Annotated in this window: 55 protein-coding genes and 1 other RNA gene (2 of these 56 running past the window's edge); 22 read left to right on the plus strand and 34 right to left on the minus strand. The window is 71.7% G+C overall.

Features of this window, described 5'->3' with window-relative positions; all coding sequences use genetic code 11:
• Positions 1–137: the 3' end of a bifunctional RNase H/acid phosphatase gene (locus E3N83_RS02930; protein ID WP_238343040.1), read on the plus strand. The gene continues 1084 nt to the left of window position 1, outside the view; only the last 137 of its 1221 coding nucleotides appear in the window; its start codon lies off the left edge, out of view; it ends in the stop codon at positions 135–137.
• A 12-nt stretch (positions 138–149) separates the two neighbouring features.
• Here E3N83_RS02930 and E3N83_RS02935 read toward each other — a convergent pair whose 3' ends face one another.
• Positions 150–926, minus strand: coding sequence for a YaaA family protein (locus E3N83_RS02935; RefSeq protein ID WP_151081896.1), 777 nt, complete (start codon positions 924–926; stop codon positions 150–152).
• Positions 927–948: 22 nt separating this feature from the next.
• Between E3N83_RS02935 and E3N83_RS02940 the strand changes: the two genes are divergently transcribed.
• A complete protein-coding gene (locus E3N83_RS02940; protein WP_151081897.1) occupies positions 949–2421 on the plus strand; it encodes an RNB domain-containing ribonuclease in 1473 nt (490 codons plus the stop codon).
• 256 nt (positions 2422–2677) lie between these two features.
• On the opposite strand, the gene E3N83_RS02945 is transcribed toward E3N83_RS02940, so the two are convergent.
• The gene (locus tag E3N83_RS02945; RefSeq protein ID WP_202879306.1) at positions 2678–3478 is read right to left on the minus strand and encodes an aldo/keto reductase; all 801 of its coding nucleotides are present in this window, start codon (positions 3476–3478) and stop codon (positions 2678–2680) included.
• A 456-nt stretch (positions 3479–3934) separates the two neighbouring features.
• Between E3N83_RS02945 and E3N83_RS02950 the strand changes: the two genes are divergently transcribed.
• Positions 3935–4156 carry a hypothetical protein gene (locus E3N83_RS02950; protein WP_151081898.1) on the plus strand — a complete coding sequence of 74 codons (222 nt, stop codon included), beginning with the start codon at positions 3935–3937 and terminating at the stop codon, positions 4154–4156.
• Between the two features lie 425 nt (positions 4157–4581).
• On the opposite strand, the gene E3N83_RS19900 is transcribed toward E3N83_RS02950, so the two are convergent.
• The 5 genes from E3N83_RS19900 to map all read right to left on the minus strand — a co-directional run bounded on the left by E3N83_RS19900 (position 4582) and on the right by map (position 11187).
• Positions 4582–4992, minus strand: coding sequence for a hypothetical protein (locus tag E3N83_RS19900; protein ID WP_151081899.1), 411 nt, complete (start codon positions 4990–4992; stop codon positions 4582–4584).
• Between the two features lie 136 nt (positions 4993–5128).
• Positions 5129–5791 (minus strand): hypothetical protein, encoded by a 663-nt coding sequence (locus E3N83_RS02960; RefSeq protein ID WP_151081900.1) that lies wholly within the window; start codon positions 5789–5791, stop codon positions 5129–5131.
• 1528 nt (positions 5792–7319) lie between these two features.
• Positions 7320–7735: RNase P RNA component class A (gene rnpB / locus E3N83_RS02965), an RNA gene on the minus strand.
• 98 nt (positions 7736–7833) lie between these two features.
• Positions 7834–10113 carry a M4 family metallopeptidase gene (locus tag E3N83_RS02970; protein WP_151081901.1) on the minus strand — a complete coding sequence of 760 codons (2280 nt, stop codon included), beginning with the start codon at positions 10111–10113 and terminating at the stop codon, positions 7834–7836.
• A gap of 219 nt (positions 10114–10332) precedes the next feature.
• Positions 10333–11187: a type I methionyl aminopeptidase gene (map, locus tag E3N83_RS02975; RefSeq protein ID WP_151081902.1), complete on the minus strand. Its 855-nt coding sequence runs from the start codon at positions 11185–11187 to the stop codon at positions 10333–10335.
• Positions 11188–11254: 67 nt separating this feature from the next.
• Here map and E3N83_RS02980 point away from each other — a divergent pair, with 67 nt between their 5' ends.
• Together E3N83_RS02980 and E3N83_RS02985 are read left to right on the plus strand one after the other, a co-directional pair.
• Positions 11255–11467 carry a hypothetical protein gene (locus tag E3N83_RS02980; protein ID WP_151081903.1) on the plus strand — a complete coding sequence of 71 codons (213 nt, stop codon included), beginning with the start codon at positions 11255–11257 and terminating at the stop codon, positions 11465–11467.
• Complete coding sequence (locus E3N83_RS02985) at positions 11464–11754, plus strand: hypothetical protein (RefSeq protein WP_151081904.1); 291 nt, start codon at positions 11464–11466, stop codon at positions 11752–11754. The genes E3N83_RS02980 and E3N83_RS02985 overlap by 4 nt, the downstream gene beginning before the upstream one ends.
• Here the strand turns inward: E3N83_RS02985 and E3N83_RS02990 are convergent.
• The 8 genes from E3N83_RS02990 to E3N83_RS03025 form a co-directional block, all read right to left on the minus strand.
• On the minus strand, positions 11735–12286 hold the full coding sequence (locus tag E3N83_RS02990; RefSeq protein ID WP_151081905.1) for a hypothetical protein: 552 nt from the start codon (positions 12284–12286) through the stop codon (positions 11735–11737). The two genes, E3N83_RS02985 and E3N83_RS02990, sit on opposite strands and share 20 nt — an antisense overlap.
• Before the next feature lie 184 nt (positions 12287–12470).
• Positions 12471–13088, minus strand: a complete 618-nt coding sequence (locus E3N83_RS02995) for a response regulator transcription factor (RefSeq protein WP_151081906.1) — start codon at positions 13086–13088, stop codon at positions 12471–12473.
• Positions 13085–14200 (minus strand): sensor histidine kinase, encoded by a 1116-nt coding sequence (locus E3N83_RS03000; RefSeq protein WP_151081907.1) that lies wholly within the window; start codon positions 14198–14200, stop codon positions 13085–13087. The genes E3N83_RS02995 and E3N83_RS03000 overlap by 4 nt, the downstream gene beginning before the upstream one ends.
• A gap of 19 nt (positions 14201–14219) precedes the next feature.
• Complete coding sequence (locus E3N83_RS03005; protein ID WP_151081908.1) at positions 14220–15008, minus strand: ABC transporter permease; 789 nt, start codon at positions 15006–15008, stop codon at positions 14220–14222.
• Positions 15005–15958, minus strand: coding sequence for an ABC transporter ATP-binding protein (locus tag E3N83_RS03010; RefSeq protein WP_151081909.1), 954 nt, complete (start codon positions 15956–15958; stop codon positions 15005–15007). The genes E3N83_RS03005 and E3N83_RS03010 overlap by 4 nt, the downstream gene beginning before the upstream one ends.
• Before the next feature lie 89 nt (positions 15959–16047).
• A complete protein-coding gene (panB, locus tag E3N83_RS03015) occupies positions 16048–16842 on the minus strand; it encodes a 3-methyl-2-oxobutanoate hydroxymethyltransferase (protein WP_151081910.1) in 795 nt (264 codons plus the stop codon).
• Positions 16843–16939: 97 nt separating this feature from the next.
• On the minus strand, positions 16940–17500 hold the full coding sequence (locus E3N83_RS03020) for a phosphotransferase-like protein (protein ID WP_151081911.1): 561 nt from the start codon (positions 17498–17500) through the stop codon (positions 16940–16942).
• A 40-nt stretch (positions 17501–17540) separates the two neighbouring features.
• A complete protein-coding gene (locus tag E3N83_RS03025; RefSeq protein ID WP_151081912.1) occupies positions 17541–18413 on the minus strand; it encodes an LLM class F420-dependent oxidoreductase in 873 nt (290 codons plus the stop codon).
• Between the two features lie 71 nt (positions 18414–18484).
• On the opposite strand from E3N83_RS03025, the gene E3N83_RS03030 reads away from it, so the two are divergent.
• The 5 genes from E3N83_RS03030 (at position 18485) to E3N83_RS03050 (ending at position 27061) form a co-directional block, all read left to right on the plus strand.
• Complete coding sequence (locus E3N83_RS03030) at positions 18485–20536, plus strand: NAD(+) synthase (RefSeq protein WP_151081913.1); 2052 nt, start codon at positions 18485–18487, stop codon at positions 20534–20536.
• Positions 20537–20616: 80 nt separating this feature from the next.
• Positions 20617–21726: a hypothetical protein gene (locus E3N83_RS03035; RefSeq protein WP_151081914.1), complete on the plus strand. Its 1110-nt coding sequence runs from the start codon at positions 20617–20619 to the stop codon at positions 21724–21726.
• Positions 21727–22008: 282 nt separating this feature from the next.
• Positions 22009–23346, plus strand: a complete 1338-nt coding sequence (locus E3N83_RS03040; RefSeq protein ID WP_151081915.1) for a glutamine synthetase family protein — start codon at positions 22009–22011, stop codon at positions 23344–23346.
• 20 nt (positions 23347–23366) lie between these two features.
• Positions 23367–24089 carry a type 1 glutamine amidotransferase gene (locus E3N83_RS03045; protein WP_151081916.1) on the plus strand — a complete coding sequence of 241 codons (723 nt, stop codon included), beginning with the start codon at positions 23367–23369 and terminating at the stop codon, positions 24087–24089.
• Positions 24086–27061 (plus strand): bifunctional [glutamine synthetase] adenylyltransferase/[glutamine synthetase]-adenylyl-L-tyrosine phosphorylase, encoded by a 2976-nt coding sequence (locus E3N83_RS03050; RefSeq protein WP_151081917.1) that lies wholly within the window; start codon positions 24086–24088, stop codon positions 27059–27061. Before E3N83_RS03045 ends, E3N83_RS03050 begins: the two co-directional genes overlap by 4 nt.
• A gap of 18 nt (positions 27062–27079) precedes the next feature.
• Here E3N83_RS03050 and E3N83_RS19405 read toward each other — a convergent pair whose 3' ends face one another.
• Genes E3N83_RS19405 through E3N83_RS03065 form a run of 3 tightly spaced genes read right to left on the minus strand, consistent with a single transcriptional unit; the run spans position 27080 to position 29455 of the window.
• Positions 27080–27466: an ATP-binding protein gene (locus E3N83_RS19405; RefSeq protein ID WP_191907922.1), complete on the minus strand. Its 387-nt coding sequence runs from the start codon at positions 27464–27466 to the stop codon at positions 27080–27082.
• A complete protein-coding gene (locus E3N83_RS03060) occupies positions 27463–29097 on the minus strand; it encodes a PP2C family protein-serine/threonine phosphatase (protein WP_151081919.1) in 1635 nt (544 codons plus the stop codon). The genes E3N83_RS19405 and E3N83_RS03060 overlap by 4 nt, the downstream gene beginning before the upstream one ends.
• A gap of 40 nt (positions 29098–29137) precedes the next feature.
• Entirely contained in the window at positions 29138–29455 is a 318-nt protein-coding gene (locus E3N83_RS03065) for an STAS domain-containing protein (RefSeq protein ID WP_191907923.1), read from the minus strand.
• 96 nt (positions 29456–29551) lie between these two features.
• On the opposite strand from E3N83_RS03065, the gene E3N83_RS03070 reads away from it, so the two are divergent.
• From E3N83_RS03070 to E3N83_RS03085, 4 genes are all read left to right on the plus strand, one after another.
• Positions 29552–30328, plus strand: coding sequence for an isocitrate lyase/PEP mutase family protein (locus E3N83_RS03070; RefSeq protein WP_151081921.1), 777 nt, complete (start codon positions 29552–29554; stop codon positions 30326–30328).
• A 45-nt stretch (positions 30329–30373) separates the two neighbouring features.
• Positions 30374–31468: a threonine aldolase family protein gene (locus E3N83_RS03075; RefSeq protein ID WP_151081922.1), complete on the plus strand. Its 1095-nt coding sequence runs from the start codon at positions 30374–30376 to the stop codon at positions 31466–31468.
• On the plus strand, positions 31461–32339 hold the full coding sequence (locus E3N83_RS03080) for a GNAT family N-acetyltransferase (protein ID WP_202879307.1): 879 nt from the start codon (positions 31461–31463) through the stop codon (positions 32337–32339). The genes E3N83_RS03075 and E3N83_RS03080 overlap by 8 nt, the downstream gene beginning before the upstream one ends.
• 75 nt (positions 32340–32414) lie before the next feature.
• A complete protein-coding gene (locus E3N83_RS03085; RefSeq protein WP_151081923.1) occupies positions 32415–32633 on the plus strand; it encodes a hypothetical protein in 219 nt (72 codons plus the stop codon).
• A 245-nt stretch (positions 32634–32878) separates the two neighbouring features.
• On the opposite strand, the gene E3N83_RS03090 is transcribed toward E3N83_RS03085, so the two are convergent.
• The 7 genes from E3N83_RS03090 to E3N83_RS03120 form a co-directional block, all read right to left on the minus strand.
• Entirely contained in the window at positions 32879–33766 is an 888-nt protein-coding gene (locus tag E3N83_RS03090) for an aldo/keto reductase (protein WP_151081924.1), read from the minus strand.
• A 211-nt stretch (positions 33767–33977) separates the two neighbouring features.
• Complete coding sequence (locus E3N83_RS03095) at positions 33978–34700, minus strand: DUF6390 family protein (RefSeq protein ID WP_151081925.1); 723 nt, start codon at positions 34698–34700, stop codon at positions 33978–33980.
• Position 34701: 1 nt separating this feature from the next.
• Positions 34702–35760: a hydrogenase expression/formation protein HypE gene (gene hypE, locus E3N83_RS03100; protein WP_238343041.1), complete on the minus strand. Its 1059-nt coding sequence runs from the start codon at positions 35758–35760 to the stop codon at positions 34702–34704.
• Between the two features lie 13 nt (positions 35761–35773).
• Positions 35774–36880: a hydrogenase formation protein HypD gene (gene hypD / locus E3N83_RS03105; RefSeq protein ID WP_151081926.1), complete on the minus strand. Its 1107-nt coding sequence runs from the start codon at positions 36878–36880 to the stop codon at positions 35774–35776.
• Complete coding sequence (locus E3N83_RS03110) at positions 36877–37173, minus strand: HypC/HybG/HupF family hydrogenase formation chaperone (RefSeq protein WP_151081927.1); 297 nt, start codon at positions 37171–37173, stop codon at positions 36877–36879. The genes hypD and E3N83_RS03110 overlap by 4 nt, the downstream gene beginning before the upstream one ends.
• A gap of 2 nt (positions 37174–37175) precedes the next feature.
• The gene (gene hypF / locus E3N83_RS03115; RefSeq protein WP_151081928.1) at positions 37176–39566 is read right to left on the minus strand and encodes a carbamoyltransferase HypF; all 2391 of its coding nucleotides are present in this window, start codon (positions 39564–39566) and stop codon (positions 37176–37178) included.
• Between the two features lie 401 nt (positions 39567–39967).
• Entirely contained in the window at positions 39968–40471 is a 504-nt protein-coding gene (locus E3N83_RS03120; protein ID WP_151081929.1) for a mycothiol transferase, read from the minus strand.
• 493 nt (positions 40472–40964) lie between these two features.
• Between E3N83_RS03120 and E3N83_RS19410 the strand changes: the two genes are divergently transcribed.
• The gene (locus tag E3N83_RS19410) at positions 40965–41240 is read left to right on the plus strand and encodes a hypothetical protein (protein ID WP_191907924.1); all 276 of its coding nucleotides are present in this window, start codon (positions 40965–40967) and stop codon (positions 41238–41240) included.
• 72 nt (positions 41241–41312) lie between these two features.
• On the opposite strand, the gene glnA is transcribed toward E3N83_RS19410, so the two are convergent.
• Positions 41313–42731 (minus strand): type I glutamate--ammonia ligase, encoded by a 1419-nt coding sequence (glnA, locus tag E3N83_RS03130; protein WP_151081930.1) that lies wholly within the window; start codon positions 42729–42731, stop codon positions 41313–41315.
• 186 nt (positions 42732–42917) lie between these two features.
• Between glnA and E3N83_RS03135 the strand changes: the two genes are divergently transcribed.
• A complete protein-coding gene (locus tag E3N83_RS03135) occupies positions 42918–43337 on the plus strand; it encodes an RDD family protein (protein WP_238343042.1) in 420 nt (139 codons plus the stop codon).
• Positions 43338–43347: 10 nt separating this feature from the next.
• On the plus strand, positions 43348–44193 hold the full coding sequence (locus E3N83_RS03140) for an SCO4651 family lipoprotein (protein WP_151081932.1): 846 nt from the start codon (positions 43348–43350) through the stop codon (positions 44191–44193).
• 30 nt (positions 44194–44223) lie between these two features.
• On the opposite strand, the gene E3N83_RS03145 is transcribed toward E3N83_RS03140, so the two are convergent.
• The 4 genes from E3N83_RS03145 to E3N83_RS03160 all read right to left on the minus strand — a co-directional run bounded on the left by E3N83_RS03145 (position 44224) and on the right by E3N83_RS03160 (position 47721).
• Entirely contained in the window at positions 44224–44946 is a 723-nt protein-coding gene (locus E3N83_RS03145) for a DUF4191 domain-containing protein (RefSeq protein ID WP_151081933.1), read from the minus strand.
• Positions 44947–44978: 32 nt separating this feature from the next.
• The gene (gene lipA, locus E3N83_RS03150) at positions 44979–45926 is read right to left on the minus strand and encodes a lipoyl synthase (RefSeq protein ID WP_151081934.1); all 948 of its coding nucleotides are present in this window, start codon (positions 45924–45926) and stop codon (positions 44979–44981) included.
• Between the two features lie 37 nt (positions 45927–45963).
• Complete coding sequence (lipB, locus tag E3N83_RS03155; protein WP_151081935.1) at positions 45964–46689, minus strand: lipoyl(octanoyl) transferase LipB; 726 nt, start codon at positions 46687–46689, stop codon at positions 45964–45966.
• Between the two features lie 183 nt (positions 46690–46872).
• Positions 46873–47721 (minus strand): methyltransferase domain-containing protein, encoded by an 849-nt coding sequence (locus tag E3N83_RS03160; protein WP_191907925.1) that lies wholly within the window; start codon positions 47719–47721, stop codon positions 46873–46875.
• An 85-nt stretch (positions 47722–47806) separates the two neighbouring features.
• Between E3N83_RS03160 and E3N83_RS03165 the strand changes: the two genes are divergently transcribed.
• Positions 47807–48307, plus strand: coding sequence for a hypothetical protein (locus E3N83_RS03165; protein WP_191907926.1), 501 nt, complete (start codon positions 47807–47809; stop codon positions 48305–48307).
• Here the strand turns inward: E3N83_RS03165 and E3N83_RS03170 are convergent.
• The 3 genes from E3N83_RS03170 to lpdA are packed head-to-tail and all read right to left on the minus strand — an operon-like array spanning position 48295 to position 52582.
• Positions 48295–49194 carry a TIGR01777 family oxidoreductase gene (locus E3N83_RS03170; RefSeq protein ID WP_151081938.1) on the minus strand — a complete coding sequence of 300 codons (900 nt, stop codon included), beginning with the start codon at positions 49192–49194 and terminating at the stop codon, positions 48295–48297. The two genes, E3N83_RS03165 and E3N83_RS03170, sit on opposite strands and share 13 nt — an antisense overlap.
• The gene (gene sucB / locus E3N83_RS03175; RefSeq protein WP_151081939.1) at positions 49194–51149 is read right to left on the minus strand and encodes a 2-oxoglutarate dehydrogenase, E2 component, dihydrolipoamide succinyltransferase; all 1956 of its coding nucleotides are present in this window, start codon (positions 51147–51149) and stop codon (positions 49194–49196) included. The genes E3N83_RS03170 and sucB overlap by 1 nt, the downstream gene beginning before the upstream one ends.
• A 59-nt stretch (positions 51150–51208) precedes the next feature.
• Entirely contained in the window at positions 51209–52582 is a 1374-nt protein-coding gene (lpdA, locus tag E3N83_RS03180) for a dihydrolipoyl dehydrogenase (RefSeq protein WP_151081940.1), read from the minus strand.
• A gap of 80 nt (positions 52583–52662) precedes the next feature.
• On the opposite strand from lpdA, the gene E3N83_RS03185 reads away from it, so the two are divergent.
• Positions 52663–53031, plus strand: a complete 369-nt coding sequence (locus E3N83_RS03185; protein ID WP_191907927.1) for a hypothetical protein — start codon at positions 52663–52665, stop codon at positions 53029–53031.
• On the opposite strand, the gene E3N83_RS03190 is transcribed toward E3N83_RS03185, so the two are convergent.
• The gene (locus E3N83_RS03190) at positions 52994–54541 is read right to left on the minus strand and encodes a leucyl aminopeptidase (RefSeq protein WP_151081941.1); all 1548 of its coding nucleotides are present in this window, start codon (positions 54539–54541) and stop codon (positions 52994–52996) included. The genes E3N83_RS03185 and E3N83_RS03190 overlap by 38 nt on opposite strands.
• A gap of 69 nt (positions 54542–54610) precedes the next feature.
• Here E3N83_RS03190 and gcvT point away from each other — a divergent pair, with 69 nt between their 5' ends.
• The 3 genes in view from gcvT to E3N83_RS03205 are tightly spaced (each overlapping or abutting the next) and all read left to right on the plus strand, a layout consistent with a single transcriptional unit that may run on beyond the window.
• Entirely contained in the window at positions 54611–55735 is a 1125-nt protein-coding gene (gene gcvT, locus E3N83_RS03195) for a glycine cleavage system aminomethyltransferase GcvT (protein ID WP_151081942.1), read from the plus strand.
• Complete coding sequence (locus E3N83_RS03200) at positions 55736–55993, plus strand: hypothetical protein (protein ID WP_151081943.1); 258 nt, start codon at positions 55736–55738, stop codon at positions 55991–55993.
• On the plus strand, positions 55990–56223 hold the beginning of the coding sequence (locus E3N83_RS03205) for an aminoglycoside adenylyltransferase domain-containing protein (RefSeq protein ID WP_191907928.1). It continues 621 nt past the right edge of the window; the window shows 234 of its 855 coding nt (coding positions 1–234); the start codon lies at positions 55990–55992; its stop codon lies off the right edge, out of view. The genes E3N83_RS03200 and E3N83_RS03205 overlap by 4 nt, the downstream gene beginning before the upstream one ends.

The raw sequence follows: 56223 nt of genomic DNA on the forward strand, positions 1-56223 counted from the left end.
GGATGGAGCTGTCCACGGCGTCGGTGAGCGTGGTCTCGTTCCTGCGCAACGACGACGAGGGTCTGCGGGGGTCCCTGCGCCTCTACAACGCCCAGCCGCCCGGTGCCGGACAGATGCTCGACCCGCAGCGCTGGTGACCCTGGCTCCGGTCAGAGGTCGCTGACCACGACGTCGAGGGGCGTGCCGGCCTTCGAGGCCGGCCCGAGCTCGACCTGCCAGCCCAGCTCGGTCAGCAGACGGGCGAAGGCCGGCACCGTGCGCGCGTCGCGGCCGTCCTCGAGCAGGCTCCGCACGAGCCGACCCTTGGTGGCCTTGTTGAAGTGGCTGACGATCTGCCGGCTGCCGTCGACCTCGTGCAGCACCCGCACCGTGACCACCCGCGGCGCCAGGTCCGGCGTGGGGCGCCAGAAGGCGGCGTACGTCGAGGAGCGCAGGTCCACGACCAGCCCACGGCCGGCCTCCTCCCGGACCACCGGGTCCAGCACGCCGCGCCAGTGCGCGGCCACGCCCCCGAGGCCGGGCAGGCTGACCCCACCGCCGAGCCGGTACGGCGCGATCCGCTCGCCGAGCCGGACCAGCCCGTAGACGGAGGAGACGACGGCCAGCCGGGCCAGGGCCCGGCGATGAGCCGCGGCGTCGAGCGTCGCCAGGCCGAGGGCGTCGTAGAGCACCCCGGTGTAGATGCGCTCGGCCGGAGCCGTGGGCAGCTCGCGCAGCCGGGCGTTGCGTCGTACCTCGTCGGCCTGGGTCGGCCCCACCCCCAGGGTGGCGACGGCCAGGTCCAGGTCGCCGCCGCACAGCCGCTGGAGCGCATCGACGACCTCGCCACGGGGTACGACGAGACCGGCCGGCCAGCTCTCGGGGCGCAGCGGCACACCGCGTCGCGGCGCGGCCTTCCCCTCGCTCGGGGGGAGGAGGATCAGCACGCGCAAACACTAGGGTGGCGTCATGTCGTCGAGTCGAGTGGTCCGGGTCCACACCGGAGACGGAGTGGGCGCGCAGTCACTGCGGGACGGGATCGCGAAGATCCAGACCGAGCTGAAGGTGACCGCCGACTTCCCGGCCGAGGTGGAGGAGGCGGCCCGCCGCGCAGCTGCGAATCCCCGGCTGCCGGACCTCGACCGCACCGACCTGCCCTTCGTGACGATCGACCCCGAGGGGTCGATGGACCTCGACCAGGCGCTGTACCTCGAGCGCGACGGTGACGGTTACGTCGTGTACTACGCGATCGCGGACCTCGCGGCCTTCATCGAGGCGGGCGACCCTGTCGACGTCGCCGCCAACGAGCGCGGCGAGACGCTGTACGGCGCCGACTCCACCGTGCCGCTGCACCCGCGCGTGCTCTCCGAGCGTGCAGCCTCGCTGCTGCCCGACCAGGTCCGCCCGGCGCTGCTGTGGACGATCAAGGTCGACGACACCGGCGAGGGCACCGAGGTCAAGGTCGAGCGGGCCCGGGTGAGGTCGACCGCGAAGCTGGACTACCACGCCGTGCAGAAGGCCGTCGACGACGGTACGGCGTCGGAGTCGCTGCAGGCGCTCAAGGAGGTCGGCGAGCTGCGGCTCGAGCGCGAGGCCGCCCGCGGGGGCATCTCGCTGCCGCTGCCCGAGCAGGAGGTCGACGTCGACGGCGACCAGTGGCGGCTGGCCTTCCGCTCGCTGACGCCCGCCGAGAACTGGAACGCCCAGATCTCGCTGCTCACCGGGTTCGCCGCCGCGGCGATGATGGTCTACGCGCGGGTCGGGCTGCTGCGCACCCTGCCGCCTCCCGACCCCCGTGACGTGCAGCGGCTGCACCGCGTGGCCCGCGGCCTCCACATCGAGTGGCCGGCCGAGCAGCTCTATCCCGACTTCATCCGCAGCCTCGACCCCAGCCGGCCCAACGACGCCGCGATGGTCACCGCCTGCACCAGGCTGCTGCGCGGGAGTGGTTACGTCGGCTTCGACGGTGAGGTGCCGGCCGACCCGGTCCACGCCGCGCTGGCCTCGGAGTACGCCCACGTCACCGCGCCGCTGCGTCGACTCGGTGACCGCTACGCCGGGGAGATCTGTCTGGCGCTGTGCGCCGGCACGGACGTGCCGGGATGGGTGCTGGAGAAGCTGCACGTCGTACCCGAGACGATGAAGGAGTCGGGACGGCGCGCGCACCAGTACGAGTCGGCCGTCCTCGACCTGGTCGAGGCCGGGGTGCTGCAGCACCGGATCGGCGAGGACTTCGACGGCGTCGTGGTCGACCTCGACCAGCGCGACGACCACCGGGGCACCGTGATCATCCAGGAGCCGGCGATCGAGGCATGGGTGACCGCGCCGCAGACGCTCCCGCTGGGCACCGAGGTGCGGGTCCGGCTCGCCCAGGCCGATGTCGGGTCGCGGGCGGTCGGTTTCACGCTCGACCAGCCCGCTGCGGGGCGACCGCCCGGCTGATCGGCCACCGCAAGACCCGCGCCGACTAGTCCGGACTAGGCCCAATCGTGCATTTCACATGTCCGATCGGCCATCGGGCGGTGATTGCATATCCATACGACCGTCTGCACCAACTAGTGTCCGTAGAACGTCGTGCCACCCCCCCCAATTCACGGTGCGACGAGCGCCCCGCCCGGACCAGTCCGGGCGGGGCGCTCTCCTGTGTGGCCGCCAGGGCGGATGTCCGACTAGCCCGATCGGACTACGTCGTGCCGGCTCAGCCCACGCCCAGGGCGTCGAGGGCGGCCAGGTCGGCCGCGGTCAGCTCGAAGCCGGCGACGTCGGCGTTGCTCCGGATCCGGTCGGCCTGCCGCGACTTCGGGATCACCACGATGCCGTGCTGGAGGTGCCACCGGATGATCACCTGGGCCGGGGTGCGGTCGAGCCGGTCGGCGATCTCCACGATCGCCGGGTGGTCGAGGGTGCCGCCGCGCAGCGCGCTGTAGCCCTCGAGGACGACGCCCCGCGAGCGGTGCGCCTCGACCACGGCCGCGTCGTACAGCAGCGGGCTCCACTCGATCTGGTTCACCGCCGGGGCGACCCCGGTGGCCGACGTGATCTCGTCGATCAGGCCGGCGTCGAAGTTGCTGACCCCGATGTCACGGGCCAGCCCCTGCGTGCGCGCCTCGACGAACGACTGCCAGAGGTCGGCCATCGAGCCGTCGCCGGGCCAGTGGATGAGCCAGAGGTCGACGTGGTCGGTGCCGAGCAGGTCCAAGCTCTCGCGCAGGGTCGCGAGGGCGTCGGCACCCCGGTCGGGCGGGCACTTCGTGGTCACGAAGACCTCGTCGCGAGCCACGCCGCTGCGGGCCAGCCCGGCACCCACCTCGCCCTCGTTGCCGTACACGGTGGCGGTGTCGAGGTGCCGGTAGCCGGCCTCGAGCGCGACCGAGGTCGCGTCGGTGGCGTCGGCACCCTTGATCTGCCAGGTACCGAAGCCGAGCAGGGGCATCGAGGCGCCGGAAGGGAGGGTAGCCGCGTCGGTGGGGACGGGCGGAGTCGAGGAGGAGTTGCTCATGGCTCCACGATACGGGCGGTCACCCGAGCGGCCGTGGGCTGGCTCCGGCCATCGCCTTGGGGTCAATCACTGGTTTGAAGTCCCCGGCGACGGGGTACCGAGATCTGGCGTGGGGTGTTCTGCCGACAGGTATTGGGCCCGGCAGGGCACCCCATCCGCCTCCCGACGGGTGTGCCGGACCGCCGGTCGCTCGTGATCTAGTGAGAGTGCCGGGCCCCCGCGCCCGGAAGTGACGCTCCCGGGTGCGGGCCCAACACTCGCGGAGCGTCGCGTCCAGCCGCGTGTTCTCGTGGGTGGTCCCCGTGGCCGGTCTGTGTCATGGGGAGCGGCCCCACCGGGACTAGGGTCGCGGACCAAGAGCCCGGGAAGGTGTCGGGGGACTGACCGGGTCCCAGCGCCCCGCTCGTCGCAAGCCGTGCGGGGCGCGACCACGCCGAAGCGTGCGACCATCATGAAGTGAACGACTACCGTGTCGCGGCCTTTTCCAGCAGGCTCGGCCGTGACGTCGGCGAGGTACCTGAAGGCAAGCAACACGCCTACCTCGAGAACGCCAAGGTCACGGTCTGTGGCTTTGGCCTGGTCGGGATGCGACGGTTCAGCACACTTCGGTTCAGCCAGAGCCCACACGCAGCCAGGTGTCTCATGTGCGCCAGGATCGTCCGCGCCGGCGCGCGCTAGGCCAGCAAGCACACGACGACGCCTCGGCATCGCTGATCTACTCAACTCGTTCGATGCGCACTCACGTGCCGTTGACATGCCCGGCCAGGTGAGCTGTCAGTCGAGGCCGACGTCAACTTTGATCTCGAAGAAGCGGTTCAGACATCCGGCATGGGCGCCGAGCCACTGCGTCCCGCCGTCGGGTGCGTGCACGGTCAACTCGACGTAGTCCGTGCTTCGAGGGGGCAGGGATCTCCGCAGACTGCACAGGGAACCTCTGCGCGCCGCCACTCATGGGCTGGGGCATGTGGGCCGCCGTAACCTGGCGGGTCCGGTGTGGTGGATCAGTCAGTGGAGGGTATCCGGAAGCGACCGCTCATGCCGCTGTCCGGTCGCACGCAGATGCCGATCAGCGGATGGGCGTGTCAGAGCTGGCCGGAGCCCTGCTACCGGTCGGGGCTGAACGACACCAGAGGTGCGTTGCGGCAACAGGTTGGGACCTCGATTCCCGGCAAGGGTTGGGGCCCCTCGTAATCAGCCCCGCCTCCCGCGAGGTAGTCACCTTGCTTGACATCACCTAGGCCCGGCACGTCTATGGCGAGTGGTTTGGTGGAGACCCACTCAGTTCCGTTGGGCCAGATGACGATCGCAACCTTGTCATCGCCAAGGTCCAACCCGACGCAGTCACCGACCATCACCAGCCTGCTGGCGGTGAAACCGACGCCAGCCTCGCTGATTTCCTTCGGGGCGACGAGTAGAAAGTGACCGTCCTTCTCAGTGACGCCCCCTCGATTCCCGCACGAGGTCAGGGCGGCCAGCAGCAACGCCGTCGCTCCGACAGCCCGCAAACGCGTCATGGCTCAGTGTTGCCCAAACATCCGCTCATGCCGCTGTCCGTATGCGCTCATGCCGATGAGCGGGCGTCGGCGTTGGCCGATTCGCCGCAGCGGCCGGGGGCGGCTTCTGGGTGGGTTGAACGGGGGTCAGAGGCTCTCACTGCTCATTCGACTGCGACACCCGGGAAGGCGGATACGTTGAACCGTCTACAAGGGCCCGCTTGCCCAAGGGTGCGGTGAGATGCAGATCGACGTTGACAGGCCGACTGCCAACGCAATCTTGCATCCCTTGGGGCGCCGTAGCCGTCCAGTAGACGGTCACAGTTGTGCGCGTCTCTCGTACCTTTGGCGTGTGCAGGAAGGGGCGCGGATCGCGTCCACTTGAGCACTCCTGCTCGGTCACCCCTACCTTCGGGTTGGTTGTGTTGCGATCGAGACCTCCATCCGGAGAGGTCACCGCGACCCACTCATCACCGCTAGGCAGTACGGGCGCCAGGTGACACTCACCGCCGCCCACCCAGTTCCAAGCTCCCTCGTGACCCTGGATCTCAAAGAAGGTCGCTCCCTTAGCGGGACCTTCCTCTGTCCAACGTCCCAAGCCCAGGGTGTAGGTGTCGCCGTCGACGCGAAGCACGCGCCAACGAGTTGCAGTTGCGCCGTTCTTCAAGAACGACATCGACAGTTCGCTGTTGTGCTTCGGGTTGGCCAGCAGGCTCGTGAAAGCATCTGTCACCTGCGCCTGGGTTAAGACGCCGGGGATCCCGTCCGGCATCACCGCAGCGGGCCACCCCTGGGTGCCGGCACAGCCGACCTGCACCACGCCGCTCTGAGCAACGTCCCTTTGATATGTCGACCCCGTCTGCTCCGCTGCGGGGGACTTGGAGGTTGTGCTCGAGCCGCAACCAACCATCACGGGGACTAGGCCGATCAGCATCAGCCCTTGGCGCCTGCCCCGTCGATCCACGTCTCGAGTATTGAGCCTTCACTGGCCCGTGTCGGCGTGATCAGCAGATCGTGAGCAACCTGAGATGTGCGAACACCAAGACCGAGTGATCTCTCGCTCGTACCAACGTCCTCTTATGCCGCTGTCCGCGCGCGCTCATGGCGATGAGCGGGCGGTGTCAGATCATCCATGGCCAGTCGAGAGCCGGACCTCGCCTCCGAGGCTCTCTGGATCGATAGGCAGTCGGTGCCGTGCTCACACTTCATCAACCAGCGCTCTCCGAGCGCACGAGGCCTTGTCTGCTACCCAGTCCCGAGAAGGGCTTGGACTGGCCATCTTCGGTGAACCACCAGACCACGACGTGATGACCGTCGTAGATTCAGGTTGTGCGGGTGTAGGTGGCCTCGTGTGCTGACGCTCCAGCCACTTCGTGGCATCCGATCGCTCTTGCGAGAGCCTGTGCGGAGTTGTAGGGACGACTGGTGTTGCCGCAGGCAACCAGGGCCGAGCACACCGCTAGAGCGGCAGCCCTCCGGATGATCCTCACGGTTGAGTGTGTGGCGTCCAGGCCCGGACATCCAGCGATGTGGCCCGATCGCAACATCCGGATATGCCGCTGTCCGTGCGCGCTCATGCCGATACGGGCGCTGGAGCTTGAGAGCGACCTGAGGGCTCGCGATGAGAGCGCTAAGAATGCTCCGCCCACGCGCCCATTACCTCAATTCAGTGAGGGGTAGCCGGGTCACGCCGGAGTAGAACGGCATCCGACGAGCGCTCGCCAGTTCCTCTCGGAGTACTACAGCGCTCGGTGGATTGAGCGGGTTTTCGATGTGAGCCGGGTTCGGCGGAATGAACGCTGCACGGGGAAGTGAGATGCCATGGGGAGTTTGAATCTGCCGAGCCGCAAACTCTGTCTCCAGCTCATCGGCGCGGCTGTCACCCTCGTGCTGGGGCTCACCTTCGTCGTAGCGATCGCGCCAGGGGGGCACCTCACCGAGTGTGGTGTTGACTCGAAGGGACCGTTCGCGAAGATCCGCCTCAACGGCCTCAGAGACCGATTGGGTATGTCGAAGGTTGGGCTTCACGTCGAGTTTACCTACGACGGACATCCGTACGACGGAATGAACAACCGGCGCAGCACGGCGACGTTCCTGCGCGGGAAATGGCCTCCTCGTGTGATCAACTTGAACTATGACGGGGGGCCGAGGGGCAAGCTCCCCGTCTTGGGGCGCGCGGCGAGCGGGCATTGGGTGAACAAACCGCTCGTGGAGCCCTACGACAAGAGCCTGCTCGGATGCAGGGTCATCCCTTTCCAGGCTGATTAACGCGCCGCCTGGCTTGGAACTGCAACTGGGCGGACTGCTGAGGGGTCCGAACGATAATGGTGCAGGTCAGAGGCCTAGAGCGGAGGGGCTGGTCTGTAGGCCGGGTTCTGTTCCCGGGCACCTTGCGGTGCACCGTTCGGCGACCATCCATCTAGGGCCGGCGTTGCCGTCGGCCTCGTGCGGTCCACCCGCGCACTCGGGCGGGCAGCCCTCGAGCGTGCGCTGTTCGACCTTGCTCCGGGCGGGGTTTGCCGAGCCGATCCGGTCACCCGGATCGCTGGTGGTCTCTTGCACCACCGTTTCACCCTTACCTGGACCACCACCACCGGTCTCGACAAGCTCGACCAACGATGGAGGGCTCAGGCGGTCTGTTCTCTGTGGCACTGTCCCGCGGGTTGCCCCGGGTGGGTGTTACCCACCGCCCTGCCCTTCGGAGCCCGGACCTTCCTCGACGTACGACGTGAACGCCGTCCGCCGCGGTCGCCCGACCAGCCCCTCCGCGCCGTCATCGTAGGCCCCGGGACGCCGAAACGCCGGGTCGGCGCTGTGGGAGGCGGCCGACCCGGCGTTCCTGGTGGGGTCATGCAGGTGCGATCAGCTCAGGTTGAGAGCCGTGTCGTCGATCACGAACGACGTCTGGAGGGAGGTGTCCTCCGTGCCGCTGAACGAGATGGTGACGGTCTGACCGGCCAGCGACGAGACGTTGAACGACTTCAGGGCGTAGCCCGAGTTGGCGTTCAGGTTGGAGTACGTCGCCAGCGTGGTGCTGCCCGCCTTCACGGTCAGCTTGTCGTACGCCGTGGTCGTCGTCGTCTCCGCCGTGTCGATGTGGAGGTAGAACGACAGCGTCGCGGCGCAACCGGCCGGGATGGTCACCGACTGGGTGAGCGTGTCGGTGTGCGTGGTTCCGTAGCCGTTCAGCCAGGCCTTGTAGCTGCCCGCGTGGGCGGCCTCACCGGTCGAGCCGTCGATCACGCCGGCCGACGCGGTCCACGGAGCCGCGGCGCCGGTCTCGAAGCCGGGGTTGCCGAGCTTCTGGCCGGGGCTGGAGCAGCCGCCACCACCGGTGCCGCTGATGGTGAAGGTGAACGACGCGGAGCCGGTGGCGCCCGTCGTGTCCCTGGCCGTCGCGGTGGTGGTGTAGGTGCCGGCCGTGGTCGGCGTACCGCTGATCAGACCCGAGGTGCTGATCGACAGGCCGGCGGGCAGGCCGGTGGCGGACCAGGTGAGGGTCTGGCCGGAGGCCGAGTCCGTGCCGGTCAGCTGCAGCGACTTGGCGGTGCCCACGGTGCCGGTCTGGCTGCCGGGGTTGTTCACCGTGACCGTGTTGGTCCCGCCCGAGGTGCAGGTGGGGTCACCGGTCTGGGCCGGCACCGACACGGCGTTCCACGCGGCCTTGGTGGAGTTGTAGAGCGCGCAGGTCGGGTCGAGGTTCTTGGCCGCGGTCAGCGTCCAGGTGCGGTACTTCAGGTACGACGAGGTGCTGGTCTTCATCAGCATCGCGTTGTACATGATCTTCTCAGCGTTCTGGATGCCGACGCCGGAGACCGACGAGCTGTTGCAGGTCGGGCTGGTCGGCTGGCCGTTGGTGGGGCTGCTGCCCTCGGCCAGGAGGTAGAACCAGTGGTTGCCCGGTCCGGCGGCCGCGTGGACCTCCTCGGTGGGGACCGCCGACGAGTAGCAGTTGTCGTCGCCCGCGAGCGAGGGGTTGTACATGTAGCGGATCGGGCCGGAGCCGACCAGGTTGACCCGCTCGCCGACGGTGAAGTCAGGTGTGTCGGTGGCGTTGTTGGCGTACCACTCGGTGGCCGCGCCGAAGGTGTCGGCGACGAACTCCTGGGTGTTGCCGTTGGAGATGCCACCCGGGGTGTGGTCGTCCACGCCGTGACCGAACTCGTGGGCGACGACGTCGATCTCGCCGATCCACTCACCGGTGCTCTGGGTGTGGCCGACCTGCACCTGGGTGCCGTCGTAGTAGGCGTTCACGTCGGCCAGGCCCACGCGGATCGGGACCCAGCCGCCGGAGCCGTCCATGCCGCTGCGGCCGTCCCAGGCCGAGAGCATCTGCCGCTCCTGCTCGGCGCTGTAGAACGAGTCGGCGCAGTCGGTCTCGCGACTGGTCTCGTTGCCGTTGCCCCAGGTGTCGGTGGTCTTGGAGAACGTCGTGTTGGTCGCGGCGTCCTGGCAGACCAGGGTCGGGGCGTTGCTGTCCTTCATGGAGTACGTCGAGCCCGACAGCGTGGTGGGGATGCTCACCGAGCCTTCCCACTTGGTGTTGGCGGAGCCCTCCATCACCCGCTCGCGGGCCTGGAGCACGTGTCCGTTGCGTGCGTCGACGACGACGCTCTTGATGTCGGGCATCGAGCCACGGTGGCCGGTGGCAGTGGCCTGCCAGGCAAGGCGTGAGTGCGAGCCGTGCTGCCAGACCACGAGCGAGACGGGGGTGCTCTTCGTGGCGTGGGCGACCTGCTGGCGGGCCTCGGTGGCGGCCCTGGCCCGGGAGATGCTCGGAGTGACGGACCGCAGAGAGACCTTGCGGGTCTGGGCGACCGAGGTGTTCAGGACGTGGCCCTCGGAGTCGGTGACGACCACGAAGTCCCCGCCCACCACCGGTAGCCCGCGGTAGGTGCGGTTGAACGCGGCGTACTGCAGACCGTGCGACGACTGCACGGGCAGCGCCCGGAAGCCGTCATGGCGGCTGATCTTGAGCGCCGGCGCGTGGCTGGCGATGAGGTTGCGTGCCGACGTTGCTGCCAGCGCCCGGGCGTTCTGCCCGTGCGCCGGGGCCGCCGCGACCGCACCGTGCGGCAACGACGCGAGCGTCGCTCCCACCAGCGCGGCAGCCGCGAGGCCGCCGAGATGTCTCCTGCTCATGCTCACTCCTGGATCCGGGCCGAGGCCCTGCGAAGCGGCACCTCGTGGGCGCCGCCGATGGTGGCCGCCCGGATGTCGGTCGACCGCGGCACGCCCGGGATACGGGAGGGGCCGCCTGCTGACCATCGCGGGTCCCCGTCGGCAGGGCAACGAGAGCGGGGGCTCATGTTTGTGCATTGCACGAAGATGAGCGACCGAAGGGTGGACCGGCCCCGAGGGTCAGGGGTGGGTGAGCACCTCGGCGCCGTCCGCGGTGACCAGCAGCGTGTGCTCGAACTGGGCGCTGGGCCGGCCATCGGCGGTGACGACCGTCCAGCCGTCGTCCCACATCACCCACTCGTGGGTGCCGAGGTTGAGCATCGGCTCGATGGTGAAGGTCATCCCGGCCCGGATCTCGTCGTCGAACCGGGGCTCGTCGTAGTGGGGGATGATCAGTCCGCTGTGGAACGACGTACCGATGCCGTGTCCGGTGAACTCGCGAACCACGCCGTAGTCGAAGCGCTTCGCGTAGGACTCGATCACCCGGCCGATCACGCTGACCCGGCGGCCCGGGCGGACCGCCTTGATCGCGCGGTCCAGCGCCTCGCGGGTCCGCTCGACCAGCAGGCGGGTCTCCTCGGCGACGTCTCCGGCCAGGAACGTCGCGTTGGTGTCGCCGTGCACGCCGTCGATGAAGGCGGTGATGTCGATGTTGACGATGTCGCCGTCCTCGATCACCCGGGCGTCGGGGATCCCGTGGCAGACCACCTCGTTGACGCTCGAGCACAGGCTCTTGGGGAAGCCTTTGTAGCCGAGGGTGGACGGGTAGGCGCCGTGGTCGCACAGGAACTCGTGGCCGACCCGGTCGAGCTCGTCGGTGGTGACGCCCGGGGCCACGTGTGAGCCCACCAGCTCACGGGCCTGCGCAGCCAGGCGGCACGCGACCCGGATGCGCTCGATGGTCTCGGCGTCCTTGACCTCGCTGCCGGTGAACGGTGCCGGCGCCGGCCGGTCGACGTACTCCGGTCGGGGAATGGCTAGGGGTACGTCGCGACGCGGCGAGATCGCGGCCGGGGCGATCGCGGTCGAGGTCATGGACTCGATTCTAGGTGGGGGTCGTGGGGCCCCGGGCGGGTAGCCCTGCGACGTAGGCTCCCGGGGCATGGAGAAGTTCTGGTACTGCGTCAAGCACCACGCGGTCGAGGGGCCCGACGGCTGCCCACCGATCGACCGCCTCGGTCCCTACGGCTCCGAGGCCGACGCGTCACGGGCGCTGGAGAAGGCGGCCGAGCGTAACGAGCAGTGGGACAACGACCCGGGCTGGAGCGACGAGCCCGGCTGGGACGGGCAGTCGAAGCGGCGCCAGCCCGAGTGAGCACCCGTCGACCGTCGCGGCCGCCGCCGGCCCCGGCGCCGCCGCGGATCTCGCCACTGCCCTTCGGCGGGATGATCGGTCTGGCCTGCGTGCTGTTCCTGGACCTCGGCACCGCGGGCGTGCTGCGCTGGTGGGCCGTGGTCGGGCTGGTGGCGGCGTGGATCGTCCTGTTCGTGGTCGCCTGCGCCTGGTGGACCCCGCACCCGCGCCGGCTGCCGTGGCTGGCGGGCATGGGGCTGCTGCTCTGGGCCGTGGTGGTGGTCGGGGTCAACCTGGCGACCCGCTGAGCAGCGGCGTCCAGAGCACCCAGGGCCGGCCGCCGCGTGTGGTCGGCAGCACCCGGTCGCGGAGGGCACCGAACCACGGGCCGGGCTCCCGGAGCGTGAATTGTAGGTGGTCCTTGCCGGCCGCGACCGCCACCGCCTCGGCCCCCAGCACGACGTGGCCGCACAGGGTGGCGACCCACGGCAGCGGTCCGTAGGCCGCGATCCGCGCTCCGAGCAGGGCCCTGGTCAGCGACGGCATCGCGGGCTGGGTCGACAGGTCTTCAGCCAGCGCGGCCCAGCCGGTCGTGACGTCCACCGGTCGGGACCGGTCGATCCGGGCGACGAACAGGCCGTGCGGGCAGGCCTCGGTCAGGTCCTCGAGCTCCAGGACCGGTCGGAGAGCGAGGGTCGCCACAGCCGTCCGGTCGTACAGCACCCCGCCGGCGCCCGGCACGCCAGCTCCGGCGAGGCCGGCGGCGAGCAGCCTCCGTGCCTGCATGCGGGCGATCCCACCCTCCGCGAGCAGCAGCCCCGCGGCCTGTCGTGCGGACATGAGCATGAGGTGAACCTAGGTCTCCTGATGCCTTCCGGCGGCCGCGAGCACGTGAGCTGTGGACAGGGGGTCGTCGCCCCCGAACCAGGGTGGGTGGGTCGTACCTCAATGGGCCCGGTCGGGCCCATTGAGGTACGACCCGGACGGGTACTCGCTGGAGCGGCCAGGTCGAGGTGGCGCCGGACTACAACCAGCCCCGGGACGTCGCGATCTGGACGGCCTCGGAACGGTTGGCGGCGCCGGTCTTGCCGATGGCGGAGGAGAGGTGGTTGCGGACGGTGCCGGGGGAGAGGTGGACCCGGCCGGCGACCACCGCGACCGCTGCGCCGTCGGCGGCGGCCCGCAGCACGTCGGTCTCCCGATCGGTCAGGGGGGAGTCGCCGATGGTGAGGCTGTCCATGGCCAGCGCCGGGTCGACGACCCGGAGTCCCCGGTGGACGCGGCGGACGGCGTCGGCGAGCTCGGCGGCGGGGGTGTCCTTGACCACGAAGCCGTCGGCCCCCGACTGGAGGGCGCGTCGCAGGAAGCCGGGCCGGCCGAAGGTGGTGACGATCAGGACCCGGGTGGCCGGGACGAGGCGGCGCACCTCGGCGGCGGCGCTGATGCCGTCGAGCCCCGGCATCTCCACGTCGAGCAGCGCGACGTCGGGACGGTGCTCGAGCACCGCGGAAAGGACGGCATCACCCGAGGCGACCTCGGCGACGACCTCGAGGTCCGACTCGAGGCTGAGCAGCGCGGACAGGGCCCCGCGGACCAGCGCCTGGTCGTCGGCGAGCAGCAGCCGGATCGGCGAGGTGGTCACGGCACCACGACCCGCAGCGAGAAGCCGGGCTGGAGCGACTCGGTCAGCACGGTGCCCCCGAGCGCCGCGGCCCGCTCGCGCAGGCCGGTCAGTCCGTTGCCCGCGGCGGCGACGGACGGGCCGCGGCCGTCGTCGCGCACCTCGACCTCGTGAGGCCCGAGGACGATCGTGCACCGCCGGGCGCCGCTGTGGCGGATCACGTTGGTGATGCCCTCGCGCACGGTCCAGGCGAACAGCTCGCGGCGGTCGGTCGGGACGTCGTCGGTGGAGTTGGGCAGGTCGGCGACGATCTCGGCCGCCGACAGCGCCGTCCGGGCCCGGGCGAGCTCGCCGGGCAGGGTGAGCTCGCGGTAGCCCTGGACGGCTCGGCGGACGTCGGCGAGGGCGTCGCGCGAGAGCCGCTCCAGGTCGGCCAGCTCCGCGCGGGCGCGGTCGGGGTCGACGTCGACCAGCCGGTTGGCCAGCTCGGCCTTGACCGTGATCACGGTCAACGAGTGGCCGAGGATGTCGTGCAGGTCGCGGGCGAACCGGTTGCGCTCGTCGGCCAGCTCCAGCCGGGCGTTCTCCTCGCGGACCGACAGCACCTCGACGTTGCGGTTGATCGCCTGGGAGATGCCCCAGATCGCCAGGGTCGCGACCAGGGTCCCGAACAGGATGCCCTCGTCGCGGTGCCAGCCGGGCACCCAGGCCGTGGCGGCGTACGTCGTGAGCGCCACCGTCACCGACACCGCCCACGCCGCCCGGGTCTGGAGGCAGATCACGCAGGCCACGGCGATGTAGACCGCGGTGGCCGTGCCCTTCTGCCCGACGGTCGCGCAGATCACCACCGCCAGGGTCACCAGCGCCAGGATCACGGCGATGCCCTGGGACAGCCGCAGCGGAGCCCGGAACGGCGCGAACTGGCGGCGCGCCCGCATGGCGGCGAACACACCCAGGTAGACCAGCGCGAACACCACGATCGCCGGCATCGCGACCCAGCCACGCAGCTCGTCGCGCCGGTGCCAGGCCTCGGCCAGCGGCGAGAGCAGGTAGAAGAGCCAGATGCCGGCGAAGAACAGCCCCCAGCGACGCGGACCGGTGGGCCGGTCCGCGTCGAGGGGTTGGTTGCTCATGGGCGTCACGGTAGCCACGTCAGACCCGGGCGGTGTCCTTGCTCATCCGCCAGGCGGCGCCGGCCACGAAGAGGGCGAACCACCCGACCAGGTTGAGGATCCAGACGGCGTGCGGTGCGCCGCCGTACAGGGGCCACCGCGCCAGCTGGGCGAGCCCGTAGATGGGGGTGACCGCCGAGATGTGGCCCATCACCGTGTCCGAGGCGATCGGGAACCACAGGCCACCGAGGGCGGCGAGGCCGGCCATCACCGGCCCGAGCACCTGCATGACGTTCTCGCTCGGCAGGAGGTAACCCATGAACAGCCCGAAGGCACCGAACACGATCGAGCCCAACCAGGCGATCACCGCCGCAGCCACCCACACGTGGGTCGGCATCTCGGCCTTGCCGTTCAGCAGGCCGGCGACGTTGACCGCCACCACCGAGAGCGCGCCCAGGCTGAGCGCGACCACGGCCTTAGTCGCGATGTGGGCCAGCGGTGAGAGGGGGGTCAGCCGCAGCTGCCGGGACCAGCCCAGGGCCCGCTCCGTGGCGACCATCGCGCCGCCACTGGTCGAGGCCAGGACCGCGCCGTAGGCCGCCATGCTGATCAGGATGTACGCCGAGACGTTGCCCGAGCCTTCGCGGTCGCCGCTGTAGGTGTCGTTCGCGCCGATGATCAGGTAGAGCGCCACCGGCATCACCAGGGTGAAGACGATGGTGCGCCGGTTGCGCAACATCCGCTTCACCTCGATCAGGAGCATGGTCGGGTTGAGCCCACCCAGCGGCGGGACCCGCCGGACGCTGGGGTCGATGGTCTGCGTGCTCATGCCGTGGCTCCTTCGTGGTCGTCGTGGTCACCGGTCAGGCTGAGGAACGCCTCCTCCAGCCCGCGGGCGGTGATCTCCAGGTCGTGCGCCGAGGTCTCGGTCAGGAGGTAGCGCGCGACGGCGTCGGTGTCGGTGGCGTGCACGTAGACCGCGTCGCCGCGAACGTCGACGCTCTCGACTCCGGCCAGCGCGGTCAGGACGGCCGGGTCCGCGTCGGGCAGGGTGGCCCGGACGGTTCGCCCGGCGGCGCGGGCCTTGATCTGGCTGCCCGTGCCGTCGGCGACGATCCGGCCGGAGCTGATCAGCACGATCCGGTCGGCGTACTGGTCGGCCTCCTCGAGGTAGTGGGTGGCGAACAGCACGGTCCGGCCCTGGGCGGCGTCGGCCCGGATGGCCGACCAGAAGGCGCGCCGCCCCTCGACGTCCATGCCGGTGGTGGGCTCGTCGAGGAGCAGCAGGGCCGGGTCGGGGAGCAGCGCCATCGCGAAGCGCAGGCGCTGCTGCTCCCCTCCGGAGCACTTGCCCACCCGACGGTCGGCGATCGACTCGATCCCGGCCGTGGCCAGCACCTGCTCGACGGAAGCGGTGTCGGCGAAGAGGCTGGCGGTGTACTGCACGGTCTCGCGGACCGTGAGGTCCTTGAGCAGCCCGCCGGTCTGCATCACCGCCGAGACCAGCCCGCGTGCGATCGCCTGGCGCGGCTGCAGGCCGAGCACCTCGACGATCCCGGACGTGGGGCGGGACAGGCCCAGCACCATGTCGATCGTGGTGGTCTTGCCGGCGCCGTTCGGACCGAGGAAGGCCACGATCTCGCCCGGCTGGAGCGAGAGGTCGATGCCGCGGACGGCGTGCACGGACCCGAAGTCCTTGGTGACCCCGGCCAGACGGACGGCGGGCGCCGGGTCCACGGACGTGCCGCGGGCCCCCGAGGTGGTGTCGATCGATGTCATGACCCCAGCCTGACGCAACCACTCCGGCACGACCTCACACAGTGGTCACGACTTCCCCATGACGTTTGTCAGGGAGCCGAGGGCTCAGGTCAGAAGGTGTGCTCGGGGTCGGGGAAGGTGCCGGCCTTGACGTCCTCGTCGTACGCACGGGCAGCGCGCAGGAGCTCGCCGTGCAGGTCGGCGTACTGCTTGACGAAGCTGGCCATCCGTCCCGTGCGCAGGCCGAAGGCGTCCTGCCAGACCAGCACCTGACCGTCGCACTCGACGCCGGCTCCGATCCCGATCGTCGGGATCACCAGCTCCCGGGTGACCTGCGCGGCCACGTCGCCGGGCACCATCTCGAGCACCACCGCGAAGGCCCCGGCCTCCTGGACGGCGCGAGCGTCGGCAAGCACCCGGTCGGCGGCGTCGCCGCGCCCCTGCACCCGCGGGCCGCCCAGCGCGTGCTCGCTCTGCGGGGTGAAGCCGATGTGGGCCATCACCGGGATGCCGCCCCGGCTGAGCCGCTCGATCTGAGCGGCCATCTCGACCCCGCCCTCGAGCTTGACGCAGTGGGCGAGGCCCTCCTTCATGAAACGCACGCCGGTGGCGTAGGCCTGCTCCGGCGAGCCCTGGTAGGAGCCGAACGGCAGGTCACCCACCACCAGGGCCCGGGTGACCGAGCGGCTCACCGCGCGGGTCAGGGGGAGCAGCTCGTCGACAGTGACCGGCACCGTCGTCTCGTTCGCGTAGACATTGTTGGAGGCGGAGTCACCCACGAGGAGCACGTCGATGCCGGCCTCGTCGAACGTGGCGGCGGCGTACTGCTCGTAGGCGGTCAGCATCGAGAACTTCTCGCCCCGCTCCTTGAGCTGGCGCAGGGTGTGCGTGCGGACGCGGCTCATCGTCTGGCTCCTCGCGTGTCGTCGCAGCTCCCTGATGGAGTCCACGCAACGCCTTCAGGCTAGTCAGGTACGGCGTGGTTGCCGCCTGTGTCGCTGGTCACGCACCGGCTGCCCGCCTTGCCCGCAGCCGGTCGAAGGCCCGGTCCTTCGGTGGGTCGCGGATCAGATCGAGGAGCGCGGCCGTCGGCTCGTCGGGTCCGTACGTCGTGTCGACGGTGAGGTCGCAGTCGCCGTGCTGGAAGACCTGGCGCCGTTGTGTGGCCGCCGTGCCCGGCTCGCGCTCCCCGCGTGCCTTCTCGCGGCGCTTGAGCTCCTTGGGCGAGCAGGTGACGTGGACCAGCAGCACGTCGAGCCCGACGCTGAGGCCGAGCAGGTCGTCGAGGCGCCACGGCTCGTTGAGGACGTGGTCGGCCAGCACGTCGCACCCGCACGACGCCGCACCCACCAGGGCGCGGTGGTACGCCGCGCGGGTGCGATGGAAGACGTCGTCCCACTGGCGCTGGGTCAGGTGGGCGTCCGGTCGGGTGCGGATCTGGTGGAAGAGGTCGACCGGCAGCACCAGCCACGGAGTGGGCATCCGGCGCGCGACCGCGTGGGTCAGCGTGGTCTTGCCCGCGCTGGACGGCCCGTTGAGGAGCACGATCCGACCGGACGCCATGTGCCGACGCTAGCGAGTCGGGCCGGGACCCCGCCGGGGGTCAGCCGATCTCGGCCAGCCGCGGGAGCACGCTCTCGCACATCTGCTCGGTCCAGCCGACCGGGTCGGCGGCGTCCGGGCCGACCCAGACCTGTCCGATCCCGAGGTCGGCGTACTCCTGCATCAACGCCAGCCACTCGTCGACGTCGTCGAGGGGACGGGTCAGGGTCCCGGTGATGGTCCGGGCGATGTCGTCGTAGTCGCGACCGACCGCGTCGCAGTGGCCGCGCAGCACGTCCAGCTTGTGCTTGACGTCATCGGTGCCGGTGGCGAACAGGTTGCACGCGTCGGCGTACTGCGCGACGAGCCGCAGCGTCTTGCGCTCGCCCGTACCGCCGACCACGATCCGCGGACCGCCGGGCCGCAGCGGCTGCGGGACCAGGGTGAGCTCCTCGAGCCGGTAGTGCGCCCCGTCGTAGACGCCGCCGCCGCTCCAGGCCTGCTGGACGATCTGCAGCGTCTCCTCGAGCCGCTCGAAGCGCTCGCTGGTGGACGGGTAGGGGACGCCCAGACCGAGGTGCTCGCGCTCGTACCACGCGGCGCCGAGGGCCAGCATCGCCCGCCCCTGGGACAGCACGTCGAGCGTGGTCACGATCTTGGCGAGCAGGCCCGGGTGGCGGTAGCTCACCCCGGTGACCAGCAGCCCGAGCTCGACCCGACTGGTCTGGCCGGCCAGGAAGCCGAGGCTGGTGTAGCCCTCCAGCATCGGCTCGGCCGGCCCGCCGAGGTGCTCCATCTGGAAGTAGTGGTCCATCATCGTCAGGGTGGTCACCCCGCCCTCGTCGGCGGCCCGCGCGACGCCCGCAAGAGTCGCACCGAGAGCCTCGGGGCCACCGGGCCAGGTCAGGTTCGCGCAGTGAACTCCGAGCAACATGCTGCCAACGTACGCCGGGTCCGAAGGCCGGGGACGTCGGTGCGGAGGCGCCGCATCCCTAGACTGGTGAGGTGGAGTTCTGGTCGGCGTACGCGCAGGGTTTCGCGCGCGTCGCCGCGTGCACCGTGCCGGTCGCCCTGGCCGACCCGGCGACCAACGCTCAGACCGTGCTCGCCGAGGCCCGCGCGTGCCACGACGAGGGCGTTGCGGTCGCGGTGTTCCCCGAGCTGTGCCTGTCGGGCTACTCCATCGAGGACCTGCTGCTCCAGGACACCTTGCTGTCGGCGGTCGACGAGGCCATCCGCACCATCGTCGAGGCCTCGACCGACCTGCTGCCCGTGCTGGTGGTGGGCGCGCCGCTGGTGCACGGCACCCGGCTCCTCAACTGCGCGGTCGTGATCAAGGGTGGCCGGATCCTCGGCGTTGCCCCGAAGTCCTACCTGCCCAACTACCGCGAGTTCTACGAGCGCCGGCACTTCGCCCCAGGCGACGACCTCAGGGGTACGACGGTGCGCGTCGCCGGCGCGGACGTGCCGCTCGGGCCCGACCTGATCTTCGCCGCCAAGGACCTGCCCGGCCTCCGGCTCCACGTCGAGATCTGCGAGGACATGTGGGTGCCGGTGCCGCCCAGTGCGGAGGCGTCGCTGGCCGGCGCGACCGTGCTGGCCAACCTGTCGGGCAGCCCGATCACGATCGCCCGCGCCGAGGACCGGCGGCTGCTGGTGCGCAGCGCCAGCTTCCGCAGCAACGCGGCCTACGTCTTCGCTGCAGCCGGACAGGGCGAGTCGACCACCGACCTGTCGTGGGACGGCCAGACCATGGTCTACGAGTGCGGCGACCTGCTCGGCGAGAGCGAGCGATTCCCCGACGGGCCCCGCCGGACCGTCGTGGACGTCGACCTCGACCGGATCCGGCAGGAGCGGCTGCGGCAGGGGACCCACGATGACAACCGGCGTGGTCTCGACTCCGCGCGACCACCGAGGCACCCGTTCCGGATGGTGGGCTTCGAGCTGAAGCCGCCGACCGGGGACGTCGGGCTCCGGCGCCGTGTCGACCGCTTCCCGTTCGTGCCCGACGACGTCGAGCGCCTGGCGCAGGACTGCTACGAGGCCTACTCCATCCAGGTCGCCGGCCTGGTCCAGCGGATCCAGGCGATCGGCGGGCCCCGGGCCGTGATCGGCATCAGCGGGGGCCTGGACTCCACGCACGCATTGATCGTCGCGGTGCGGGCGATGGACCGGCTGGGCCGCCCCCGCAGCGACGTGCTCGCCTACACGATGCCCGGCTTCGCCACCGGCGACACGTCGAAGTCGCTGGCGACACGGCTGGCCGGCGCGCTCGGGGTCACCTTCGAGGAGATCGACATCAAGCCCGCGGCCGAGCAGCTGCTGAAGGACCTCGACCACCCGGCCGCCGACGGCGGCACGACGTACGACGTCACCTACGAGAACGTCCAGGCCGGACTGCGCTACGACTACCTCTTCCGCCTCGCCAACCAGCGCGGCGGCATCGTGGTGGGCACCGGTGACCTGAGCGAGCTCGCGCTGGGCTGGTGCACCTACGGCGTCGGCGACCAGATGTCGCACTACAACGTCAACGCCGGGGTCCCCAAGACCCTGATCCAGCACCTGATCCGCTGGGTGATCGACAGCGGCCAGTTCGACGACGAGGCGAACGCGGTGCTGGGCGAGGTGCTCGGGCAGGAGATCACCCCGGAGCTGGTCCCGACCCTCGAGGGGCAGAAGGCGCAGGCAACCGAGGACACGGTCGGCCCCTACGCGCTCCAGGACTTCACCCTCTACCACGTGCTGCGGCTCGGCTACCGGCCCAGCAAGATCGCCTTCCTGGCGTGGCACGCCTGGCACGACGCGCAGGCCGGGGAGTGGCCGCCGGGCTATCCCGAGCAGGCCAGGCCGTCGTACGACGTGGCCACGATCCGGCAGTGGCTCGAGGTCTTCTGTCGGCGCTTCTTCGCCAGCCAGTTCAAGCGCAGCGCCTTGCCCAACGGCCCCAAGGTGTCGTCGGGCGGCACGATGAGCCCGCGCGGCGACTGGCGGATGCCGAGTGACGCGGCGGCCACCGCGTGGCTCGCGGACATCGAGGCCAACGTCCCGTCGTCCTGACGGGACAACCTTTTCGGCCCGCCCGGGGTCACAGGGTCGAGACGGTCCGTCCGGGCCGCCGCGATCTCGAAGGAGCACACATGACTCGGGTACGACGCCTCGCCGCCGTCGCGGTGACGATGGCCGCCGCGGTCCTCGCGACCACCGCCCAGCACGACCCGGCTACGGCCGCCACCGCGGACGGCTCGGACGGTCACGCGGACCGCGCTCCGGCCACGACCGCCCTCCACATCCACATCACCGGCTGCAACCGGTGCACGCTGACGCTGCAGCACGCGGTGCACGGTCAGCTGACGGTGTGGACGTCGAAGCCCCAGCGGATCGGCGCCGACGAGGCTGCGGACTTCCGGCTGCTCACCGCGCGCACCCACGGCCTCTCGTTCGTGCTGAGGGCCCCGTGGGAGGGCAACACCGGCGCCGTGCCCAACCTGGTCACGCGCTACCGCGGCCACAAGATCGACAGCCCGGTCACCCGGGCCGAGGCCCGGGCCGGCAGCCGCGCCGAGGGCTGCTGGGCCGGAACCTCGGTGGACTCCGCCCGGCTCAGCTTCCACGTCGCCCGGGTGCCGGGCCGGACCATCCCCGGGAAGCCGACCCAGATCCCGCTCGCCTACGCCACGCACACGATGTCCAGCTGGCGGCCGATGGTGAAGACCTACAAGGGCACGATCGCCAACCAGGACGCGTTCTGGTGCACCAGGCCGAAGACCACCACGGTCACCTTCGCCGTCCCCGGCTGCTCCGGCTGCCAGATCGGAGTGATGAACGGCGCCCGTCGGGTCGAGAACGCCTGGTCGGTCGCGCCCCGGACGGTCCGCAACGGGTCGATCAGCTTCCGCGTCCCGCGCCCGCTGACCCGCGGCATCTCGGCGACGGTCGTCGCGCCCTGGGAGGGAGCCACCGGCTACACGACGGTGGTCGCCTGGCGCTACGCCGGGCACCGCGTCGGTGACGCCGTCACCCTCGCCGACGCCCGCAGCCGGTCCGAGGGCTCGCCCTGCTGGGGTGGTACGACGTCCACCGACCTCACCGTGCCGCTCACCGTCCGTCAGGTGACCGTGCCCGGGACGACGGGTCCGACGGCGGGCACCATCGCCTTCGCCCGCGTCACCCAGCCGTGGCTGAAGCCGCTGCTCCCCGCGGGCAAGGGCGTGATCGGCTCGCAGGAGGTCATCGCCTGCAGGAAGTAGCGGCGCGGGACGCCCTGCCGGCTGGGTGGTCTCGACTCCGCTCGACCACCGGGTGCTCCTGCCGGCTGGGTGGTCTCGACTCCGCTCGACCACCGGGTGCTCCTGCCGGCTGGGTGGTCTCGACTCCGCTCGACCACCGGGTGCTCCTGCCGGCTGGGTGGTCTCGACTCCGCTCGACCACCGGGTGCTCCTGCCGGCTGGGTGGTCTCGACTCCGCTCGACCACCGAGTACGGCGGGGCTCGGCAACATCGCCGTAACACGCCTGCGACACACTGGCGCTCATGGGCAAGCAGGAAGACTTCGTGCTGCGCGCGCTCGAGGAGCGCGACGTCCGGTTCGTCCGGCTGTGGTTCACCGACGTGCTCGGGTTCCTCAAGTCGGTCGCGGTCGCGCCGGCCGAGCTGGAGGGCGCGTTCGACGAGGGGATCGGCTTCGACGGCTCGGCGATCGAGGGTTTCGCCCGGGTCTACGAGTCCGACATGCTCGCCAAGCCCGACCCGTCGACCTTCCAGATCCTGCCCTGGCGGGGTGAGGGGCCGAGCACGGCGCGGATGTTCTGCGACATCGTGATGCCCGACGGCTCGCCGTCGTACGCCGACCCGCGACACGTGCTCAAGCGCACGCTGAGCAACGCGGCCGAGCAGGGCTTCACCTTCTACACCCATCCCGAGATCGAGTTCTACCTGTTCAAGGACGGCCCCGCTCCCGGCGGCGAGCCGGTGCCGGTCGACCGCAGCGGCTACTTCGACCACACCGCGCAGAGCCAGGGCGCCGACTTCCGCCGTGAGGCGATCACGATGCTGGAGTCGATGGGCATCTCGGTGGAGTTCAGCCACCACGAGGGAGGCCCGGGCCAGCAGGAGATCGACCTGCGGTACGCCGACGCCCTCTCGACCGCCGACAACATCATGACCTTCCGCACCGTGATCCGGGAGGTCGCGCTGAGCCAGGGCATCTGGGCCTCCTTCATGCCCAAGCCGTTCACCGCCCATCCCGGCTCCGGCATGCACACCCACGTCTCGCTGTTCGAGGGCGACCGCAACGCGTTCTTCGAGGCCGGCGCGGAGTACCAGCTGTCCCGCACCGGCCGGCAGTTCATCGCCGGCATCCTGCGGCACGCCAGCGAGATCGCCGTGGTCACCAACCAGTGGGTCAACAGCTACAAGCGCCTGCTCGGCGGCGGCGAGGCGCCGTCGTACATCTGCTGGGGCCACAACAACCGCTCGGCGATGATCCGGGTGCCGATGTACAAGCCGCAGAAGGGTGTCTCCACCCGGATCGAGCTGCGCACGATCGACGCCGCCTGCAACCCCTACCTCGCGTACGCCGTGACCCTGGCCGCCGGCATGAAGGGGATCGCCGAGGACTACGAGCTGCCCCGCGAGGCCGAGGACGACGTCTGGACCCTCACCGAGCGCGAGCGCAAGAGCATGGGGATCGCCCCGCTGCCGAGCAGCCTGTCGGAGGCGATCTCGGTGGCCGAGGACTCCGAGCTCCTGGCGGAGACCCTCGGCGAGCACGTCTTCGACTTCTTCCTGCGCAACAAGCGCACCGAGTGGCAGGAGTACCGCACCCAGGTCTCCGCGTTCGAGCGCGACCGCATGCTGCCGGTCCTCTGAGAGAGCACTACCTTGGGCGCGTGAGCAGCCCCGTCCTGGTCGTCCAGCACGAGGACGACGACCCGATCCACCTGATGGGCCAGTGGATGGGCGTCGACCTCGACGTACGCCGTCCCTTCCTCGGCGACGAACTGCCCGCCTCCCTCGACGGGTACGCCGCCCTGGTCGTGATGGGCGGAGCCATGGGGGCCAACGACGACGCGACCTTCCCCTGGCTGACTGCGGTCAAGGAGCTGATCCGGCAGGCGGCCGCCGATCGCGTGCCCACGCTGGGCATCTGTCTGGGCCACCAGCTGGCGGCCGTGGCGCTCGGTGGAGAGGTACGACGCAACCCGGCCGGTCGCCAGTTCGGGCTGTACGACGTGGGCTGGGAGCCTGCCGCCCATCTCGACGAGCTGTTCGCGCCGGTGGCGACGCCCCGCCGTGGCGCGCACTGGAACGACGACATCGTCACCCGGCTGCCTGCAGGCGCCCAGGTGATGGCGCGGGCCGACGCCGGTGACGTGCAGGCGGTGCACTACGCGCCGACGGTCTGGGGCGTGCAGTGGCATCCCGAGGTCGACGAGCCGCTCTTCCGCGGCTGGCTGGCGGACGGCGACGCCGACCCGGCCGTGGCCGAGGACGCGCTGGCCGCGCTGGCCGCAGCCCGCGACCAGCTCGTCGAGTGGTGGACCCCGCTGGCGGTCCGGTTCGCCGAGCTCGCCGCCCGGCACGCCACCCAGGTGGAGGCCGCGCGCGCATGACCCGTCCCGAGAGCGAGCGGCAGGTGCTGGCCCGCCTCGGCTTCGAGGACGCCGGCCGGGCCGGCGACGAGCTCGCCCGGCTCGGCGAGCGCTCGGGGCCCCTGGTGGCCCTGCTCGCCCGGACCGCGGACCCCGACCAGGCCCTGTCCGCTCTGGTACGACTGGCCGAGCGCGCCGGGCCCGGGCTGGTGCCGGAGCTCGCCGACGACGAGGGCACCTCGATGCGCCTGCTCTCGGTGCTCGGGGCGAGCCAGGCGCTGGGCGACCACCTGGTCCGGCACCCCGAGCAGTGGCGCGAGCTGACCGACCCCTGGCTGGGCTCGACCCGGCCGACGGCCCACGCCGTACGCGCGGGGCTGCTCGAGGCCGTGGGCGCCGACCCGGCCGACCCCGAGCCGGTGGCGACCGTGACCGGTCCGGCCGCCTCGGACGCGCTCCGGGTGGAGTACCGCCGCGTGCTGACCCGGCTGGCCGCCCGCGACCTCGCGCACCACCTCGGGGTCGACGACGCCGCCGCCGAGCTGTCCGACCTCGCCACCGGCACGCTGGAGGCGGCCCTGGCCGTGGCGCGGTCGCGGGTCCCCGACGCCCACACCGCCCGCCTCGCGGTGATCGGGCTGGGCAAGTGCGGTGGGCACGAGCTCAACTACGTCTCCGACGTCGACGTGCTCTACGTCTTCGAGCCGGCCGACGGTGCCGACGAGGGAGCGGCCGCGCGGGTCGCGGCCCAGCTCGCCTCGCACCTGATGCAGGTCTGCTCCGAGCACACCGCCGAGGGCACGATCTGGCCGGTCGACGCCAACCTGCGGCCCGAGGGTGCCGCGGGGCCGCTGGTCAGGACCCTGGCCAGCCACCGCGCCTACTACGAGCGGTGGGCCAAGACGTGGGAGTTCCAGGCCATGCTCAAGGCCCGGCCGGTGGCCGGCGACCAGGCCCTGGGAGAGGCGTTCCTCGACCTGGTGACGCCGATGGTGTGGCGCGTCTCCGAGCGTGAGGGGTTCGTCGGCGACGTGCAGGCGATGCGCCGTCGGGTGCTCGACAACATCCCGCCGCGGGAGGCGCAGCGGCAGCTCAAGCTCGGGTCCGGTGGTCTGCGCGACGTGGAGTTCGCCGTCCAGCTCCTCCAGCTCGTGCACGGCCGGGCCGACGAGAAGATCCACCAGCGCGCGACACTCAGCGCCCTCGGCGCGCTGACCGAGCGGGGCTACGTCGGGCGCGAGGACGGCGAGGCGCTGCACCGGGCGTACGCGTTCCTGCGCACCCTGGAGCACCGGATCCAGCTCCAGCACCTGCGGCGCACCCACGTCGTACCCGCCGACGATGCGTCGTTGCGCCGGCTGGGTCGCAGCATGGGTTTCGGCAAGGACCCGGGGAAGGCCCTCGAGGAGGTCTGGGCCCACCATCGCCTCGAGGTACGCCGACTTCACGAGAAGCTGTTCTACCGGCCGCTGCTGGAGGCGGTCGCCCGGGTGCCGGCCGGTGGGGCACGACTCACGCCCGAGGCGGCCGGGGTCCGGCTCGCCGCCCTGGGGTACGCCGACCCGACCGCCGCCCTGCGCCACCTCGAGGCCCTGACCAGCGGCGTCTCCCGCACCGCGGCGATCCAGCGCACCCTGCTCCCGGCGATGCTCGAGTGGTTCGCGGACGCCCCCGACCCCGACGCGGGGCTCTTCGGCTTCCGGCGGATCAGCGAGAGCCTCGGCTCCACGCACTGGTACCTCAAGACCCTGCGTGACGAGGGGCAGGTCGCCGAACGGCTGGCCCGGCTGCTGGCCACCTCGCGCTACGCCACCGACCTGCTCGAGCGCGAGCCCGAAGGGGTGCGGATGCTGGGGGAGGACCTCACCCCACGCTCGTCGGAGACCCTGACCGCGCAGATGCGCGCCACCGCCGAGCGCCAGGCGGACGCCGGCGAGGCGGTGCGGTCGATCCGGGCGGTCCGGCGCCGTGAGCTGTTCCGGATCGCGGTCGGCGAGCTGTTCGGCGAGATCGAGGTCGCCGAGGTCGGCGCGGCCCTGTCCCGGCTCACCGACGCCACCCTCGAGGCGACGCTGGAGGTGGCCGGCCGGTCGGTGCGGGCCCAGCGGGGGCTCGACCGGGCACCGACCCGGATCGCGATCGTGGCGATGGGTCGCTACGGCGGCTTCGAGCTCTCCTACGGCAGCGACGCCGACGTGATGTTCGTGCACGAGCCCGAGGACGCCGACGACGGCGGCGCGGGCGGCGACCCCACGGCGTACGCCCAGGCGGTGGCCAACGAGGTGCGGTCCCTGCTGATCGCCCCGGCCGGCGACCCGGCGCTGGTGGTCGACGCGGACCTGCGGCCCGAGGGCAAGCAGGGTCCGCTGGTCCGCACGCTCGCGTCGTACGCCGCCTACTACGCGAAGTGGTCCAAGGTCTGGGAGGCGCAGGCGCTGCTGCGGGCCGACGCCGTGGTCGGTGACGCCGGGGTGCGCGAGCGCTTCACCTCGCTGATCGACCCGCTGCGCTACCCCCCGGAGGGGATCAGCGAGGCCGATGTCGTCGAGGTACGCCGGATCAAGGCTCGCGTGGACCGCGAGCGGCTGCCGCGGGGGGCCGACCCCCAGACCCACCTCAAGCTCGGCCGCGGTGGCCTGGCCGACATCGAGTGGACCGTCCAGCTGCTCCAGCTCAGGTACGCCGGCCGGGTCGCCGCCCTGCGCAGCCCGCGGACCCTCACCGCACTGGCCGCCGCGCGTGAGGCCGAGCTGCTCTCGGCCGTCGATGCCGACGCGCTGGACCGGGCCTGGCGCTCGGTGAGTCGGCTGCGCAACGCGATCACCCTGGTCACCGGCAAGAGCGGCGACCAGCTGCCCCGCGACGCCCGCGAGCGGGCGGCGGTGGCGAGCATCCTCGACTACGGCTCCGGTCACTCCGACGAGATGGTCAACGACTACCTGCGCACGACGCGCCGCGCCCGGGCCGTGGTCGACCGGATCTTCTGGGAGTGACCGGTCGGGTCGGCGGGCTCAGGGCGACACGTCGGCGGTCCGGGCCAGCCAGGTCACCGTGACCACCTTGCCGCGGTCCCGAGCCGTGACCACCCAGGCGTCGGCGAGCCGGTCGACGATGCCGAGGCCGCGACCGTTGACGGCGTCCTCGTCGGGCGTGCCCAGCACCGGCCAGCCGTCGGCGTCGTCCTCGACCAGCAGGTCGAGCCGCTCGGGGGTGGTCCGCACGCTGAGGTCGACCCAATCCGCGCCGCCGCGCACCGAGTTGGTGACCAGCTCGCTGGCGATCAGGACGACGTCGTCGACGGGCACGCCCGGTGGCAGGGACAGAGACCCCAGCTGCCGCGCGACGTACGACCGGGCCTCGGCGGGAGCCCGCCGGTCGGCGGCGAGCCGGGCGGTCACACGCCCACCCGGCGCAGGGCCAGCACGGCGACGTCGTCGACCATGCGCTCGTCGCGCATGGAGGTCACGACCTGCTCGACGAACGACGGCAGCGGACGTGATCCGAGCCTCCGAGCCACCTCGACGAGCCGCTGCATGCCCGCGTCGATGACCTCGGCCCGTCGCTCGACGAGGCCGTCGGTGTAGGCCATCAGCGTCGCGCCCGGAGGCATGGTGAACGTCGACCGCTCGTAGGTGAACGCGCCGGCGCCGAGTGGCAGCCCCACCGGCATCGGCACGAACGACGCGCCGGCCTCCGAGACCAGCAGGGGGAGGGGGTGGCCCGCGTTGGCGACGCTGATCTCGCCGGTCCGCCAGTTCCCCACTCCCACGAGCACGGTGATGATGTGGCCGTCGGTGGTCACGTCGAACTGGCGCGAGCACTTCTCCAGCGCCGTGTCCGGACCGTCGCCGTCGAAGAGGTAGGCGCGCAATGTGAACCGGGCCCGGGCCATCTCGGCCACCGCGTCCACGCCGTTGCCCGACACGTCGCCGACGACGAACGCGAACGTGTCGTCCCCGACCGCGATCGCGCTGTACCAGTCGCCCCCGATGTCGATGCCCTGCGCCCCGGCGACGTACTCCGACGACACCTCCATGCCGGGGATCCCCGGGTTGGCCTGGGGCAGCAGGGCACGCTGGAGCCGTTCCGACAGGCTCCGCTGCTCGCCGTACAGGGTGTCGACGCGCTGGTAGAGGGTGGTGATGGTGTCGGTGTCGCTCTCGGCGCGCAGTCGTGAGCGGATCAGCTGGCGGGCGACCAGGGCCAGGGCCAGGGTGAGCAGCAGCCCGCTGAGCAGGAGGATCCACGGCAGCCGCTCGCTGAGGCCGCTGCCGAGGTGGCGCCGGGCACGGGTGGTCAGGATCAGCGTCGAGTTCCCGAACGGGATCGAGACCTGGGCGGTGAGCCCGGTCAGCGGCAGGGTCGCGGGGTCGACGTCGGTCGTGGTCATCGCCGCGGTGTCGGTGGTGCCGCCGAGGTAGATGGCGTAGTCGAGGTCGGCGTAGGCGGAGTTGCGGTCGACCGGGGCGCGACGGTCCGCCGGGATCGCCCGTTCGGCGTAGATGACGTAGCCGGAGCCGGGGTCGCCGACGGCGTAGGCGATCCGGATCTGTGCCCCGACGTCGACCCGACGCACGGCGAACGTCGTGCCCGGCAGCGCCTGGCCGAGGAAGTCCTGCATCTGCGGGCCCTGGGGGTCCAGCCCGGGGGCGTCGCCGATCGCGGCCACCCGGGTGAACGAACCTCCCTGCCGGTGCCACAAGGAGGCAGAGGTGAAGGTCTTCCCGGTGCCGGCGACCTGGGCGAAGATCCGGGTGAAGGCGGTCGCGTCCCGGCCGTGGCCGATCGCCCCTTGGGCGGCCAGGGCCGCGTTCATCGGTTGCTGGATGGTCAGGATCGCGGTCGACAGGACGGCGGCGGCCTGGCGGGTCTGGGTCTGGAGCAGGCGCTGCTCGGTGTTCGTGTCCGCCCGGGCCACCGCCCAGGTCGCCAGCGCCGTCAGCAGCACGCCCAGCACGCAGATGCCCGCCACCAGACGGGCGGGCCGTCGCAGTGCGGGGCTGCGGGCCGGTGCCGGCGAGTCGGTCACGACCTCGGCCGTCTCGTCCCGCGGCCGGGCCGGGACGGCATCAAGCCTCCCGGGGCGCGATGTCGAACGCGTGGTGGAGCCCGGTGATCTCCAGCAGCCGGTGCGTCGCCGGGCTCACGTCCACCAGGGACACCTTCGTGCCGGTCTCCGAGCCCTCCTTCCGGACGCGGACCAGGGCTCCGAGACCGCTGGAGTCGATGAACGTGACCCGTCCGAGGTCGATCTCAACTCGGTCGGAACGCTCCAGGCAGGGGAGCGCGAGCTCGAGGAACTCGTCGACGTCGGCGAGGTCGAAGTCGCCCTCGATCGACACGACGACGCTGCCGTCGCTGCCGTCGCCTGTGCGGAACTGCGCCACTGTTGCTCCTGCCCCACTCCGGTGTTGAGGTGAAAATAGCGGAAGATCGGTCCCGAGTCGCTTGCTTCGCGACGTCGTGGGCCGCACGGTGGTGCGATGGACACCACCGAACGGGCCGCCGCGCTCCGCGCCCTGCACGTCGCCCCCGAGCTGCTCACCCTGGTGAACGTCTGGGACGTCGCCAGCGCCCGGGTCGTGGCCTCGACGCCGGGCACCACGGCCCTGGCCACCGCCAGCCACGCCATCGCCGCGTCGTACGGCTATCCGGACGGCGAGCAGATCCCTCGCGACCTGATGCTCGAGGCCGTCGGCCGGATCGCCGGGGCCGTCGACCTCCCGGTCACGGCCGACCTCGAAGCAGGGTACGGCGACGCCGGCGAGACCTGCCGTCGCGCGATCGGTCTCGGTGTCGTGGGCGCCAACATCGAGGACCAGCTCCGGCCCCTGGCCGACGCGGTGGCCGCGGTCGAGGCGGTGATCCGGGCGGCGGCCGCGGAGGGTGTCCCGGACTTCGTGCTCAACGCCCGCACCGACGCGGTTCTCCACGCGGGGGACCGCGACCCCGACGACGCGCTGGCCGACGCGATCGTGCGTGGGCGGGCGTTCCTCGAGGTCGGTGCTCCGGTCGTGTTCGTGCCGGGCGCCCTGACGGACGTGCAGGTGCAGGCTCTCGTGGAGGCGTTCGGCCCGCAGCGGCTCTCGGTGCTGCCGGTGCCCGGTGGTCCCTCCCTGGCCCGGCTGCAGGAGCTCGGGGTGGCCCGGGCCAGCTTCGGGCCCTTCCCGCAGCGGGTGGCCCTGACCGCCCTCCAGGAGATGGTCGAGGGAGTGTCCCGCGGCGAGGGCATCCCGCCGGGCACCCGCACCCTCACCTGAGCAAACCCGGTTGGCGTGAGCCCACCCGGCTGGTTGGGTGGGGCCGTGGACGACGAGCAGATGGAGCGCCTGCGGGCTGCGGTCAAGGGGTGCGAGACCTCCGTGTTCTGGCACCCGTCCCGGACACCGGTCGAGGTGCTGCGCAGGCTCGCCGACGACGCCGAGGCGCTCGACGTCCAGCAGTGGGACGTCTACGCCGAGCGCGGGCCGGTCGCCCAGGTCGAGACCCAGGTGGCCGAGCTGCTCGGGAAGCCCGCGGCCGCGTTCTTCCCGAGCGGGATCATGGCCCAGCAGGCGGCCCTCCGGGTCTGGTGCGACCGCTCCGGCTCCAGGCGGGTCGCGATCCCCGACACCTCGCACCTGCTCGAGCACGAGGACGACGGGCCGCGGCGGCTGCACGGCTTCGAGTTCGAGCACCTGACCCGGGGGCGCACCACCGCCACCGCCGACCATCTGCGTGGCCTCTCCCCGGGCCTGGGAGCCGCGCTGGTCGAGATGCCGCTGCGCGACGCCGGCTGCATGCTCCCGCCGTGGGACGACCTGACCGCTCTGTCCGCGGCCGCCCGGGAGCTCGGCGTACCCCTGCATGCCGACGGGGCCCGGATCTGGGAGTCGCAGCCCTACTACGACCGGCCGCTGGCCGAGATCGCGGCCCAGTTCGACAGCATCTACGTCTCGTTCTACAAGGGGCTCGAAGGGCTGGCCGGTGCCGCTCTCGCCGGCCCCGAGGACGTCGTCGACGAAGCCCGGCGCTGGCGCAAGCGGATGGGCGGCACGCTCTTCCACCTCACGCCGTTCGCCGTCTCCGCGCTGGCCGGGCTGCGGGACCGGCTGCCGCGGATGGGGGAGTACGCCGCGTGGGCACGCGCCCTGGCCACCGAGGCGTCGGCGGTCGGCCTCCGCCCGTGGCCCGAGCCGCCGCACACCAACACGTTCCTGATCCACGCCGAGGGCGAGGAGGACGCCGTGACGGAGCGGCTGATCTCGTTCATGGAGCGCGAGCGGATCCAGCCCTGCGGCGGCTGGTGGGCCGCCGACGTGCCGGGCTTCGTGGTCACCGAGGTCGCGGTCCACGACGCCGCCCTGGAGCACGACCCCGCGCAGGTGGCGGCCTGGCTGCTCGACGTGACCCGTGGCTGACCGGGTGGTCACCGGGGAGACCATCGACGCGGCCCTGCCGGCGATGCACGCCGTCACCTCGCGACTGACCCCCGTGGTCTGGCAGCACCCCGGCCAGGTGAGCTGGAGCGCCCGCTACGCGCTACCGGAGGACCTCCAGCACGGGCCGGTCCGGGTCTTCACCGATGCCGGAGGGCCGGTCGGCTGGGCCTGGCTCGAGAGCCCCACGTGGATGGAGTGGTGCGTCGACCCGGCGTACCCCGATCTGGCCCACGAGGCCGTCGCCTGGTTCCTGGGGTCGACCACGGAGAGCACCGTGCGCACCTCCTACCTCGACACCGAGCCCCACCTCGGCACGGCACTCGAGGCGGCCGGCTTCGTGGAGGAGCCGGACGTCTGGTTCGTCCAGCACACCCTCGACCTCGCTGACCTCCGTCCCGTGCCGGACGTGCCCGGCTACGCGCTGCGCGCCGTACGACAGGGTGAGGCGGAGGCCCGGGCGGCGTGCCACCGGGGCTCGTGGTCGGCGACCTCGAAGGTGACCACCGGCGCCTACGAGCGGCTGATGGCGACGCCGCCCTATCGCGCCGGGCTCGACTGGGTGGCGGTCACGGCCGAGGGCGAGATGGTCGCGTCGTGCTGCGTCTGGCTGGACGACGTCTCCGGGATCGCGCTGGTCGAGCCGGTCGGCTGTCGCCCCGAGCACCGCCGTCGGGGCCTGGCGAGCGCGGTCAGCCTGGCCGCCCTCCACGCCGCGCGCGACGCCGGTGGCCGCACGGGGCTGGTCCGGCCGCGCGGTGACGACGACTACCCCGAACCGGGCCGGGTCTACCGGGGGATCGGGTTCCGGCCCGGGCCGCGGACCCACGACCTGGTGCTGCACCGAGCCTAGGAGCAGCGCCGGCGTCGACCGTTCCGCTGCGGAGGCTCGGGGCGTACCGTGGTGAGACCGTCCCCAGGAGGCCCCATGTGGTTGCCGCGCATCGCCCGTTCGCTCGCCGTCATCGCGGTCGCCGCGGTGCTGGCCGGTTCGACGTACGACGCCGGCGCCAGCACGGCCCCGGGTCGGCACGCTGCCGTAGGGCACCACGTGCGCGATGCGGGCTTCACTGCCCCCGTGCCGCACCGCTACGGCGCCAACGGCATGCGGATGGGTCTGCACTGCGAGGCCGTCGACCTCTCCTGACGCCACCTGACGCCACCCGGCGCCCGAACGGCCCCGTCACCCCGTGAAGGAAGCGCCCACCTGGCTTGGTGCCAGAGGGCGCTTCCTGTGTCGCACGGGGATCAGGGGAGTATGCGACGAGTCCACGGTAGGACCGCTCCGACGGCGGCGGATGGGCCCGATGCGCCCACTGCGCTGGTACGTGGGAACCAGACCGTCCGGGTCCTTGGTCCCGTCCGGGAACCTGCCGACCCCGACCGCTCCACTCAGTCGGCGTCCAGGCGCGCCAGCTCGTCGGTGGTGAGCTCGAGGTCCGCGGCGGCCGCCGAGTCGATGATCGACTCGGGTCGCTTCGCGCCGGGGATCGGGATCACCACGGGGGACTGCGCCAGCTCCCAGGCCAGCGCCACCCGCTGTGCGCTCACGCCGCGCTGCTCCGCCACCTCGGCGAAGGCCGGGTGCTGCTCCGCCAGTGCCTTGGCGTCGCCGAGGCCGCCGAGCGGGCTCCAGGGCAGGAACGCGAGCCCGAGCTCCGTGCACACGTCGATCTCGGGTCGGCTGCTGCGGTATGCCGGGGAGAACTGGTTCTGCACGCTGACCAGTGCGTCGCCGAGCACCCGGTGCGCCGCCCGGATCTGGTCGGGATCGGCGTTGGAGAGGCCGATCATCGCCACCTTCCCCGACGCGTGGATCTCCCGCAGCGTCTCGATCACCTCGTCGTACGACGTGTCCGGGTCGGGACGGTGGTGCTGCCAGAGGGCGATCTGCTCGACGCCCAGGCGGCCCAGGCTGGCGTCGACGGCCCGGCGCAGATGGTCCCGGCTGCTGTCGGTGTCCCAGGTCGCGTCCTCCCCGGTCCGCACATGCCCGCCCTTGGTGGCCAGGAGCACCCGGTCGCGGACCCCGAGCTCGTCGAGCAGTCCCGCGATCAGCCGCTCGTTGGCGCCCTGGGTGTCGGGACCCAACTCGTCGCCCGGCCCGTAGGCGTCGGCGGTGTCGAACAGGGTGACCCCCGCGTCGAGAGCCGCGCGGACCGTGGCCGCGAGCTGGTCGCGTGGCTGGGTGCCGGACTGGTCGAAGGTCATCAGGCCGAGCCCGATCGCACCCACCTCGACGCGCCCGACCTGGTCGTTGCCGATCTGTCGTGTCTTCACGACGGCCCGTGCCCGGATCGAGCGACACCGAAACCCGGGTCACACCTCGGGGTGCCGCCCGGGAACGCTGAGGGCCCCTACAAGGAAGGGCCCCACCGGACCGAGTCGGGTGGGGCACTTCCTGTGTCGCACGGGGATCGGGGGGTGGTGCGACATCACCACGGTATCCTCGGGCCACCCTCCGACGGGAGGCATGTACGCGCCGATCCGCCTAGCGCGGATGTACCAGTCCCACCGCCCGGCGCCGGACCTCGTCGAGCCGGCGGATCCGCTCGGCCTGGTCGACCGTCAGCACCTCGCAGACCCAGTCCCAGTGCAGCGCGACCACGTCGTCGACCGCCGGCGCGCCGATCAGGCTCAGCCCGCCCGACGACCACCGTGCAACCTCGTCCACGACCGGGCCGGGTGCGAGGGCCGCCCCGTCCCAGGCGAGGGCGCTCGTCCCAACCGTGACCGACTCGCCATGGACCGAGCGGACCACCCCGGTCCGGATCCGGCACCGGTCCAGCACCGACACGGCCGGCCCCGCAGGCAGGCCGGCCCGCAGCATCGCCGCCCAGGGATACACCTCGAAGACCTGGAAGCTGTGGTGCGCCAGGGCCCGTCCCGCCGACTCGCGCCAGGTGCCCCCGGGCTGGCTCGCGAAGCGGGTGAGCAGCCGGTCGACCAGCGCTCCGGACGGCACCTTCTCGAGCAGGTCCGACCCGACCCAGTAGGCCTCGACCACCGCGGCAGCCAGAGGGTCGTCGCTGCCGAGCGCCTCGGCAAGGACCTCGAGGTAGACCCAGGCCCCGTCGAACTTCCGCGCCCGCGCGGCGATGTCGTCCTCGGCGCCCGGGACCAGCATCGCCTGCGCGCCCTCCGGCCCGCAGTACCCGAGCTCGTTGGGCGGGTAGGCGTAACGGGCGAACTGCAGGGCGCCTTCGGCGGACACGTCAGCAGATCCGGGGGAGCTGTTCGCCGATCGGGAGGTCGATCACGCGGGTGCCGCCCAGTCCGGTGCGGGCCACCACCATCCGTGGGTGCTCCGCGACGCACGTGCCGATCCGGCAGGCGGCGACGCCGTACCGATGGCGACGCATCACCTCCAGGAGCTCGTCGCAGCGGTCGGCGGGGACGATGGCGAGGAGCTTGCCCTCGTTGGCGACCTGGAGCGGGTCGAGGCCGAGGAGCCCGCACGCGTCGCGCACCCCGGGTGGGATCGGGAGGTCGCGCTCGACCAGCTCGATGCCGACGCCGGACGCCCTGGCGATCTCGTTCAGGGTCGCCGAGACGCCGCCGCGGGTGGGGTCCCTGAGCACGCGTACGTCGATCCCGGTCGCCAGCATCTCCGCGACCAGGCCGTGGAGGGGCGCCGAGTCGCTCTCGATCGTCGTGCCGAACTCCAGCCCCTCGCGGCAGCTCATCACCGCGATGCCGTGCACGCCGATGTCGCCACTGACCAGGACCGCGTCGCCGATGCGGGCCCGGTGGGGGCCGATGTCGACGCCGTCGGCGATCACGCCGATGCCGGCAGTGTTGACGTAGATGCCGTCGCCGCTGCCGCTGTCGACCACCTTGGTGTCACCCGTGACCAGCTGCACGCCGGCCACCTCCGCGGCCTCGCCGATCGCCGTGGCCACCCGGCCAATCTCCGAGAGTGGCGTGCCTTCGGCCAGGATGAACGCGGTCGAGAGGTAGAGCGGGGTGGCCCCCGCCATGGCCAGGTCGTTGACGGTGCCGTTGACCGCGAGGTCGCCGATCGAGCCGCCGGGGAAGAACATCGGCTTGACCACGAAGGAGTCCGTCGAGAACGCCAGCCGGCCGGGCGGCACCGTGAGCACTGCGGAGTCGCCGAGCTCGGCGCGGGCGGCGCCCCCGAACGCCGGCAGGAAGAGGTGCTCGATCAGCTCACCCGACATGGCACCGCCGCCGCCGTGGCCCATCACGACGGTGGGGGTGTCACGCAGGGGGAGCGGACAGGTCCAGCCCTCGAAGTCGAGGTCGTCGGTCACCGGGTCCTCCTGGTCACGGGCTGGTGGTCAGCAGGTCGAGGCGGCGGTAGGTGTAGTACGCCGCGCAGGCACCCTCCGAGGACACCATCGTCGCGCCGAGGGGCCGGCGGGGCGTGCACTCCTGGCCGAACGCCGCGCACTCGTGCGGCTTGATCAGCCCCTGCAGCACCTCGCCGGAGCGACACAACGGCGACTCGGCGGTGTGGAGGTCGGTGACCGAGAAGCGTCGCTCGGCGTCGAGGTCGGCGTACCGCTCCGAGAGCTTCCAGCCACTCCCCGGGATCATCCCGATCCCGCGCCAGGTGCGGTCGGTGACCTCGAAGACGTCGCGCAACATCGCCATCGCGGTGGGGTTCCCCTCGTCGGGGACGGCACGGGGGTAGGCGTTCTCCAGCTCGTGCCGGCCCTCCTCCAGCTGGGTCACGGTCCGGCGGATCCCCTCGAGGATGTCGAGCGGCTCGAAGCCGGTGACCACGATCGGCACGCCGTACCGGTCGGCGAGCGGGGGGTACTGGCTGGTGCCCATCACGCTGCAGACGTGGCCCGCGGCCAGGAACGCCTGCACCCGGCAGCTCGGCGACTCCATGATCGCGGCGATCGCCGGCGGCACCAGGACGTGGGAGACCAGCAGCGAGAAGTTCGCGATGCCCTGGCGCTGGGCCTGGTAGACCGTCATCGCGTTCGCCGGTGCGGTCGTCTCGAAGCCGATCCCGAAGAAGACGACCTCGCGGTCCGGATTCTCGCGGGCCAGCCTGAGCGCGTCCAGCGGTGAGTAGACGACCCGGACGTCGCCGCCGGCACTCTTGATCGAGAAGAGGTCCTGACTGCTGCCGGGCACCCGCAGCATGTCGCCGAAGGAGCAGAAGACCACTCCCGGCTGGGCGGCGATCGCCAACGCCCGGTCGATGGTCTCCAGTGGCGTCACGCAGACCGGGCAGCCCGGGCCGTGGATCATCTCGACACCGTCGGGCAGGAGCTGGTCGATGCCGTGCCGGATGATCGAGTGGGTCTGCCCGCCGCAGACCTCCATCAGGGCCCACGGCCGCGTGGTGACCGCGTGGATCTGCTCGACCAGCCGGGCGGCGAGGTCGGGGTCGCTGAACTCGTCGAGGTACTTCACGACGTGGCCCCGTCGGGGGGTTGGGCCTGCCGGGCGGCACGGGCGAGGCTGTCGCCGAACTCCTCCTCGAGGATCCCCAGCTGCGCGAAGCTCGCCAGCGTCTCCTGGGCGGACTTCTCGTCGAGCCGCTGGATCGCGAAGCCGACGTGGACGATGACGTACTCCCCGACCTCGATGTCGGGGATGTAGGCGAGACAGACCTCCTTCCGGACGCCCCCGAAGTCCACCTGGGCCATCGTCGTCCCGTCCTGCTCGGCCAGGGAGAGCACTCGTCCGGGAACTGCCAGGCACATGGTCAGGACCTCGTCTCTCGCGGCTGCTGGGTCGAACGTACGCCGATCGCGACCTGTCCGAGCGCCAGTCCGCCGTCGTTGGGGGGCACCACGCGGTGGGTGAGGACCTCGAGACCGCCAGCGGTGAGCCGCTCGCGGACCAGGGAGAGCAGGATCCGGTTGCCGAAGACGCCGCCGCTGAGTCCGACGGCGGTCAGACCGCGGCGCGCCGCGTGCGCCGCTGCCAGGTCGGCTGCGGCGTCGGCGAGGGCGACGTGGAAGCTCCAGGCGAGTCGGCCGGGTGGCTCACCCGTCGCCAGTGACCCGGCCAGGGCGCGGACCAGCGGGTCGGGGTCGAGCCGGTCCGGGCCGGTGCCGGAGCGGACCGGGAACTCCAGCGTCACCCCGCGGTCACGCTCGTGGGCCCGGTGCCAGCGGCGGGCGGTGGCCTCGAGCTCGATCGCCGCCTGGGCCTCGTAGGAGACCCGGTGGCGCACACCGAGCAACGACGAAACCACGTCGAAGAGCCGGCCGACGCTGCTGGTCGCGACCCAGCCCTCCTCGGCGCTCCCGAGCCCGGAGAGGAAGGTGCGCTCCTGGTCGGTGAGCTCGGCGTCGACCGGTGTGCCGCGGAGCTCCACCCCCGCGTTCAGCAGGGCGAGGGCGGCCTGGCGGACCGGGTTGCGCACACCGGCGTCGCCGCCGGGCAGCCGGACGGTTCCGAGGTGGCCGAGGCGTTCCGCGCTGGTGCCGCCGGCACCGAGCAGCAGCAGCTCACCGCCCCACACCGTGGCGTCGCAGCCGTAGCCGGTGCCGTCGAAGACCAGGCCGAGCAGGGGCTCGTCCAGGCGGCCGTGCTCGGCGGCGAGGGACGCGAGGTGGGCATGGTGGTGCTGCACCTCCAGCAGGGGGACGCCGAGGTCGGCGGCGAACTGTCGGGCCCAGGCACTCGACGCGTAGCCCGGATGCGAGTCGGCCACCACGAGCCCGGGTCTGCTGCGGTGGAAGCGCAGGAGCTGCGCCGTCGCCTGGTGGTACGCCGTACGGCTCTCGAGGCTGCCCAGGTCACCGACGTGGGCCGAGACGAAGGCGTCGCCACCGCGAGCCAGCGCGAAGGTGTTCTTGATCTCGGCCCCGGCTGCGAGGACCACAGCCTCCGGGTCGGACGCGGCCAGGTGCACCGGTAGCGGTGCGTAGCCGCGCGACCGGCGCACCGGCACTGACATCGCGTCCCCGGGCTCGACCCACGCCACCACCGAGTCCTCGCAGGGCACCGCGATCTCGCGGTCGTGGGTCAGGAACAGGTCGGCGATCGCGCCGAGCCTGGTCAGGGCCTCGGCCTCGGTGAAGCACAGGGGCTCGCCGCTGAGGTTGCCCGAGGTCATCACGAGGGCCTCGGGTGCGCCGGGAGTGCCGTCGGGCGGGGCCGCGAAGAGGAGGTGGTGCACCGGGGTGTAGGCGAGCATCACTCCGAGCTCGTCGAGACCGGGTGCGACGCAGGAGGCGACCGGCGCACCCGGCCGGGCCGGCAGGATCACGATCGGGCGTTCGGCCGACGCCAGGAGCGCAGCGGCGCCACCGACCCGGACCAGGCGCTCGGCGCCGGCCAGGTCGGCGACCATCACGGCGAAGGGCTGGTCCGGGCGCTGCTTGCGCTCCCGGAGCGCGGTGGTGGCCGGTCCGGACGAGGCATCGCAGGCCAGGTGGTAGCCCCCGAGGCCCTTGATCGCCACGATCGCTCCGTCCCGCAGAGCGGCGACGGTGGCCTGGAGGGAGCCCTCGGTGCCGCTCGCCAGCTCGACGCCGTCCCTGCCCAGGACCCGCAGGGACGGCCCGCAGTCGTGACACGCGATCGGTTGCGCGTGGAACCGGCGGTCGCGTGGGTCGGCGTACTCCTGCGCGCAGGCGGGGCAGAGCGGGAAGCCGGCCATCGTGGTGACCGGGCGGTCGTAGGGCAGGTCGAGCGTGATCGTGAAGCGCGGCCCGCAGTTGGTGCAGGTGATGAAGGGGTGCCGGTAGCGCCGGTCGCCCGGATCCTCCAGCTCGTGGCGGCAGTCGTCGCAGGTGGCGGTGTCGGGCGGCACCATCGAGCGCTCGCCCGCGCCGTCCGACGAGCTGCCGATCGCGAAACCGGGGCGGCCGGTCGGCGTCAGCTCCGCGGTCTCGACCGAGACGATCCGGGCCAGGGGCGGCGCCCGCCGCTGGAGCAGGGTGACGAAGTCTGCGACCAGTGGTTCTGCTCCCTCGACCTCGATCACGACGCCGGTGGCGTCGTTGCGACAGGTGCCCGACAGGCCCAGCAGGTCGGCCAGCGCCACGACGTGCGGTCGGAACCCGACGCCCTGCACCACGCCGCGGACCACCAGCTGACGTCGTACGACGGTGTCCGGGTCCCGCGCGTCGACGGTGCTCACCTCCGCTCCCGGGCCGCGACGTGGTGGCCGCTCGAGCCGGCCATCACCATCAGCTGTCGGGCCATGGTCGCCAACCCTTCGGTGTCCGCGTTGTCGCAGGTGAGACGCTTGCTCGACGGTAGGCGCGAAGCCGGGTGGCAGTCCAGCGAATCACCAGCCGGGTCACATCACCGTGGAGGCCGGCACTCCGCCGGAACCCAACCTCACCGGCCTCGCCGGGACGCCGTGCCCGGGAAGACGGGGTGGCACTGCTCGCCTCGGGCAACTCGCTGTGGCGCGACCAGCGGATCGTCACCGACACGCCGGCTACCCAGCTCGCGGCCGTCGGGCAGCTCGCAGGCTGAGCACCGGCGCCGGGACCGGCGACGTCGCCGGGCGGTCCCGGCCGCCCTTCAGACGGGCTAGCCGACGCTTCCGTCGATCGCCTCGCGCAGGAAGTCGGCGTGACCGGCGTGGCGTGCGGTCTCCTCGATCAGGTGGAGCAGCACCCAGCGCAGCGTGAAGAGCTCGCCGCGCACGGGTTTCGCAGAGAGCTGGTCCAGTCCGGTGGCCTCGCGCACCACGGCCCTGCTCCGGCGGCAGGCCTCGCGGTAGCGCTCGCGCAGCTCCTCCGGTTGCAGCTCCGGAGGAGCACGGAACTGCCAGTCCGGGTCGGCGGCCCAGTCGGCGTCGACGAAGGGCTGGCTGTCGGGCCGTCCGGCGAAGTGGATCTCCATCCAGTCCTCCTCGGCGAGCGCCAGATGGTGGAGCAGGCCACCGAGAGTGAGCCTCGAGGGAGGCTGGGTCCGGGTCAGCTGCTCCCGGTCGAGCCCTTCTGTCTTGGCGAGCAGCGCCTCCCGTTGGGCGTCGAGGTACTGCTCGAGCAGCTCCAGCTCGGAACCGGCGCGGTCAGGCTCGGTCGGCATCGGCGCACCCTAGCAATGCGAACCATCCCGCCGCCACGGACGCCGTGTGGATGCCCGCGTGGTGAGTCGAGGTCACGGGGTGACTCGAACTGGGAGCACGAGGTGAGTGACCGCCTGGCCCTTGGCGCAGACTGTCGGGTCACCGAGCGGGACGTCAGCGAGGGCCGGTCCGCCGAACAATGGCCGGGCCGGCTGCCTCGTGCTCGCGCCGCCGCGCGGGATCTCCACCTGTCGGGGTGTGGCATATGTGCGGGCTCCGGATTTAATCTCGACTCGAATCCCCGGTGCCGAGCTGCTGACGTCCAGTGCCGAGGACAGCGCCCCGCCGCTCACGCAGCTCGCGGGGCGCGACCATGTCCGGGCCCCGAGGGCGCGGCAGCCCGTTCGGTCGCAGGCTCCAGACGCGCCGCCGAGTCGTGTTTCGGTGGAGTTCCCAGAACTCACGAGTCGCCATCGCCAGCCGTGCTCGGGACTCCCGATCTAGCATTGCTCCATGGCCGGCGAGCCGTCTGCGCACCCCGAGGCGTGTCGAGTCACTGCCACCGCCCGCGCCGGGCACGGTCGATGGCGGGTGCGCCTCGACGAACCGCCCGATGTGAGGGTGCGTGTCAAGCGTCTGGCGGAAGTCGACGAGGCTGTGTCAGCTCGGCTCTCCCAGGATCGCGGTCGAAAAGAAGTCCGGGCTGTCGTACACATCCGCTGGTACGACGCGGATCACTGCGTTCCCTGGCCCTCGTGGCTCGAGACGCACGCCGACATCGCCGACTGAGAACCCGCCCGCGAGGGCCATCACCGACTCTGCTCACCGATGGGCGACGCGGGTCGCGAGTTCAGCAGTGTCCTAGATGTCGTAGTAGAGCTCGAACTCGTGCGGGTGGGGGCGCAGGGCGACCGGCTGGATCTCCTGGGTGCGCTTGTAGTCGATCCAGGTCTCGATCAGGTCGCCGGTGAAGACGCCGCCCTCGAGCAGGAACTCGTGGTCCTCCTCGAGGGAGTCCATCACCGCGTTGAGCGAGGCGGGCACGGTCGGGATGTCGGCGTGCTCGTCGGGCGGGAGCTCGTAGAGGTCCTTGTCGACGGGCTCGTGCGGCTCGATCTTGTTCTTGATGCCGTCGATCCCGGCCAGCAGCATCGCGGAGAACGCGAGGTAGGGGTTGGCCGACGGGTCGGGGCAGCGGAACTCGATCCGCTTGGCCTTCGGGTTGGACCCCGTGATCGGGATCCGCACGCAGGCCGAGCGGTTGCGCTGGCTGTAGACCAGGTTGACCGGAGCCTCGAAGCCCGGCACCAGCCGGTGGTAGGAGTTCACGGTCGGGTTGGTGAAGGCCAGCAGGGACGGGGCGTGGGCGAGGATGCCGCCGATGTAGTAGCGCGCCATGTCCGACAGGCCGGCGTACCCGGTCTCGTCGTAGAACAGCGGCTCGTCGTCGTTCCAGATCGACTGGTGGCAGTGCATGCCGGAGCCGTTGTCGCCGAAGATCGGCTTCGGCATGAAGGTCGCGGTCTTGTTGTTGCGCCAGGCGACGTTCTTGACGATGTACTTGAACTTCATCACGTCGTCGGCGGCCTTGAGCAGCTCGTCGAAGTTGTAGTTGATCTCCGCCTGGCCGGCGGTGCCGACCTCGTGGTGGGCACGCTCCACAGTGAGGCCGGACTTCTCCAGCTCGATCACCATCTCGTCACGCAGCTCGCCGAAGTGGTCGTACGGCGCCACCGGGAAGTAGCCGCCCTTGTAGCGCACCTTGTAGCCGCGGTTGTTGTCCTCGGAGCCTGAGTTCCAGGCGCCGGCCTCGGAGTCGATGTGGTAGTAACCGGCGTTGACCTTGGTCTCGAACCGCACGGAGTCGAAGACGTAGAACTCGGCCTCGGGGGCGAAGTACGCCTTGGTGCCGATCCCGGTCGAGGAGAGGTAGGCCTGCGCCTTGCGGGCGATGTTGCGCGGGTCGCGGGAGTAGGCCTCACCGGTGAGCGGGTCGTGGATGAAGAAGTTCACGACCAGGGTCTTGGCGACCCGGAACGGGTCGATGTAGGCGGTCGTCGGGTCCGGGAACAGCGACATGTCGGACTCGTGGATGGCCTGGAAGCCGCGGATCGAGGAGCCGTCGAAGTTCAGGCCGTCGTCGAAGACCTTCTGGTCGAACGACGACACCGGGACGGTGAAGTGCTGCATGATGCCGGGGAGGTCGCAGAAGCGTACGTCGACCATCTCGACGCCCTCGTTCTTGATGTACTTGAGCAGCTCGTCGCTGTTGGCGAACATTCATCCTCCTCGGCTGCGTGGCGCAGCCTGGTGACTCTCGGTGCGGGCAGGTCCGGCCGCGGCTCTGCGGCGGACGTCGTCAACGTAGGTGGGGGCAGTTACTTGACCGTATCCGGTTTGTTTCACGCACGTAACAGGTGGCCTCCCGGCGCTCGTCGTACCACCCCTGCTGGCTAGCCTGACGTGGTGCCCGTCGCCGAGCTGCCCTTCGAGACCGCGTCCTGGGGGCGCCGCATCCTGGCGCTCGTCGTCGACTGGCTCGCCTCCAACCTGGTCGTGGTCGCGATCCTCGGCCCGAGCGGCTGGAGCACCAGCCGCGGCTCGGGGTTCTACGCGCTGGGCGTGTTCGTGGTCGAGTCGTCGTTCTTCATGGCGCTGCTGGGTGGCTCGTTCGGCCAGCTCGCAACCCGCCTCCGGGTGATCCGGGTCGACGGCTCGCGCCGGCCGCTCGCTCTGCTGATGGCGCTCGCACGACAGGTGCTGATCTGCTTGGTGATCCCGCCGATCGTCTTCCGCCCGGACGGCCGGGGGCTGCACGACCTGGCGACCGGTTCGGCCACCGTGCCCTTGGCCGTTCTGCGTTTGCCGGGGGGTGCCCGCGGTTAGGCTCGTGGGCATGCGCATCCTGACTCTTCGCAAGGCGGCCGCGGCCGCGATCGTCCCGCTGGCGCTCGGCTCGCTGGCCGGGTGCGGCAGCGCCGGCAGCTCGTCGACGGCGGCGGACCCGGCCGCCACCACGACGAGCCCGACGCCCGCCGCCACCCAGCAGGCGGGCGCGTCCGACCCGGGGCGAGGCCAGAAGGTCGACAGCGCCAAGTTCCTGGCGATGGTCAAGGCCGGTGCGCAGAAGCTGACCACGGCGAAGTTCACGATGACGATGGACGCCTCCGGCCAGCAGATCTCCGCCGACGGCGCCCTCGACATGACCGGCAGCACGCCGGCCATGAAGATGTCGATGGACCTGACCGGCATGGGCACCCCCACCGAGATGATCCTGCTCGGCGGCGTCATGTACATCGCGATGCCCGGCGGCAACGGCAGCTACATGAAGATGGATCTCACCGACCCGAACGGCCCGTTGGGGTCGATGGGCGACACCCTCGGGGGCATCGACCCGAAGTCCCTGATGGACGAGATGTCGCCCGACGTCTTCAAGAAGGTCGTGTACGACGGCACCCAGACGGTCGGTGGCCAACAGCTCAAGCACTACACGGTCACGATCGACACCATCGCCGTCCCCATGCTCAAGGGGATGCCCTCCTCGTCCACCGCATCGCTGCCCAAGGCCATGACCTACGACCTGTGGCTCGACGACCAGGGCCGGATGGCGCAGTTCAAGATGCTGATGAAGAAGGTCCTGTCGATGACGATGACCTACTCCGACTTCGGCGCTCCGGTCGCGATCAAGGCTCCGGCCCCGTCGAAGGTCCAGGCGATGCCGGGCAGCACCGCCACGAGCTGACCCGTTAGCGGGGGAGCCGAGCCGAAGGGCTCAGCGGCCGCGGAAGTTGCCGCGCATGCCCTTCATCGACGTCGGAACCGGCCCCTTGGGCATCGGTACGACGGGCCGCGACGCGTCGATCGCCTTGAGTCGCGCCAGCACGTCGGTGATCTCGGCGGGCTTGACCTGGCGCTTCATCTTCTGGATGTGGCGCGCGATCTTGGGCAGGGGCACCTGGCCCTCACCGTTGCCGCAGATCACCTCGTGAACGGGGATCTCGGAGATCACCCGCTCGTGCCGGCGACGTTCGCTGGTCAGCAGCGCCTTGACCCGCCCCGGGTTGCCCTCGCCCACCAGCACGACCCCCGGAGGGCCGATCACGCGGTGCACGACGTCCTGCTGCTTGTTGAACGCGATCGCGGTGTCGAGCCGCCAGCCGCGCTTGAGCAGCTGGAGGGCGCCGGCGGCGGCGCCGACCTGCCCCTCCATCTGGGAGTACGCCGCCTTCTGCGCGCGGCGGGAGAACGTGATCAGGGCGGCCAGCACACCGAGCATCAGCGCGCCGAAGATCGTCACGGCCAGCGAGATCGGGCCGCCGTGGCCGGTGGCCAGCCAGAAGACCCCGAAGCCGACCAGAGCGCCGACCACGAAGGCACCCAGGATCCACATCCCCAGCTGGGGGTCGGACCGCTTGGCCATCCGGTAGGTCTCGGCGAACTGCTTGATCCGGCCCTGCTTCTCGGGCTCGGGAAGGGTCGGTCGCGAGGAGGACATGCGCGGGCTGCTCCGGAGTTCGGTGAGGGTGGTCAGGCCGGCGTGCGCGCCGACATGGCCTGACGGTACAACCGACCGGCCCGGTACGACGAACGCACGAGCGGGCCGGACAGCACGCCCGAGAAGCCGATCTCCTCGGCCTCGGTGGCGAGCTCGACGAACTCCTCCGGCTTGACCCAACGCTCCACGGGGTGGTGTCGGGGAGAGGGGCGGAGGTACTGCGTGATCGTGACCAGCTCGCAGCCCGCGTCGTGCAGGTCGCGCAGCGCCTGGCTGACCTCCTCGCGGGTCTCGCCCATCCCCAGGATCAGGTTGGACTTGGTGACCAGGCCGAACTCGCGGGCCGCGGTCAGCACGCCCAGCGAGCGGTCGTAGCGGAACGCCGGGCGGATCCGCTTGAAGATCCGGGGCACCGTCTCGACGTTGTGGGCGAGCACCTCGGGCCGGCTCTCGAAGACCTCGGCCAGCTGCTCGGGGCGGCCGTTGAAGTCGGGGATCAGGTTCTCCACGCCGGTGCCGGGGTTGACCTCGTGGATCACCCGCACGGTCTCGGCATACAGCCAGGCCCCGCCGTCGGGCAGGTCGTCGCGCGCGACGCCGGTGATGGTCGCGTAGCGCAGCCCCATCTTCTGCACCGACTCCGCGACCCGACGCGGCTCGTCGCGGTCGAGCGGCTGCGGCTTGCCGGTGTCGATCTGGCAGAAGTCGCAGCGGCGCGTGCACTGGTCGCCGCCGATCAGGAAGGTCGCCTCACGGTCCTCCCAGCACTCGAAGATGTTGGGGCAGCCCGCCTCCTGGCACACCGTGTGCAGGCCCTCGGACTTCACCAGGCCCAGCAGCTCTTGGTACTCCGGGCCCATCGTCGCGCGGGTCTTGATCCACGAGGGCTTGCGCTCGATCGGGGTCTCGGCGTTGCGGACCTCGAGGCGCAGGAGCTTGCGGCCCTCGGGCGCGGCGTTCGTGGGAGGGGCTTGGGTCACGTGGACCAATGGTACGCGGGTGTCCCAGTGGCCGAGGTCACGGTGTCAGCAGCTCGATTCGCGGCCCACGGCCGGGCTCCGGCCGCGGCTCGTAGTCCGGCGTCGGCGTGTACGGCGTCCAGGCGAGCAGGTCGGCCAGGTGCCGGCGCACGCTCGGGAGCACGTCGGCGACGGTGACGTCGCGCCGGAGCTCGGCCGTCAGCGAGGTGACGCCGGCGTCGGCGATCCCGCAGGGCACGAAGCGGTCGTACCACGACAGGTCGACGTCGCAGTTGAGGGCGAAGCCGTGCATGGTCACGCCCCGGCTGACCCGGATGCCCAGCGCCGCGATCTTGCGCTCGGGCTTGGGGCCCCAGGCCTTCAGCCACACGCCGCTGCGCCCGGGCACCCGCGCGGTCTCGAGGCCGAAGTCGGCGCAGACCCCGATCAGCGCCTCCTCGACGCGGCGCACGTAGTCGACGACCAGGACGTGCTCGGGCAGCCGGACGATCGGGTAGCCGACCAGCTGACCAGGCCCGTGGAAGGTGATCAGTCCGCCGCGGTCGACGTCGATGACGGGTGCGCCACCGGGGTCGGCCGGCCGGTCGGCGGCCGACGTGCGCTTGCCGGCGGTGAAGACCGGCGGGTGCTCCAGCAGCCAGACCGTGTCGGGCGCCTCGCCCGCGACCACCTGCCCATGGATCTCGCGCTGGGTGTCCCACGCCGCGAGGTAGTCGACGGCGTCGGCGCCGAACCCGCCCTCGCGGAAGACCAGGTCGCTCACCCGATCGAGCCTACCCGGCGTCGGCGAGCGTCAGGGACCCGCGGACGATCGCCTGGATCTGCGGTCATCGACCGCGTCGGAACCGAGCCCGCTCAACCTGAACGCCAGGTCGCTCACGTCCCCCGCGATGCGGGGCGCGCCCTACGCAGGCGGGGCGGGCAGCGTCCGGATCCAGTGGGCCCGTCAGGCGCGGCCGTCGGCGAGGAGCATCTCGACGGGGACCCGCAGCAGCCCGTCGACCTCGTGCGCAGCCATCTTCCGGCGTACCTCGTCGCGCACGTGGTCGCGCTCGGCGGCGGCCAGAGTGCGATAGGCGTGCGGCATCGAGCCGCTGGCCGTCTCGACGACGTGCCAGTAGTGCTCAAATGTTCCAAGGTCCGCGTGCGCCTGCTGGGGCCGGACGCCGACGTCGCTGAACCCGGCGGACGTGAACAGGTCTTCCAGCCGATGAGGGTCTCCCAGGGCGAACGAGAGGTGGAGCGTCTCGCGCTCGGCCGGGAGCACGTGACTGAGGGCGGCTGCGAGGTAGCTCCACAGGGGGGCACGCTCGGCCGTGCCGATCACGCAGACGGCTGCGCGTCGCCCCGGCCGCAGGACCCGGCGGAACTCGGACAGACCGGCACCGGGATCGGGCAGGAACATCAAACCGAGCTGGCAGACCACCGCGTCGAACCGGCCGTCGGCGAAGGGCATGCGTTGCGCGTCCGCAGCCACCCAGGTGCACGAGGCGCCCGGCAGTCGTGCGCGGGCCGCACGCAGCATCGCGGTGGAGATGTCCAGGCCCACGACCCGTCCCGGCATCCCGACCATGTCGGCCGCCGGTTCCGCTGCTTCACCGGGACCGCTCGCCACGTCGAGGACCAGGTCGCCCAGGCTCACTGCGCCGAGCCGGAGCAGGGCCGGGACGAAGAGGGACGACCAACGTCCGATGTACTCGAAGTAAGCCGCGGGGTCGACCGTGGAGGCGTCCGGGGCATGCAGCCCTCGGGCCCAGCCGACACCGGCAGGGGGCTGGGAGGCGTCGTCTGCCACTCCCTCAGAATGCCCGAGAAGCACTGCTCGCGCACCTGTGGAGGAGCGCTCGCGTCCCCGCGCGCTGGCCTCCAGAGTGGAGCACGTGCGCACTTCTCGGATCCTGATCGCGGCGGGGCTGGTGACCGGGCTGGTCGTGGCGGTCGCCGTCACCCGGCACCACGTCGTACGACGTGAGGCGGCGGTGGCGGGCTCCGTCCCCGTCACCTGCACGAGCCGGGCCCTGAGCGTGCTGGAGGAGTGGGACCGACGCCGCGCCCGGGCCTGGGCGAGCGGCCGACCCCGGTCGCTGGTCGGGCTCTACACCACCGGCTCGCGCACCGCGGCGCGCGACGCGGCCCTGCTCGACGCCTACCGGGCACGCGGGCTACGGGTGCGATCGATGGGTCGCCAGGTGCTGGCCGTCCACGTGCGCACCTGCCGCCCCCGCAGGCTGGTGCTCCTGGTCACCGACCGGCTGGTCGACGCCGTGGCCGTCGGCGGCGGCGTGCGCACCGGGTTGCCGCCCGGTCGGCCGACGAGGCGGGAGGTGCGTCTCCTGCGCGAGGGCGGGCGGTGGCGGGTCAGCGAGGTCTACGAGCGCTGAGCCAGCCCGGCCGCGAGCACGGCGGTGACGTCCTCGTCACGGAACTCGTAGCCGGCGTCCACCAGGGCCTGGGGCACGGCGTTGCGCGAGCCGAGCAGCTCCGGGCTCATGTCGCCGGCACCCAGGCGGATCGCGAACGACGGAGCCGGGATCACCGTGGGCCGCCCGACCGCGCGCCCCAGCGCCTTGGTGAACTCGGCGTTGGTCGGCGTGATCGGGCAGCAGAGGTTGAAGGCGCCGGCGGCGTCGTCGTGCTCGGCGAGGTGTGCCACCGCACCGACCCAGTCGCGCAGGGAGATCATCGGGAAGTACTGCTCGCCACTGCCCAGCCTGCCTCCGAGGCCGAGCCGGAACTGGACGCGCAGAGCCTTCAGCGGCTGGCTCCGGGCGTCCATCACCGGCGCCGTGCGCAGCACGCAGACCCGGGCCCCGGCCGCCCGCGCGGGCGCGGCCGCGGCCTCCCACTCCCGGGTCACCTCCGTCAGCAAGGCGTGCCCTCGCGAGTCGGCGGTCTCCGGGAGCCGGTCGGCGCCCCGGTCGCCGTAGTAGCTGATGCCGTTGCCGGCCAGGAACGCCGCCGGGCGCTCGCTCGCCGCGATCGCCTCCGCCAGGGTCGAGGTGGAGCTGACCCGGCTCGCGCGCAGCTCGGTGGCCCACGTCTTCGAGTGCGGGTTGCCTGCGGTCGGTGCCCCGGCGAGGTTGACCACCACGTCGGCGGCCGCGACGACCTCGGCGTCGACCTGACCGCTCGCGGGGTCCCACCGCGACTCGTCCGCGGCGCCCGGCGCCCGTCGTACCAGCTTGGTGACGGTGTGACCGCGACCGGTCAGCTCGGAGACCAGGTGGCTCCCGAGGAACCCGGAGGCGCCGCCGACGACGACCCGCATCAGACCTCGAACTGCCCGGCTTCGAGCCGGGCCTTCACGTCGCTGAGGAAGCGGGCGGCGTCGGCCCCGTCGACCAGCCGGTGGTCGTAGGTCAGGGCGAGGTAGACCATCTGGCGTACGGCGATCGTCTCGCCGAGGTTGTCGTCGTCGATCACCACCGGCCGCTTCACCACCGCACCGGTGCCCAGGATGGCGACCTGCGGCATGTTGATGATCGGGGTGTCGAACAGCGCGCCCCGGCTGCCGGTGTTGGTCAGCGTGAACGTGCCGCCGGACAGCTCGTCCGGAGTGATCTTGTTGGTCCGGGTGCGCTCGGCGACGTCGGCGATCTTGCGCGCCAGGCCCGCGATCGAGAGGTCACCGGCCTCCTTGATCACCGGGGTGAGCAGTCCGCGCTCGGTGTCGACGGCGATCGCGAGGTTCTCCCGGTCGTAGTAGGTCACCTCGCCCGCCTCGGTGTCGATCGCGGCGTTCAGGCTCGGGTGCTGCTTGAGCGCGTCGACCGCAGCCTTGGCGAAGAACGGCATGAACGACAGCTTCACGCCCTCGCGCGCCGCGAAGTCGGCCTTCGCCGCGTCCCGCAAGCGCGAGATCGAGGTGACGTCGACCTCGACGACGGTGGTCAGCTGGGCGCTGGTCTGGAGCGACTCGACCATGCGCTTGGCGATCACCTTGCGGAGCCGCGACATCGGCTCGGTCTTGCCACGCAGCGGCGACGGCGCCGCGTCGGCGACTGCCGCCGGGGCGGACGCCGCCGGTGCCGCGGGAGCAGCGGGCTGGGCGGCGGCCGCGGCCGCCGCGGCCGGGCGGCTCGGCGTGGTGTCGGTGCCCTGCTTCGCAGCGGCGTCCAGGACGTCCTGCTTGCGAATCCGCCCACCGACGCCGGTGCCGACGAGGCCGGCCAGGTCGACGTCGTGCTGGGCCGCCATCTTGCGGACCAGCGGAGTGACGTACGACGACGAGTCGCGAGTGTCGGACGCCGGGGCCGGCTCGGGCTCGGGTTCGGGCTGGGGCGCCGCTTCGGCGGCGGGCTGCTCGGGCTCCGTCGCGGCCTCCGACTCGGCGGCGGCCGGCTCGGCCTCCTGCGCCGGCTCGGCCTCCTGGGCGGGCTCGGACTCGGCCGCAGGCTCTGCCGCGGCCGCCGGTGCGGGCTGGTCATCGCCCGCGGAGGGCTCGTTCGTGGCGGCCTGGCCCGAGCCGATCACGGCCAGCTCGGCGCCGACCTCCACGGTCTCGTCCTCGTTGACCTTGATCTCCAGGAGCGTCCCGGCCGCCGGTGACGGGATCTCGGTGTCGACCTTGTCGGTCGAGACCTCCAGGAGCGACTCGTCCGCGGCGACCTGGTCGCCGACCTGCTTGAGCCAGCGGGTCACCGTGCCCTCGGTGACCGACTCCCCGAGCTCGGGCAGCCGCACCACCGTCTGCTCCCCGCCACCCGACGACGCAGCGGCCGGCTCCTCGGAGGGGGCCGCCTTCGCGGGGGCTTCCTCTGCGGCTGCCTCGTCGGCGGACGCCTGGTCCGGGGTGTCGGACTCCTCGGCCTCGGCGTGCGCGGCCTCGCGCTCGGCGTTCTCCTCCTCCAGAGGAGTGGCGCCGTCGTCCCCGCCGTCCTGGGCAGGGGCCTCGTCCGCGGGAGCCGCCTCCGCGGCCGGCTCCTCCTCGGCCGCGGCCTGCTCCGGCTCGGCCGGGGCTGGATCCTGACCTCCGGACGACTCCTCGGACGCGCCGATCACGGCGAGCACCGCGCCGACCTCGACCGTGTCGTCCTCGTTCGCCTTGATCTCCAGCAGGGTGCCGGCGACCGGCGAGGGGATCTCGGTGTCGACCTTGTCGGTCGAGACCTCCAGGAGCGGCTCGTCGACCGCCACCTCGTCGCCGACCTGCTTCAACCAGCGCGTGACGGTGCCCTCGGTGACGGATTCGCCGAGCTCGGGGAGGGTGACTTCGGTAGCCATGTGGGGATCGCTCTTCCTTGTCGTCGTCGGGGGCTGTCGTCAGTGTTCAGGTCGGGTGGTCAGGAGTGCGCGTGGAGGGGCTTGCCGGCCAGGGCCAGGTGGGCCTCGCCGAGCGCCTCGTTCTGGGTGGGGTGGGCGTGCACCAGCGGCGCGACGTCCTCGGCGTGGGCCTCCCAGTTGTAGATCAGCTGGGCCTCGCCGATCAGCTCGCCGACCCGGTCGCCGACCAGGTGCACGCCGACCACCGGTCCGTCGGGGCGCCGGACCAGCTTCACGAAGCCCTGGGTGCCCAGGATCTGGCTCTTGCCGTTGCCGCCGAGGTCGTAGGTGAGGGTCTCGACCTCGCCGTAGGCCTCGCGGGCGGCGTCCTCGTTCAGCCCGACCGACGCGATCTCGGGATGGCTGTAGGTGACCCGCGGGATCCCGGTCTCGTCGATCACCGCGGGCGCGAGGCCGGCGATGTCCTCGGCCACGAAGATGCCCTGCGCGAAGCCGCGGTGGGCCAGCTGGAGGCCCGGCACGATGTCGCCGACGGCGTACACACCCTCGAGGTTGGTGCGGCAGCGCTCGTCGGTGAGCACGAACCCGCGCTCCATCGCCACGCCCTGCTCGTCGTACCCAAGCCCGTCGGTGGACGGGCCGCGGCCGACGGCCACCAGCAGCAGCTCGGCCTCGATCACGTCACCACCTTCGACGGTCAGCGCGATGCCGTCGTCGGTGACCTTCAGGCTCTGGTACGGCGTACCGGTGCGGACCTGGATCTTGCGCTTGCGGAAGGCGCGTTCCAGGGCCTTGGACGAGGCTTCGTCCTCGGCAGCGACCAGCCGGGGGAGGGCCTCGACGATGGTGACCTCGGCGCCGAAACTGGCCCAGACGCTGGCGAACTCGCAGCCGATCACCCCGCCGCCGAGCACGACCACCGACGCGGGCACCCGGTCGAGCCGCAGCGCGTGCTCGGAGGTGAGCACCCGCTCGCCGTCGACGTCGAGGCCGGGCAGGCTCCTGCTGTAGGAGCCGGACGCCAGCACCACGTGCCGGCCGGTGTACGTCGTCCCGCCGACCGTGACCTGCTTCGGCCCGCTCAGGCGGCCCTCACCCTCGATCACGGTGATCCCGCGGCCCCTGATCAGACCGCTGAGCCCCTTGAAGAGCCGGGAGACGACCTTGTCCTTGTAGGCGTTGACGCCCGGCATGTCGATGCCCTCGAGGGTCGCCTGCACCCCGAACTGGGCGGAGTCGCGGGCCAGGTCGGCGACCTCGGCCGCGTGCAGCAGCGCCTTGGTCGGGATGCAGCCCACGTGGAGGCAGGTGCCGCCGAGGTTGCCCTTCTCGACCAGGGCCACCGAGAGGCCGAGCTGGGCGGCTCGCAGCGCACAGGCATAACCGCCCGATCCCGCCCCGAGAACGAGTACGTCGAACTCTCCTTCGGTCACTTTCCCATCCTTGCACTCTTTGCTCGACGCCTCGCAAGCAGATCCCGCGGTCCCTTCCGGGTTGTTGGCACACTGGTGTCGTGAGGTTCTTCGGACGCAGTGGTCGCGGGACGCGCTTTCGCCGTCCCCAGGGGGACACCGCGCGCACCGGCTCGACCCGGGTCCGCGCGTCGAGCGGGGAGGACGAGGCGCATCTGGCCGACTTCGTGTCCACGCGCGAGGGCGTCGAGGGGTGGGTCGAGCCGAGGACCGCGGTCAGCGACGTCACCCTGCTGCTGGTCGCCTGGGACGGCGAGTACACGCGGCGGCGGGTCCCGTCGGCGGACTGGGCCTACCGCTTCTGCCAGAGCCGCGGGATCCGTGCCTACGAGGCCGGGGTGGTCGGCATCCCGCAGCGGATGCGCGACTACATCACGCTGCAGAAGAAGCGTCAGAACCGCTCGCAGTGACCGGGCCGTCGGTCGTCGCAGGCGAGGCCAGCCCCCGGGCGTAGTCCACGAGGGTGGTCAGCCCGAAGCCGGTGCCGCCTCCGGTCAGGTGGCCGGCGGCGGACCCGGAGTTGAAGCCCGGGCCGGCGATGTCGAGGTGCGCCCACGGGACGCCGTCGGTGAACTCGCGCAGGAAGCCCGCCGCGAGCAGGCCGCCGCCCCACCGGGTCCAGTCGTGCTGGGCGAGGTCCGCGATCTTGCTGCCGTGCACCCGTTCGACGATGTCGGCCGGGATCGGCATCGGCCAGTGCTTCTCGCCGGACTCCTGACCGGCCTCGATCAAGGAGGCGACGACGGCGTCGTCGCCGAAGGCGGCACCCACCTTGGTGCCGAGAGCCATCACCATGTGCCCGGTCAGGGTGGCCACGTCGATGATCACGTCGGGCTCCTGCTCGACCGCGCGCTGGAGACCGTCGGCGAGCACGAGCCGGCCCTCGGCGTCGGTGTTGAGCACCTCGACGGTGCGCCCGCCGTAGATCGTCAGCACGTCGCCGGGTCGCATCGCACTGCCGGAGACCATGTTCTCGGCCAGGCAGGCGAACGCGGAGACCTTCACCGGCAGCCCGAGCGCGGCGATCGCGAGCGTGGCCTGGGTGACCGCGGCAGCACCGGCCATGTCGCACTTCATGGTCTCCATGCCGTTGCCGGGCTTGATGGTCAGCCCGCCGGAGTCGAAGGTGATCCCCTTGCCGACCAGCGCGATGTGGGCGACCGGCTTGCCGGGGGAGTAGCTCAGCTCCACCAGGCGCGGCGGTGCGCTCGAGCCGCCCCCGACGCCGAGCAGGCCGCCGCAGCCGAGCTCGGCGAGCTCGGCCTCGTCGTGCACCGTCACCTTGACCTTGGTGCCCTTCGCCGCCTTCACGATCTCGCCCGCGAGCAGCGACGGCGTCAGGTCGGCAGCCGGCGTGTTCACCCAGTCGCGGGTGACCGCGACAGCCGACGCGACCACCTGCGCCTCCTCGAACGCCGCAACGGCCTCCTGGCGCCGGGCGATCGGGCAGAGCACGGTCACGGTCCCGGCCTGCGCGTCCGGGGTCGTGGAGAGGTAGCGCCCGAACGTGTAGCCGCCGAGCAGGTAGCCCTCGGTGACGTTGCGGATCAGCGCGGCGTCGCCGGCCGGCAGGGCCAGGGCCACCGACGCGGCGTTCGCGGTGGACCGGGCCGCGACCCCGGCCGCACGTCGTACGGCGAGCAGCGTGGCCGCGCGGTCGTCGGTCGCCGGGCCCATCCCGACCAGCACCAGCAACGGGCTGGCGAGCTTGCCGCCCGTCGGGATCCGGGCCACGTCGCCCGGCTTGCCCGAGAAGCCGAGGGTGCTCAGGAGCGGGCGGAGGGATCGGCCGAACGCGGCGGCGACGTCCTCGCCGCCGTCGGCGACGACCACGCCCTTCGGTGTCTTCACCACGCCGACGACGACGGCGTCAGCCCGGGTCTTGGCCGGGCTCGCGCCACGGAGGTGGTAGGAGGTCACCGGGGCAGGATAGCCATGGGGGTGCGTCGTCCCGGCGGCTGGCGCACGCGCCGGTGTAGGTTCGCGGACATGGCCGACGAGACCAGCGCGGGAGCGCCGCTCCTGCAGTCGCCGTTGCACGACCGCCACGTCGCGCTCGGAGCCAAGCTCGCGGAGTTCGGCGGCTGGTCGATGCCGCTGGAGTACCCCACCGGGGTCGTCGCCGAGCACACCGCGGTCCGCGAGGCGGTCGGCGTCTTCGACGTCAGCCACCTCGGGAAGGTGATGGTCACCGGCCCCGGCGCCGCGGCCTACGTCGACGCGACGCTGAGCAACGACCTCGGCAGGATCCGGCCGGGCAAGGCGCAGTACACCCTGTGCTGCGATGACGCGACCGGCGGCATCGTCGACGACCTGATCGCCTACTTACACGACGACGAGCACGTGCTGCTGGTGCCCAACGCGGCCAACTCCGCCGAAGTGTGCCGACGGCTCTCGGCCGGCCCGCCCGAGGGCGTGAAGATCCTCGACCACCACACGCAGTACGCCGTGCTGGCGGTACAGGGCACGAAGTCCGACGAGGTCCTCGAGGCGATCGGCTTCCCGACCGGCCACGAGTACATGTCGTTCGTCGAGGCCGAGTTCCAGGACACCGGCGTCGTGGTCTGCCGGACCGGCTACACGGGGGAGCGGGGCTACGAGCTGATCGCCCTCAACGAGGTGGCCGGCGCGCTGTGGGACGCCCTGCTCGCGGCGGGCGCGCCGCTCGGGATGCTGCCCTGCGGTCTCGGCGCCCGCGACACCCTGCGCACCGAGATGGGCTACCCGCTGCACGGGCAGGACATCACCATCGACGTGACGCCCAACCAGGCCAACCTCGGCTGGGCGGTCGGCTGGAAGAAGGACGCGTTCTGGGGTCGCGCGCCGCTGATGGCGGAGAAGGAGGCGGGGCCAGTGCGCCGGCTGCGCGGCCTGGTCGCGCTGGAGCGCGGCATCCCGCGGCCAGGCATGAGTGTCAGCCTGTCGCCCGACGTGCCCCTGTGCGAGATCACCTCCGGCACCTTCTCGCCGACTCTGCGCAAGGGGATCGGGATGGCGCTGGTGCCGACCTTCGTCGACGCCGAGGCCGAGCTCGGCGTGCAGATCCGCACTCGCCGCGAGATCTTCGCCTCGACCAGGCTGCCGTTCGTCGACACCTCGGTCCGGGAGTCCTGAATGAACCTCCCCGAGCAGCCGGCCACCTTCCGCCCGCCCGCGGCCGCCGAGCGACCCTGGTGGTGGCGCCTCCACGACGACTCGGGCGGGGTGGCGCGGGTGCCCGAGGAGTACTCCGACCAACGCTTCGCCTCCCAGGCCGACGCCGAGTCGTGGGTCGGCGAGATCTGGACCGAGCTCTCGGCCGCCGGCGTCGCGTCGGTGACGCTGGTCGAGCACGACCGCGACGTCTACGGGCCGATGTCCCTGACGGCGTGACTGCTGCATCCCTGCCCGCTCCGGCGGATGCCGTCTGTACGACGTTCCTCGCGGCCGTGCCCCGCGGCCTCGTGACCGGCCTCTACGTGCACGGCGGCATCGGCTTCGGCGAGTGGGTCGAGGGGCACAGCGACGTCGACTTCGTCGCGACCCTGGCGGTTCGCCCGGGTCCGGTCGAGCGCGCTGCCCTGGCCCGCGCCCACCGGGTGGTGGCCGAGCGGCACGGTGGT

The sequence above is a fragment of the Nocardioides cynanchi genome (assembly GCF_008761635.1).
Taxonomy (GTDB): Bacteria; Actinomycetota; Actinomycetes; order Propionibacteriales; family Nocardioidaceae; genus Nocardioides; species Nocardioides cynanchi.

What these genes read in the sequence shown, in the direction of transcription:
- E3N83_RS03120 (WP_151081929.1), bottom strand. Translation starts at nt 40,471, where the DNA reads ATGCCGACCGAGCCTGACCGCGCCGGTTCCGAGCTGGAGCTGCTCGAG.
- E3N83_RS03070 (WP_151081921.1), top strand. Translation starts at nt 29,552, where the DNA reads ATGGACACCACCGAACGGGCCGCCGCGCTCCGCGCCCTGCACGTCGCC.
- E3N83_RS03085 (WP_151081923.1), top strand. Translation starts at nt 32,415, where the DNA reads ATGTGGTTGCCGCGCATCGCCCGTTCGCTCGCCGTCATCGCGGTCGCC.
- E3N83_RS02990 (WP_151081905.1), bottom strand. Translation starts at nt 12,286, where the DNA reads ATGTCCGCACGACAGGCCGCGGGGCTGCTGCTCGCGGAGGGTGGGATC.
- E3N83_RS03020 (WP_151081911.1), bottom strand. Translation starts at nt 17,500, where the DNA reads ATGGCGTCCGGTCGGATCGTGCTCCTCAACGGGCCGTCCAGCGCGGGC.
- E3N83_RS03170 (WP_151081938.1), bottom strand. Translation starts at nt 49,194, where the DNA reads ATGCGGGTCGTCGTCGGCGGCGCCTCCGGGTTCCTCGGGAGCCACCTG.
- panB (WP_151081910.1), bottom strand. Translation starts at nt 16,842, where the DNA reads ATGAGCCGCGTCCGCACGCACACCCTGCGCCAGCTCAAGGAGCGGGGC.
- E3N83_RS02945 (WP_202879306.1), bottom strand. Translation starts at nt 3,478, where the DNA reads ATGAGCAACTCCTCCTCGACTCCGCCCGTCCCCACCGACGCGGCTACC.
- E3N83_RS03110 (WP_151081927.1), bottom strand. Translation starts at nt 37,173, where the DNA reads ATGTGCCTGGCAGTTCCCGGACGAGTGCTCTCCCTGGCCGAGCAGGAC.
- E3N83_RS03035 (WP_151081914.1), top strand. Translation starts at nt 20,617, where the DNA reads ATGACTCGGGTACGACGCCTCGCCGCCGTCGCGGTGACGATGGCCGCC.
- E3N83_RS19900 (WP_151081899.1), bottom strand. Translation starts at nt 4,992, where the DNA reads ATGACGCGTTTGCGGGCTGTCGGAGCGACGGCGTTGCTGCTGGCCGCC.
- E3N83_RS03000 (WP_151081907.1), bottom strand. Translation starts at nt 14,200, where the DNA reads ATGAGCAACCAACCCCTCGACGCGGACCGGCCCACCGGTCCGCGTCGC.
- gcvT (WP_151081942.1), top strand. Translation starts at nt 54,611, where the DNA reads ATGGCCGACGAGACCAGCGCGGGAGCGCCGCTCCTGCAGTCGCCGTTG.
- E3N83_RS02970 (WP_151081901.1), bottom strand. Translation starts at nt 10,113, where the DNA reads ATGAGCAGGAGACATCTCGGCGGCCTCGCGGCTGCCGCGCTGGTGGGA.
- E3N83_RS02940 (WP_151081897.1), top strand. Translation starts at nt 949, where the DNA reads ATGTCGTCGAGTCGAGTGGTCCGGGTCCACACCGGAGACGGAGTGGGC.
- E3N83_RS03040 (WP_151081915.1), top strand. Translation starts at nt 22,009, where the DNA reads ATGGGCAAGCAGGAAGACTTCGTGCTGCGCGCGCTCGAGGAGCGCGAC.
- E3N83_RS03010 (WP_151081909.1), bottom strand. Translation starts at nt 15,958, where the DNA reads ATGACATCGATCGACACCACCTCGGGGGCCCGCGGCACGTCCGTGGAC.
- E3N83_RS02980 (WP_151081903.1), top strand. Translation starts at nt 11,255, where the DNA reads ATGGAGAAGTTCTGGTACTGCGTCAAGCACCACGCGGTCGAGGGGCCC.
- E3N83_RS03005 (WP_151081908.1), bottom strand. Translation starts at nt 15,008, where the DNA reads ATGAGCACGCAGACCATCGACCCCAGCGTCCGGCGGGTCCCGCCGCTG.
- map (WP_151081902.1), bottom strand. Translation starts at nt 11,187, where the DNA reads ATGACCTCGACCGCGATCGCCCCGGCCGCGATCTCGCCGCGTCGCGAC.
- sucB (WP_151081939.1), bottom strand. Translation starts at nt 51,149, where the DNA reads ATGGCTACCGAAGTCACCCTCCCCGAGCTCGGCGAATCCGTCACCGAG.
- glnA (WP_151081930.1), bottom strand. Translation starts at nt 42,731, where the DNA reads ATGTTCGCCAACAGCGACGAGCTGCTCAAGTACATCAAGAACGAGGGC.
- E3N83_RS19410 (WP_191907924.1), top strand. Translation starts at nt 40,965, where the DNA reads ATGGCCGGCGAGCCGTCTGCGCACCCCGAGGCGTGTCGAGTCACTGCC.
- E3N83_RS03145 (WP_151081933.1), bottom strand. Translation starts at nt 44,946, where the DNA reads ATGTCCTCCTCGCGACCGACCCTTCCCGAGCCCGAGAAGCAGGGCCGG.
- E3N83_RS03140 (WP_151081932.1), top strand. Translation starts at nt 43,348, where the DNA reads ATGCGCATCCTGACTCTTCGCAAGGCGGCCGCGGCCGCGATCGTCCCG.
- E3N83_RS03025 (WP_151081912.1), bottom strand. Translation starts at nt 18,413, where the DNA reads ATGTTGCTCGGAGTTCACTGCGCGAACCTGACCTGGCCCGGTGGCCCC.
- E3N83_RS03050 (WP_151081917.1), top strand. Translation starts at nt 24,086, where the DNA reads ATGACCCGTCCCGAGAGCGAGCGGCAGGTGCTGGCCCGCCTCGGCTTC.
- E3N83_RS03200 (WP_151081943.1), top strand. Translation starts at nt 55,736, where the DNA reads ATGAACCTCCCCGAGCAGCCGGCCACCTTCCGCCCGCCCGCGGCCGCC.